Source organism: Lelliottia sp. SL45, assembly GCF_026672535.1.
In the GTDB taxonomy this organism is placed as follows: Bacteria; Pseudomonadota; Gammaproteobacteria; order Enterobacterales; family Enterobacteriaceae; genus Enterobacter; species Enterobacter nimipressuralis.
The window spans coordinates 171,353-229,023 of sequence record NZ_JAPPRH010000002.1; the positions used below are offsets into that span (position 1 = coordinate 171,353).

General features: G+C 55.4%; 44 protein-coding genes, 1 tRNA gene, 3 rRNA genes and 1 riboswitch (2 of these 49 running past the window's edge). Of the genes, 21 read left to right on the forward strand and 27 right to left on the reverse strand.

Going from position 1 to position 57,671, the window contains the following annotated elements; genetic code table 11:
- Positions 1 to 557, reverse strand: partial view of a maltoporin gene (locus OVA10_RS04720; protein WP_100780781.1) — the beginning only. Its footprint begins 796 nt before the window's first position; the window shows 557 of its 1,353 coding nt (coding positions 1–557); it begins with the start codon at positions 555 to 557; its stop codon lies off the left edge, out of view.
- A gap of 102 nt (positions 558 to 659) precedes the next feature.
- Positions 660 to 1,769 carry a maltose/maltodextrin ABC transporter ATP-binding protein MalK gene (malK, locus tag OVA10_RS04725; RefSeq protein WP_123429858.1) on the reverse strand — a complete coding sequence of 370 codons (1,110 nt, stop codon included), beginning with the start codon at positions 1,767 to 1,769 and terminating at the stop codon, positions 660 to 662.
- 371 nt (positions 1,770 to 2,140) lie between these two features.
- On the opposite strand from malK, the gene malE reads away from it, so the two are divergent.
- The 3 genes from malE to malG all read left to right on the forward strand — a co-directional run bounded on the left by malE (position 2,141) and on the right by malG (position 5,897).
- Positions 2,141 to 3,331, forward strand: a complete 1,191-nt coding sequence (gene malE / locus OVA10_RS04730) for a maltose/maltodextrin ABC transporter substrate-binding protein MalE (RefSeq protein WP_100778070.1) — start codon at positions 2,141 to 2,143, stop codon at positions 3,329 to 3,331.
- Positions 3,332 to 3,447: 116 nt separating this feature from the next.
- Positions 3,448 to 4,992, forward strand: a complete 1,545-nt coding sequence (gene malF / locus OVA10_RS04735) for a maltose ABC transporter permease MalF (protein WP_248859481.1) — start codon at positions 3,448 to 3,450, stop codon at positions 4,990 to 4,992.
- Positions 4,993 to 5,006: 14 nt separating this feature from the next.
- A complete protein-coding gene (gene malG / locus OVA10_RS04740) occupies positions 5,007 to 5,897 on the forward strand; it encodes a maltose ABC transporter permease MalG (protein WP_100778072.1) in 891 nt (296 codons plus the stop codon).
- A 221-nt stretch (positions 5,898 to 6,118) separates the two neighbouring features.
- On the opposite strand, the gene psiE is transcribed toward malG, so the two are convergent.
- The 6 genes from psiE to pgi all read right to left on the reverse strand — a co-directional run bounded on the left by psiE (position 6,119) and on the right by pgi (position 12,490).
- Positions 6,119 to 6,529, reverse strand: a complete 411-nt coding sequence (gene psiE / locus OVA10_RS04745; protein WP_095280319.1) for a phosphate-starvation-inducible protein PsiE — start codon at positions 6,527 to 6,529, stop codon at positions 6,119 to 6,121.
- Positions 6,530 to 6,701: 172 nt separating this feature from the next.
- Positions 6,702 to 8,798, reverse strand: a complete 2,097-nt coding sequence (locus OVA10_RS04750) for a YjbH domain-containing protein (RefSeq protein WP_123429856.1) — start codon at positions 8,796 to 8,798, stop codon at positions 6,702 to 6,704.
- Positions 8,798 to 9,535 (reverse strand): capsule biosynthesis GfcC family protein, encoded by a 738-nt coding sequence (locus OVA10_RS04755; RefSeq protein WP_268195512.1) that lies wholly within the window; start codon positions 9,533 to 9,535, stop codon positions 8,798 to 8,800. Before OVA10_RS04755 ends, OVA10_RS04750 begins: the two co-directional genes overlap by 1 nt.
- Positions 9,532 to 10,170 carry a YjbF family lipoprotein gene (locus tag OVA10_RS04760; protein WP_102105626.1) on the reverse strand — a complete coding sequence of 213 codons (639 nt, stop codon included), beginning with the start codon at positions 10,168 to 10,170 and terminating at the stop codon, positions 9,532 to 9,534. Before OVA10_RS04760 ends, OVA10_RS04755 begins: the two co-directional genes overlap by 4 nt.
- Before the next feature lie 62 nt (positions 10,171 to 10,232).
- A complete protein-coding gene (gene yjbE / locus OVA10_RS04765; protein WP_100778077.1) occupies positions 10,233 to 10,475 on the reverse strand; it encodes an exopolysaccharide production protein YjbE in 243 nt (80 codons plus the stop codon).
- Between the two features lie 365 nt (positions 10,476 to 10,840).
- Entirely contained in the window at positions 10,841 to 12,490 is a 1,650-nt protein-coding gene (gene pgi / locus OVA10_RS04770) for a glucose-6-phosphate isomerase (protein WP_100778078.1), read from the reverse strand.
- Between the two features lie 372 nt (positions 12,491 to 12,862).
- Here pgi and lysC point away from each other — a divergent pair, with 372 nt between their 5' ends.
- The 3 genes from lysC (at position 12,863) to OVA10_RS04785 (ending at position 15,585) form a co-directional block, all read left to right on the forward strand.
- Positions 12,863 to 14,212 (forward strand): lysine-sensitive aspartokinase 3, encoded by a 1,350-nt coding sequence (lysC, locus tag OVA10_RS04775; RefSeq protein ID WP_100778079.1) that lies wholly within the window; start codon positions 12,863 to 12,865, stop codon positions 14,210 to 14,212.
- Positions 14,213 to 14,304: 92 nt separating this feature from the next.
- Complete coding sequence (gene panS / locus OVA10_RS04780; protein ID WP_268195515.1) at positions 14,305 to 15,249, forward strand: ketopantoate/pantoate/pantothenate transporter PanS; 945 nt, start codon at positions 14,305 to 14,307, stop codon at positions 15,247 to 15,249.
- A gap of 63 nt (positions 15,250 to 15,312) precedes the next feature.
- On the forward strand, positions 15,313 to 15,585 hold the full coding sequence (locus OVA10_RS04785; RefSeq protein WP_100778081.1) for a DUF3811 domain-containing protein: 273 nt from the start codon (positions 15,313 to 15,315) through the stop codon (positions 15,583 to 15,585).
- A 1-nt stretch (position 15,586) separates the two neighbouring features.
- On the opposite strand, the gene rluF is transcribed toward OVA10_RS04785, so the two are convergent.
- Entirely contained in the window at positions 15,587 to 16,456 is an 870-nt protein-coding gene (rluF, locus tag OVA10_RS04790; protein ID WP_100778082.1) for a 23S rRNA pseudouridine(2604) synthase RluF, read from the reverse strand.
- Positions 16,457 to 16,653: 197 nt separating this feature from the next.
- Here rluF and OVA10_RS04795 point away from each other — a divergent pair, with 197 nt between their 5' ends.
- Complete coding sequence (locus OVA10_RS04795; RefSeq protein ID WP_100778083.1) at positions 16,654 to 16,971, forward strand: type II toxin-antitoxin system RelE/ParE family toxin; 318 nt, start codon at positions 16,654 to 16,656, stop codon at positions 16,969 to 16,971.
- Positions 16,964 to 17,251: an addiction module antidote protein gene (locus OVA10_RS04800; protein ID WP_100778084.1), complete on the forward strand. Its 288-nt coding sequence runs from the start codon at positions 16,964 to 16,966 to the stop codon at positions 17,249 to 17,251. The genes OVA10_RS04795 and OVA10_RS04800 overlap by 8 nt, the downstream gene beginning before the upstream one ends.
- Here OVA10_RS04800 and OVA10_RS04805 read toward each other — a convergent pair.
- Both OVA10_RS04805 and metH read right to left on the reverse strand, forming a co-directional pair.
- A complete protein-coding gene (locus OVA10_RS04805) occupies positions 17,248 to 18,879 on the reverse strand; it encodes a Na/Pi cotransporter family protein (protein WP_100778085.1) in 1,632 nt (543 codons plus the stop codon). The two genes, OVA10_RS04800 and OVA10_RS04805, sit on opposite strands and share 4 nt — an antisense overlap.
- A 175-nt stretch (positions 18,880 to 19,054) precedes the next feature.
- Positions 19,055 to 22,738 carry a methionine synthase gene (gene metH, locus OVA10_RS04810; RefSeq protein ID WP_268195516.1) on the reverse strand — a complete coding sequence of 1,228 codons (3,684 nt, stop codon included), beginning with the start codon at positions 22,736 to 22,738 and terminating at the stop codon, positions 19,055 to 19,057.
- 194 nt (positions 22,739 to 22,932) lie between these two features.
- On the opposite strand from metH, the gene iclR reads away from it, so the two are divergent.
- Positions 22,933 to 23,757, forward strand: coding sequence for a glyoxylate bypass operon transcriptional repressor IclR (gene iclR / locus OVA10_RS04815; RefSeq protein WP_123429852.1), 825 nt, complete (start codon positions 22,933 to 22,935; stop codon positions 23,755 to 23,757).
- Between the two features lie 48 nt (positions 23,758 to 23,805).
- Here the strand turns inward: iclR and aceK are convergent, their stop codons facing one another.
- The 8 genes from aceK to OVA10_RS04855 all read right to left on the reverse strand — a co-directional run bounded on the left by aceK (position 23,806) and on the right by OVA10_RS04855 (position 35,053).
- Complete coding sequence (gene aceK, locus OVA10_RS04820; protein ID WP_181827165.1) at positions 23,806 to 25,533, reverse strand: bifunctional isocitrate dehydrogenase kinase/phosphatase; 1,728 nt, start codon at positions 25,531 to 25,533, stop codon at positions 23,806 to 23,808.
- A gap of 49 nt (positions 25,534 to 25,582) precedes the next feature.
- Positions 25,583 to 26,887 (reverse strand): isocitrate lyase, encoded by a 1,305-nt coding sequence (gene aceA / locus OVA10_RS04825; RefSeq protein WP_181827901.1) that lies wholly within the window; start codon positions 26,885 to 26,887, stop codon positions 25,583 to 25,585.
- A gap of 135 nt (positions 26,888 to 27,022) precedes the next feature.
- Positions 27,023 to 28,624 (reverse strand): malate synthase A, encoded by a 1,602-nt coding sequence (aceB, locus tag OVA10_RS04830; RefSeq protein WP_268195517.1) that lies wholly within the window; start codon positions 28,622 to 28,624, stop codon positions 27,023 to 27,025.
- A 271-nt stretch (positions 28,625 to 28,895) separates the two neighbouring features.
- The gene (gene metA, locus OVA10_RS04835; protein WP_100778090.1) at positions 28,896 to 29,825 is read right to left on the reverse strand and encodes a homoserine O-acetyltransferase MetA; all 930 of its coding nucleotides are present in this window, start codon (positions 29,823 to 29,825) and stop codon (positions 28,896 to 28,898) included.
- Positions 29,826 to 30,017: 192 nt separating this feature from the next.
- Positions 30,018 to 30,133 (reverse strand): 5S ribosomal RNA (gene rrf / locus OVA10_RS04840).
- A 93-nt stretch (positions 30,134 to 30,226) separates the two neighbouring features.
- Positions 30,227 to 33,133, reverse strand: a 23S ribosomal RNA gene (locus OVA10_RS04845).
- 219 nt (positions 33,134 to 33,352) lie between these two features.
- Positions 33,353 to 33,428: transfer RNA gene (locus OVA10_RS04850), tRNA-Glu, on the reverse strand.
- Between the two features lie 85 nt (positions 33,429 to 33,513).
- Positions 33,514 to 35,053, reverse strand: a 16S ribosomal RNA gene (locus tag OVA10_RS04855).
- Together the 16S, 23S and 5S rRNA genes with 1 tRNA gene alongside form the textbook arrangement of a ribosomal RNA operon.
- Positions 35,054 to 35,615: 562 nt before the next feature.
- On the opposite strand from OVA10_RS04855, the gene purH reads away from it, so the two are divergent.
- The gene (gene purH, locus OVA10_RS04860) at positions 35,616 to 37,205 is read left to right on the forward strand and encodes a bifunctional phosphoribosylaminoimidazolecarboxamide formyltransferase/IMP cyclohydrolase (RefSeq protein WP_268195518.1); all 1,590 of its coding nucleotides are present in this window, start codon (positions 35,616 to 35,618) and stop codon (positions 37,203 to 37,205) included.
- Between the two features lie 15 nt (positions 37,206 to 37,220).
- The gene (purD, locus tag OVA10_RS04865; RefSeq protein WP_268195519.1) at positions 37,221 to 38,513 is read left to right on the forward strand and encodes a phosphoribosylamine--glycine ligase; all 1,293 of its coding nucleotides are present in this window, start codon (positions 37,221 to 37,223) and stop codon (positions 38,511 to 38,513) included.
- A 38-nt stretch (positions 38,514 to 38,551) separates the two neighbouring features.
- On the opposite strand, the gene OVA10_RS04870 is transcribed toward purD, so the two are convergent.
- The 6 genes from OVA10_RS04870 to nudC form a co-directional block, all read right to left on the reverse strand.
- Positions 38,552 to 39,244 (reverse strand): DUF1481 domain-containing protein, encoded by a 693-nt coding sequence (locus OVA10_RS04870; RefSeq protein ID WP_100780783.1) that lies wholly within the window; start codon positions 39,242 to 39,244, stop codon positions 38,552 to 38,554.
- Between the two features lie 12 nt (positions 39,245 to 39,256).
- Positions 39,257 to 39,529, reverse strand: coding sequence for a nucleoid-associated protein HU-alpha (gene hupA, locus OVA10_RS04875; RefSeq protein WP_002445246.1), 273 nt, complete (start codon positions 39,527 to 39,529; stop codon positions 39,257 to 39,259).
- A gap of 186 nt (positions 39,530 to 39,715) precedes the next feature.
- Positions 39,716 to 40,306, reverse strand: a complete 591-nt coding sequence (locus tag OVA10_RS04880) for a YjaG family protein (protein ID WP_100778093.1) — start codon at positions 40,304 to 40,306, stop codon at positions 39,716 to 39,718.
- 41 nt (positions 40,307 to 40,347) lie between these two features.
- The gene (nfi, locus tag OVA10_RS04885; RefSeq protein WP_268195520.1) at positions 40,348 to 41,019 is read right to left on the reverse strand and encodes a deoxyribonuclease V; all 672 of its coding nucleotides are present in this window, start codon (positions 41,017 to 41,019) and stop codon (positions 40,348 to 40,350) included.
- Between the two features lie 9 nt (positions 41,020 to 41,028).
- Positions 41,029 to 42,093, reverse strand: a complete 1,065-nt coding sequence (gene hemE, locus OVA10_RS04890) for a uroporphyrinogen decarboxylase (RefSeq protein ID WP_268195521.1) — start codon at positions 42,091 to 42,093, stop codon at positions 41,029 to 41,031.
- Between the two features lie 44 nt (positions 42,094 to 42,137).
- Positions 42,138 to 42,911, reverse strand: a complete 774-nt coding sequence (gene nudC / locus OVA10_RS04895; protein ID WP_107702477.1) for an NAD(+) diphosphatase — start codon at positions 42,909 to 42,911, stop codon at positions 42,138 to 42,140.
- A gap of 97 nt (positions 42,912 to 43,008) precedes the next feature.
- Here nudC and rsd point away from each other — a divergent pair, with 97 nt between their 5' ends.
- The 10 genes from rsd to OVA10_RS04945 all read left to right on the forward strand — a co-directional run bounded on the left by rsd (position 43,009) and on the right by OVA10_RS04945 (position 51,734).
- Complete coding sequence (gene rsd, locus OVA10_RS04900; protein WP_100778097.1) at positions 43,009 to 43,506, forward strand: sigma D regulator; 498 nt, start codon at positions 43,009 to 43,011, stop codon at positions 43,504 to 43,506.
- Between the two features lie 53 nt (positions 43,507 to 43,559).
- A riboswitch (TPP riboswitch) is annotated at positions 43,560 to 43,668 on the forward strand.
- Positions 43,669 to 43,752: 84 nt separating this feature from the next.
- Entirely contained in the window at positions 43,753 to 45,648 is a 1,896-nt protein-coding gene (gene thiC, locus OVA10_RS04905) for a phosphomethylpyrimidine synthase ThiC (RefSeq protein WP_268195522.1), read from the forward strand.
- On the forward strand, positions 45,648 to 46,283 hold the full coding sequence (thiE, locus tag OVA10_RS04910) for a thiamine phosphate synthase (protein ID WP_268195523.1): 636 nt from the start codon (positions 45,648 to 45,650) through the stop codon (positions 46,281 to 46,283). Before thiC ends, thiE begins: the two co-directional genes overlap by 1 nt.
- Positions 46,276 to 47,031: a thiazole biosynthesis adenylyltransferase ThiF gene (gene thiF, locus OVA10_RS04915; protein ID WP_268195524.1), complete on the forward strand. Its 756-nt coding sequence runs from the start codon at positions 46,276 to 46,278 to the stop codon at positions 47,029 to 47,031. Before thiE ends, thiF begins: the two co-directional genes overlap by 8 nt.
- A complete protein-coding gene (gene thiS / locus OVA10_RS04920; protein ID WP_181827158.1) occupies positions 47,015 to 47,215 on the forward strand; it encodes a sulfur carrier protein ThiS in 201 nt (66 codons plus the stop codon). Before thiF ends, thiS begins: the two co-directional genes overlap by 17 nt.
- A 1-nt stretch (position 47,216) precedes the next feature.
- Positions 47,217 to 47,987, forward strand: coding sequence for a thiazole synthase (thiG, locus tag OVA10_RS04925; protein ID WP_123429651.1), 771 nt, complete (start codon positions 47,217 to 47,219; stop codon positions 47,985 to 47,987).
- Positions 47,984 to 49,117, forward strand: a complete 1,134-nt coding sequence (gene thiH, locus OVA10_RS04930) for a 2-iminoacetate synthase ThiH (RefSeq protein WP_268195525.1) — start codon at positions 47,984 to 47,986, stop codon at positions 49,115 to 49,117. The genes thiG and thiH overlap by 4 nt, the downstream gene beginning before the upstream one ends.
- A gap of 269 nt (positions 49,118 to 49,386) precedes the next feature.
- Complete coding sequence (locus OVA10_RS04935; protein ID WP_248859462.1) at positions 49,387 to 50,931, forward strand: sensor domain-containing diguanylate cyclase; 1,545 nt, start codon at positions 49,387 to 49,389, stop codon at positions 50,929 to 50,931.
- 176 nt (positions 50,932 to 51,107) lie between these two features.
- Positions 51,108 to 51,413: a PTS sugar transporter subunit IIB gene (locus tag OVA10_RS04940; RefSeq protein ID WP_100778105.1), complete on the forward strand. Its 306-nt coding sequence runs from the start codon at positions 51,108 to 51,110 to the stop codon at positions 51,411 to 51,413.
- A 3-nt stretch (positions 51,414 to 51,416) separates the two neighbouring features.
- Positions 51,417 to 51,734, forward strand: coding sequence for a PTS lactose/cellobiose transporter subunit IIA (locus OVA10_RS04945; protein ID WP_100778106.1), 318 nt, complete (start codon positions 51,417 to 51,419; stop codon positions 51,732 to 51,734).
- Between the two features lie 115 nt (positions 51,735 to 51,849).
- Here OVA10_RS04945 and rpoC read toward each other — a convergent pair whose 3' ends face one another.
- Both rpoC and rpoB read right to left on the reverse strand, forming a co-directional pair.
- The gene (gene rpoC, locus OVA10_RS04950; RefSeq protein ID WP_100778107.1) at positions 51,850 to 56,073 is read right to left on the reverse strand and encodes a DNA-directed RNA polymerase subunit beta'; all 4,224 of its coding nucleotides are present in this window, start codon (positions 56,071 to 56,073) and stop codon (positions 51,850 to 51,852) included.
- 77 nt (positions 56,074 to 56,150) lie between these two features.
- Positions 56,151 to 57,671, reverse strand: the 3' end of a protein-coding gene (gene rpoB, locus OVA10_RS04955; protein ID WP_102105780.1) for a DNA-directed RNA polymerase subunit beta. 2,508 nt of this gene lie beyond the right edge of the window; the window shows 1,521 of its 4,029 coding nt (coding positions 2,509–4,029); its start codon lies beyond the right edge, outside the window; the stop codon is at positions 56,151 to 56,153.

Here is a 57,671-nt window from a genome sequence, read left to right on the forward strand (position 1 = left end):
CGAATGTTGTTGCTGGCGAAGGTAGAGGAGCCGCCCGCTTCAGTCGAACGGGTCACTGCCATGGAGAGTTTACCAAAGCCGAGATCCACGTTTTCCAGACCTGCACCCGGGCCGGAGATATCCCAGTAGTAGAAGTCGATCATGTGAACGTCATGACGCTGATAGAAGCGCTTACCCGCCCACATGGTGGAACCTGGCAGCCATTCAATCAGGTTTTTACCCTGCACGTTGGCTTCACGGAACGCGGGATCAGTAGCTTCCCAGTCGTTCTGCTGTGCAACGGAGTACGCGACGTTGGTGTCGAAGTAGAAGCTCTTATCGCCTTCTTTCCACACTTCCTGGCCCAGTTTCAGCTCAGCGTAAGTTTCACATTCGTTACCAAGACGATATTTACTTTGTGCACCCGTTGCCTGGAAGCACTGTTGCGCGCCGCCGCTACCGGTCCAGCCGATACCCGAACGGGCGTAACCTTTAAAATCGACGGCGCCCGCGTGAGCAGACAAAATGCCTGCAGTCACGGCGATTGCCAGTGGAAGTTTGCGCAGAGTAATCATTATTCTATCTCCTGAGATCATTGCTTTTCTTATTACACTTCACTCTTCGGGCTGCCTCTTCGTTGGCTGCAGCGTGAAGGATGACGTGTAGTTTTGTTGGAATGCTTAAACGCCTGGCTCTTTATGCAGCCGACGACATGCAGTGCCATCCTCTCGGAACAGATGGCAACGCTCTGGCGGCAAACCGATAGCGAATGTGGCACCCTCTTCTACCAACACCACGTCGTTCTGGCGGTAAACCAGGTTTTGACGGATGGCGGGGATCTGGATATGAATCTGTGTTTCGTGACCAAGTTGTTCGACGACCTGAACGTCTCCTTCCAGCGTCACATCGGCGATCTGACTTGGCAGTAAATGTTCAGGACGAATACCCAGGGACATGTTTGCCCCGACCTGTACGTTAGCGCTGTCCACTGGCAGCCAAATCTGCTGACGGTTCGGCAGTTCCACCTGTACCTGTTCGATCGCCGTTGCGGTCACTTTGACCGGCAGGAAGTTCATCTTCGGCGAGCCAATGAAGCCCGCAACGAAGCGATCTGCCGGGTAGTGATACAGCTCCAGCGGTTTCCCTACTTGCGCGACGCGACCGGCGTCCAGCACCACGATTTTGTCGGCGAGCGTCATCGCTTCAACCTGATCGTGGGTGACGTACACCATCGTGCGGCCAAGGCGTTTGTGCAGGCGGGAAATTTCAATACGCATCTGAACGCGCAGGGCGGCGTCCAGGTTAGAAAGGGGTTCATCAAGCAGGAACACGCGCGGTTCCGCCACCAGCGTACGGCCAATCGCCACGCGCTGACGTTGTCCGCCGGAGAGCGCTTTCGGTTTACGCTCCAGCAGGTGTGCCAGCTGCAGCACTTCCGCCACCTGGGTGACGCGCTGATTGATGACATCTTTTTTCGCCCCGGCCAGCTTCAGACCAAAGGACATGTTTTCAGCAACGGAGAGATGGGGGTAAAGCGCATAAGACTGGAAAACCATGCCGACACCGCGTTCGGCGGGTGGGATATCGTTCATGCGGGTTTCACCGATAAACAGATCGCCACTGGTGATCGTTTCAAGTCCAGCAATCATACGCAGCAGTGTTGACTTACCGCAGCCTGATGGGCCAACAAACACCACGAATTCACCTTCGTGGATGTCGAGATTGATGTCTTTTGACACCACTACGTCGCCCCAGGCTTTCGTTACATTCCGCAGCTGTACGCTCGCCATGCCCTTCTCCCTTCGTTACAACCTGTCACCGACAGAAACATTCAACATAAGTTCACTATGGGGTATCCATAAGTTCTGCAAATCCTCCACCCCCTGCCTTTTTCATGGGGGAGGAGGCGGGAGGATGAGAGAACCGGTTCTGCCACCGCGCCGGGCGTGGTCTGGGTAAATTCGTGATGCAGGCGGCAAAATTCAGTGGGTTTTTATGTGCGCCATGACTCATAACTTAAATTTATGCAACGCAGATCACACAAAGCGGGGGTGGGGCGTAGACCTAAGGAGGATGGAAAGAGGATGTCATATAAGGAAACTGGCTCACGTTGAACCACCTCAGTGTATCCACGAGCACATCACCAAAAAGGATGGCAGATATGAAGATCAAGACTGGCGCACGCGTTTTCGCATTGTCCGCCCTGGCAGCAATGATGATTTCCGCACCGGCTCTCGCCAAAATTGAAGAAGGTAAGCTGGTTATCTGGATTAACGGCGACAAAGGCTATAACGGCCTGGCCGAAGTGGGTAAGAAATTCGAAAAAGACACCGGCATCAAAGTCACCGTTGAACACCCTGACAAACTGGAAGAGAAATTCCCGCAGGTCGCGGCAACGGGCGATGGCCCGGACATCATCTTCTGGGCGCATGACCGTTTCGGTGGCTACGCACAGTCTGGCCTGCTGGCTGAAGTCTCTCCTGATAAAGCGTTCCAGGACAAACTGTTCCCGTTCACCTGGGACGCCGTGCGTTACAACGGCAAGCTGATCGCCTATCCGGTGGCGGTTGAAGCCCTCTCTCTGATTTACAACAAAGACCTCGTACCGAATCCGCCGAAATCCTGGGAAGAGATCCCGGCTCTGGATAAAGAGCTGAAGGCGAAGGGTAAGAGCGCGCTGATGTTCAACCTGCAAGAACCGTACTTCACCTGGCCGCTGATCGCAGCCGACGGCGGGTATGCCTTCAAGTTTGAAAACGGCAAATACGACGTGAAAGACGTGGGTGTGGACAGCGCTGGCGCGAAAGCCGGTCTGACTTTCCTGGTTGATCTGATCAAGAACAAACACATGAATGCGGATACCGATTACTCCATCGCGGAAGCTGCGTTCAACAAAGGCGAAACCGCGATGACCATCAACGGTCCGTGGGCCTGGTCTAACATCGACAAGAGCAAAATCAACTACGGCGTCACGCTGCTGCCAACCTTCAAAGGCAAACCGTCTAAACCGTTCGTTGGCGTGCTGAGCGCAGGCATCAACGCCGCCAGCCCGAACAAAGAGCTGGCGAAAGAGTTCCTCGAAAACTATCTGCTGACCGATCAGGGTCTGGACGAAGTGAACAAGGACAAACCGCTGGGTGCCGTCGCGCTGAAGTCCTTCCAGGATACCCTCGCGAAAGACCCACGCATTGCGGCCACGATGGATAACGCCCAGAAAGGTGAAATCATGCCGAACATCCCGCAAATGGCGGCGTTCTGGTATGCCACTCGTACGGCGGTGATCAACGCAGCAAGCGGTCGTCAGACTGTCGATGCCGCGCTGAAAGACGCGCAAGGTCGTATCACCAAGTAAGCACTATGGCGGGTGAGCGTAGCGATCCCGCCCTACTACTACGGCTCAAACCGTAGGTCAGGTCAGCGACGCGCCGCCTGACAATAAGTTTTCATCGCTGTAGAGGAAGATTCCCCATGGATATCATTAAAAAGAAACACTGGTGGCAAAGCGACACGCTGAAATGGTCAGTGATAGGTCTGCTGGGCTTACTGGTGGGTTACCTTGTTGTTTTAATGTATGTGCAGGGGGAGTACCTGTTCGCCATCATGACGCTGATTTTAAGCTCTGTTGGCCTGTATATTTTCGCCAATCGTAAAGCCTATGCCTGGCGTTATGTCTATCCGGGTGTGGCCGGGATGGGGCTGTTCGTCCTGTTCCCGCTGATCTGTACTATCGCTATTGCATTCACTAACTACAGCAGCACCAACCAGCTCGCGCAGGAACGCGCCCAGCAGGTGCTGATGGACCGTTCTTATCAGGCCGGAAAGACCTTTAACTTTGGTTTATACCCGGCGGGTGACGAATGGAAGCTGGCCCTGACCGACGAAGGGACCGGTAAAAACTATGTCTCCGACGCCTTTAAATTTGGCGGCGAACAGAAACTCACCCTGAAAGAAGCCGACGCCCTACCGGAAGGCGAGCGCGCGAATCTGCGTGTCATCACCCAGAACCGCCAGGCGCTGACCCAGCTGACGGCCATCCTGCCAGACGAAAGCAAAGTGATCATGAGCTCGCTGCGCCAGTTCTCCGGCACGCGGCCGCTCTATACCAAAGCCGATGACGGTACGCTGACCAACAACCAGAGCGGCGTGAAATACCGTCCGAACAACGAGATCGGTTTCTATCAGTCGGTGAATGCCGACGGCAACTGGGGCGACGAAAAACTCAGCCCGGGCTATACCGTTACCATCGGCTGGGACAACTTTACCCGCGTCTTCACCGACGAAGGCATCCAGAAGCCGTTCTTCGCCATCTTCGTCTGGACAGTCGTCTTCTCGGTCCTGACGGTGATCCTGACCGTGGCGGTCGGTATGGTGCTGGCGTGCGTGGTGCAGTGGGAATCCCTCAAGGGCAAAGCCATCTATCGCGTGCTGCTGATTCTGCCGTATGCGGTTCCGTCGTTTATCTCGATTCTGATTTTCAAAGGGCTGTTCAACCAGAGCTTCGGTGAAATCAACATGATGCTGGGCGCGCTCTTTGGCATCAAACCGGCCTGGTTCAGCGACCCGACCACCGCCCGCAGCATGATTATCATCGTCAACACCTGGCTCGGTTATCCGTACATGATGATCCTGTGCATGGGGCTGCTGAAAGCGATTCCGGACGATCTGTACGAAGCCTCGGCGATGGACGGCGCAGGCCCGTTCCAGAACTTCTTTAAGATTACGTTCCCGCTGCTGATCAAGCCGCTGACGCCGCTGATGATTGCCAGCTTCGCCTTTAACTTTAACAACTTCGTACTGATTCAACTTCTGACCAACGGCAGCCCGGACAGGCTCGGAACCACCACGCCAGCAGGCTACACGGACCTGTTAGTGAGCTACACCTACCGCATCGCCTTCGAAGGCGGCGGCGGTCAGGACTTCGGGCTGGCAGCCGCCATTGCCACCCTGATCTTCCTGCTGGTAGGCGCACTGGCGATTGTGAATCTGAAAGCCACACGCATGAAATTCGACTAAGGAGGGCACACATTATGGCTATGGTACAACCCAAATCTCAGAAACTGCGCCTCCTGGCGACGCACTTAGGGCTACTGATTTTTATCGCAGCAATCATGTTCCCGCTGCTGATGGTTATCGCCATCTCCCTGCGTGAAGGGAACTTCGCCACCGGCAGCCTGATCCCGGATCAGATCTCCTGGGAGCACTGGAAGCTGGCGCTGGGCTTCAGCGTCGAACACGCCGATGGCCGCGTGACGCCGCCGCCGTTCCCGGTGCTGCTGTGGCTGTGGAACTCCATCAAAGTGGCCGGTATTACCGCCATCGGGATTGTGGCGCTCTCCACCACCTGCGCTTACGCCTTTGCCCGTATGCGTTTCCCGGGCAAAGCGACGCTGCTGAAAAGCATGCTGATTTTCCAGATGTTCCCGGCAGTGCTGTCGCTGGTGGCATTGTACGCGTTGTTTGACCGTCTCGGTCAGTACGTGCCCTTCATCGGTCTGAACACCCACGGCGGCGTGATTTTCGCCTACATGGGCGGTATCGCGCTGCACGTCTGGACGATTAAGGGCTATTTCGAAACCATCGACGGATCGCTTGAAGAAGCGGCGGCGCTGGATGGGGCAACACCGTGGCAGGCTTTCCGCCTCGTGCTGCTGCCGCTGTCGGTGCCGATTCTGGCGGTGGTCTTTATTCTGTCGTTCATCGCGGCCATTACCGAAGTCCCGGTCGCGTCGCTGCTGCTGCGTGATGTGAATAGCTACACGCTGGCCGTAGGTATGCAGCAATACCTCAACCCGCAAAACTACCTGTGGGGCGACTTTGCCGCAGCCGCTGTGCTCTCCGCCATCCCGATTACCGTGGTGTTCCTGCTGGCTCAGCGCTGGCTGGTCAACGGCCTCACGGCGGGCGGTGTGAAAGGTTAAGCTTCATTGTGTTATGCCACTGCAACCCTCAACTTTAGACGTATTGTATTGACCCAATACTCAAAATATTTTGCGGTGCTGGAAGGCGGCAAGTGAGTGAATCCCAGGAGCTTACTAAAGTAAGTGACTGGGGTGAGCGAACGCAGCCAACGCATCAGCAGCGTAAAATATGAAGAGTAAACTTGTGACTGTTGTTTGGCGGCCTTCAGGCCGCCATTTTTTTATTCGCGTTTCAGCCGCTTAGAGTTACACAGCCAGAGGGTAATCACTAACAGCAGGATCGCCGCCGAGTAGATCAGCACATCAAGGGGGGATTTATGATCGACGATGATCAGCCGCACAATCGCGGTGATCCCGATATAGACAAAGTAACGCAGCGGGAAGTGAAAGCCAGACTGAAAGTATTTCACAATCAGGGCGATAAATTCGAAGTAGAGAAAGTAGACCACCAGTCCTTCAACCAGCTCATATTTGCTGGTTTGTTCAGGGGCGAACAGCACATCCGCCAGATGCACCGTCTCTTTGCCGAGAAAGACGACCAGTATCAGGCCAAGGCTCAACAGACCGAGGCTCAGCACGGTCTGGAGGACCATTGAGATAAACTCAACGCGCGGACGAGTCAGGGATGTCATACAGCACCTCATTCTCTGGAGCGAAGATCCTGTATAACTCAAAAATGTGACAGAGATCTATATTTTTTGTTTATGTTTGGAGCAAACCAGAGGAATCGCCCGGTGGCGCGACGCTTACCGGGCCGACAACATCGTTGGCCGGAAACGCGCAGCGCCATCAGGCAAAACAGCATTAACGGAAGTTAACGGAACGGTCGCTGGTCATGTCGTACAGCTGGAACTTACGTCCAAGCTGCTGTCCGCCGTCACGCGTCAGCGGCGTCCAGCCAATGGCTGCGCGGCTGCGGGTTGGGCCTGACGAGAAGAGATCCAGCGGGATGGAAACATATACCCCTTTGGTGAAGTCCCCTTCCCCGTACTCGTCCGGCGACACGTTGGTGATCGTCGCGTAACCGCCCACGACCACGCCGCTGTCGAAGCGCTTCGCAATCTCCAGCGTACCGCCCTTATCCCCCGCCAGATATTGTCCGACGCTGGCTTTCACCAGCACGTCCTGGGCAAACGACGGCGTCCAGTAGGCGGTCAAATGACCGGTTTTGACGCTGTAGTCGGTGAATTTCATCATGTCCTGCGCACTGCGCCAGTCACGCTGTTTCACGTAGTTGGCATCCAGGCCGAACGCCCAGTTGCTGTCTACCGGACGGTAGAGCACTTCTGCCCCCGCGCCGCCGTACATGGTTTCCAGATAACCGCCATACACCTGGCCGTAGAAGCCATTTCCAAGATACTGGAAATAGTTGGCCTGCAGGTTATTCACATACACATCGTTCTGCACATATTCACGCACGCGGGTACGCACGCGCGGCAGCTTCGAGTCGCTCGGCGGGTTGGTGTAGTTAAATTTGTCGTAGTTGTTGGCGATGTTGCCAAACACGCTGCCGGTGGTCAGCAGGTGATCCGTCATCCACAGATCCGCCGTGGCCATCACGCCCAGCTGATACATGTAGAAGTTTTCCGGGCCGCCGACGGACTGGTTGAGGATCGGGTCGATATGGAAATCGAAGCGCGATTTGTCGATATACCAGCCCTGCTCGGTGGTTTCTGGCACGACCGGTTCGATACGTTTTTGCACCAGCTCCGTTTCATGGCCCAGCGGTTCGCCTTCGAGATGACGCTTCAGGCTGGCGACATCCGTTTCCGTGGTCACCTGCGGCATGTTGAGTCGGTTTTCCGTCACGCGGATCGTGCGGATCCCATCCGGCAGATCGTTCATCACGATCCGGTTCGCCCGTTCGATCCCTTCGTGGGAGTCGCGATACTTCACCTGCTCGCCCGTGACATACAGCGTGTCACCTTTGGTCTGGATTTTCGGATCGGCCAGACCCGCGTTGTATTTCAGCAGGGTCAGCTGATTCGCCACCACCGAGTGCTGCATGATCGCATCCTGCGGCTGCGGTCGATAGGCCGGGCGGGAGTTGTCGTTGTAGGACGGACGCATATCGTTAAAGTTGGTTCGAAGCGTGACACCAAACATGAAGGTGTTGCCGCGCTCGTAGCTGAGGTTAACGTCGGCCCAATCGGTAACACGGTAAATGGCGCCGACGTTAAACTTGCTCTTCTGCTCGATCTTGCCTGCAAAATCTTCCGTGTAGTTGTTGCCTTCGTACTCCAGCTTCAGGCGCAGCGGCTGCCATGGCGTCTGATACTCCACGCCGCCAAACAGTGACGCCGGGCCGTGGAACATCTGATCGCCGTTGACCGAACCGGCTTTCTGATAGCTGTTGTCGCGATAGCAATATTTGTCGCTGTAGGAGCAGAACGGGTTTTTCACGTTGCCGCTGGTGCCAAGATATCCCCAGCCCATCCCGAGGGAGAAATCGAACGGTCCCCAGGCTTTGTTGGCGACGATGTACTCCGCATCAAACAGACCCGTACCGCCGATGTCGCGCGCGCCGACGGAGACCTGCGGCATCCAGTAGCTCTCTTCCCACAGGCGCAGTTTGACGTCGAAGGCTTTGTCTTTGTAAGTCTGGTTGCCCGAGAACGCCTCGACGCTGCTGTACTGTTTAGTACGCACATCGGTGTAGCGCAGGGTGGTTTCCAGCCACGGGAAGAGCTGTACCGATGCGGAATAGTAGCGGTACTGATCGTTATCGCGGTAGTTAAGGCTGATTTCGCCCTCGCGCGCCATGCGTGCCGTTGGCGTTTGCAGCAAGCCGACGCCGCCGAAATCTGACTGCGACGGCCCGACGGGCGCGGGAAAGGTTTCAGCGTGGCAGGCGGCGCTGACGCAAAGCGCCAGCATGCTGTAGAGATAAGTTCTTTTCATTAATCCGGTATCCGATGCGTCAGGGAGTGAAGGATGTCGGTGTTCAGCCCGTCATACGCCTTCGTCCAGAAGTGATCGGCAAAGCCGACAAAAATCACGCTGCCCGGCATCGGCTCGATATGGCGTTTGTTCCAGTACGCTACCGGGGCTTTTTGCGTGCGACCATCGGGATAAACCACCCACGCATAGCTGCGATCCGCGCCTTCCAGCAGGCTCTGGTCATCCAGGTAACTCGCGAGATCGCGCCCCGGCGTAAACGGCTTTTTCCCAGGAGCGTTGACCAGCCCCATCACCGTCACGGTGGTCGGCTGCGGTGTGATCCACAGGGTGTATTCTCCTTCCAGGGTCGGATTGCCTTTCTCCGCCACGCGCACTTCGTCGGGATCGAGATTAATCAGCTGGCGCCCCGTTACGCTTATCGCCTGCAGCTGCTGACGCACGGCGTTAATCGCGGCAGCCGTGTCGCCCGTTTCTTGCCCTGCCAGACCCGTCAGCCGGGCCAGCAGCGCCTTGTGTTGTTGATCGGCAACCGCGCTGGCCTGACGCTCGCTGATCACCGCCCCCGACCACCAGCTATTCGCCAGACGCGGCTGGCCGACGAGATCTATCAGATGCTCAGCGTTAGAAAGTGTTTTCGGCTCTTTACTGCCGGGGGTATAGACCTTGACGGTGCCCGCCGACCACGCCAGCGGTGCGGCCAGTGTCAGGAGCAGCGCAGCAGATGTGATGATTTTCATTGTTTCGCCGCCTTGATCAGGGTGGCTTTCACCGGGAAGAAGTTCGCGCCAAGGTATTGCAGTGACTGGCGAATCTGCCCTTCGTCATCCACCCAGAAGCGGTTGTGCCAGCGAGCCTGGTCGGTCGTGACCTCTTCATCAAGGATGCGCACCTGAGTTTGGTCGCTGCCCACGGTCACGGTATCAGTGCCATCCCAGCGGAACAGGGATCGCGCCGTGGCGTAGCGCACCTGTTTGTGCTCCGTCCAGCCCATGGTGCGCGTCCAGCTTGCGCCATCGACGATCTGATTCGGTTTGATAAGCGGGTCTTCTGCGAGGTTGTTCACCTCAAGCAGGTTATCGCCGCCGAGCAGGGTTTTCACCAGACGCCCATGTTGCGTCACGAGTGTGGCCTGGTCCTGCGTCACCCATTTCTGCTGCCCGTTTTCGGCGAAAGCGAGCACCACAAACAGCTGTGGCCCGTCGTTTAACTGCATGTACTGGCTGGCGTAAGGCATATTCTGGATATCGTCATCCGTCAGATGCACGCCTGGCGTGCCGAACAGGCTGTCCCACAGTGAGTTTCCCAGCCCTTTGGTGGTGGCTGAGCACGCCTGCAACAGCAGGCAAATCAGAATGATTGCAGGTCGCTTCACGACTCTTCTCCGAAGGGGTGAAATAACCACACCGAAGTGTGGTTATGGTAATACACCCGTTATTACTGAGTGCTTGTTGTCGTGGTGGTCGTGGTTCCGGTATTGGAGCCATCACCGCCACCGGTTGCCGCCAGAGCGACACCCACGGCCGAGCCTACGGTGCTGGTCGCGGTTGCGGTAGAACTCCCCGCAGACGCAGACGTTGCCGCCGAACCTGCTGCTTCCCCGACCTGAACCGGAGCCGCATAGGCTGACGTCGCCGCAAGCGCAGATATGGCAAAAATGCCATACAGTACTTTCTTCATAACAATTTCCCTTCAATGAATGAATGGAGATTTGCCCAAAAAGAAATTCAGGCGGATTCGAGTATACACAACTAAAGCAGAGGGATTGCCGAACGGGGAAATAGGGGGATGGTTTTAGGATAAATGGATGAAAGGAAATAGCATCGGCTATTTACTATTTATAAAACCATATTAAATCAACAATTTATAATATACACGAAAACACAAAGGCTCCGTATATTCCTAAAATAACGCCCAGTAATTAGCGGGGTAATCAGCCTTTTCGGATTAAACTCAGAATAGAAATTTGCGCCAGGTAACGGACAACCGGAATTATCCGATAAAAAAATGCCGGCATTCCGCCGGCATTGATATGGGAATATTAATTATCCGCGCCAGGATTTATAGCGATTAATCAGACCATTCGTTGAACTATCATGGCTGTTAATATCTTTGTCATCACCCAGCTCTGGCAGAATGCGGTTAGCCAGCTGTTTGCCCAGCTCAACGCCCCACTGATCGAAGGTGAAGATATTCAGGATCGCGCCCTGCGTGAAGATTTTGTGCTCATACAGCGCAATCAACGCACCCAGGCTGAACGGAGTGATTTCGCGCAGCAGGATGGAGTTGGTTGGGCGGTTGCCTTCGAAGACTTTGAACGGCACCACGTGGTCCAGCGTCGCCGGATCTTTACCCTGATCGCGGTATTCCTGCTCAACCACGTCGCGCGCTTTACCAAACGCCAGCGCTTCGGTTTGTGCGAAGAAGTTAGACAGCAGCTTCTGATGATGGTCGGACAGCGCGTTGTGGGTCACCGCTGGCGCGATGAAATCACATGGGACCATTTTGGTGCCCTGGTGAATCAGCTGGTAGAACGCATGCTGACCGTTAGTACCCGGCTCACCCCAGATGATTGGGCCAGTCTGGTAATCCACGGCGTTGCCGTTACGGTCAACGTATTTGCCGTTGGATTCCATGTTGCCCTGCTGGAAGTAGGCCGCGAAGCGGTGCATGTACTGGTCGTACGGCAGGATCGCTTCGGTTTCAGCACCGAAGAAGTTGTTGTACCAGATGCCGATCAGTGCCAGCAACACCGGCAGGTTTTTCTCAGCCGGGGTGGTGGAGAAGTGCTTGTCCATCGCGTGCGCGCCGGAGAGCAGCTCAACAAAGTTGTCGTAGCCCACGGACAGGATGATCGACAGACCAATCGCTGACCACAGGGAGTAACGGCCGCCGACCCAGTCCCAGAATTCAAACATGTTCGCAGTATCGATGCCGAACTCGCCCACGGCTTTGCCGTTGGTAGAGAGTGCCGCGAAGTGTTTCGCCACGTGTTTGTTATCGCCAGCCGTTGCCAGGAACCAGTCGCGCGCGCTGTGGGCGTTGGTCATGGTTTCTTGCGTGGTGAAGGTTTTAGACGCAACCAGGAACAGGGTGGTTTCTGGATTCACTTTTTTCAGCACTTCGGCGATGTGGGTACCATCGACGTTAGAGACGAAGTGCATGTTCAGATGGTTTTTGTACGGGCGCAGCGCTTCGGTCACCATGAAGGGGCCGAGGTCAGAGCCGCCGATACCGATGTTGACCACGTCGGTGATCGCTTTGCCGGTGTAGCCTTTCCAGCTGCCGGAGATAATGGCTTCAGAGAAGGTTTTCATCTTCTCAAGCACGGCGTTCACTTCCGGCATCACATCTTTGCCGTCAACGATAATCGGAGTATTGCTACGGTTGCGCAGGGCAACATGCAGAACAGCACGGTCTTCGGTGCGGTTAATCTTCTCGCCGGAGAACATGGACTTGATCGCCCCTGCCAGATCGGTCTCTTTCGCCAAATCCTGCAGTTTTGCCAGCGTCTCTTCGGTGATGCGGTTTTTGGAGAAGTCCACCAGCATCAGATCGTCGAAGGTTGCGGAGAATTTGCTGAAACGGTCGCCGTCTTTCGCGAACAGGTCCGCGATGGTGACGTCTTTCATTTCGTCGAAGTGTTTTTGTAGTGCCTGCCAGGCAGTTGTCTGCGTTGGATTGATATTTTTCATTAGCAATACTCTTGTGATTTGAGAATTGTGACTGCGGTCGATTGTAGCGCCTGCGCGCGGAAATTGTGATGGTTTTTATGCCATTGCCCTGGTCTGCATCAAACGGGCGTGAAAAGTCCCAAAAGTATAGTCGCTATAGCCAGCCCTATCGCGGTGGAATGTCCTCCGGATCGCCGTAAAACGAGGGATAAAATAATGGCTTGTTATTAGTCCTGTTACTGAGGGGTACCCCCCCATGAAAAATCCGCATAATCCCAGCGTTGACAGGACTCTCCCCACATTTTATTTATAGGGCGGTATTTGCGCCTGCACCTGTCATCGTTTCGTTCTTGTGCCATGGTCGCTTTATTCTTTCCCTGACACGAGGATGTTATGACGAGTTTTGTTGTCGCCAAATTTGGCGGTACCAGTGTGGCCGATTACGACGCCATGAACCGCAGCGCCGACGTGGTGCTGGCCGATCCGACGACCCGCCTGGTGGTGCTTTCTGCATCGGCTGGCGTGACGAATCTGCTGGTGGCCCTGTCAGAAGGACTGGAAGCGACCGAGCGCTTTGTGAAGCTCGATGCGCTGCGCAAAATTCAGTTCGATATTCTCGAACGTATGAAGAACCCTCAGGTGATTCGCGAGGAAGTCGAACGCCTGCTCGAAAATATCACCACTCTGGCGGAAGCCGCTTCCCTGGCAACATCGACCGCGCTGACCGACGAACTGGTGAGCCACGGCGAGCTGATGTCCACCCTGCTGTTCGTTGAAATCCTGCGTGAGCGCGACGTGCTGGCGCAGTGGTTTGACGTGCGCAAAGTGATGCGTACCAGTGACCGCTTTGGCCGTGCCGAACCGGACGTCGCGACCCTTTCCGAGCTGTCTAAACAGCAACTGGCGCCGCGACTGGCCGAAGGAATTGTCATTACCCAGGGCTTTATCGGAAGCGAAGCCAAAGGCCGCACCACCACTCTGGGCCGTGGCGGCAGCGACTACACGGCTGCGCTGCTCGGCGAAGCGCTGTACGCTTCCCGCGTGGATATCTGGACCGACGTCCCAGGCATCTATACCACCGACCCGCGCGTGGTGCCTGCCGCAAAACGTATTGATGTTATCGCCTTTGAAGAGGCTGCCGAAATGGCGACCTTCGGCGCGAAAGTGCTGCATCCGGCCACCCTGCTGCCTGCCGTACGCAGCGATATTCCGGTGTTTGTCGGGTCGAGCAAAGATCCTAAAGCAGGCGGGACGCTGGTGTGTAAAAGCACTGAGAATCCACCGCTGTTCCGCGCCCTGGCGCTGCGCCGCAAGCAAACGCTGGTAACGCTGCATAGTCTGAATATGCTGCATTCTCGCGGTTTCCTGGCGGAAGTGTTCGGGATTCTGGCGCGCCACAATATCTCGGTGGATCTGATCACCACTTCCGAAGTGAGCATTGCGCTGACGCTGGACACCACCGGCTCGACGTCGACGGGCGATACTCTGCTGACGCAATCGCTGCTGATGGAGCTTTCCGCCCTGTGCCGCGTTGAAGTTGAAGAGGATCTGGCGTTGGTCGCGATTATCGGCAACCAGCTGTCACGCGCCTGCGGCGTGGGCAAAGAGGTCTTTGGCGTGCTGGATCCGTTCAATATCCGCATGATTTGCTACGGCGCATCGAGCTATAACCTCTGCTTCCTGGTACCAGGTCATGAAGCCGAGCAGGTCGTGCAGAAACTTCATCATAATTTGTTTGAATAATATTCCTTAGCACGATAAACATTACCTATAGCCGGGCTCGAACCCGGCTTTTTTATAACTAAATAACACAACGTCATCGCAAGGAATTCACTATGTTATCCGCTATCACGCGGCTGTTCCCGTTATGGGCACTGCTGCTCTCTGTTATCGCCTATTACACGCCATCGACTTTTACCCCTGTCGGCCCGTGGGTCACCACGCTGCTGATGCTGATCATGCTCGGCATGGGTGTGCATCTGAAAATCGACGACTTTAAGCGCGTGCTGTCGCGCCCGGCACCGGTCGCGGCGGGGATTTTCCTGCATTATCTGGTGATGCCGCTGGCCGCCTGGCTGCTGGCGCTGGCTTTCAAGATGCCACCGGATTTGTCCGCCGGTATGGTGCTGGTGGGAAGCGTCGCCAGCGGTACGGCCTCGAATGTGATGATCTACCTGGCCAAAGGCGACGTGGCGCTGTCGGTGACCATCTCATCCGTCTCAACGCTGGTGGGCGTTATCGCCACACCGCTGCTGACGCGTTTGTATGTGGATGCGCATATTCAGGTGGATGTGATGGGGATGCTGCTCTCCATCCTGCAAATCGTGGTGATTCCGATTGCGCTCGGTCTTGTCATTCACCACCTGCTCCCACGCGTCGTCAAAGCCGTGGAACCTTACCTGCCTGCTTTTTCGATGGTCTGCATCCTGGCGATCATCAGCGCTGTGGTCGCCGGTTCTGCCTCGCATATTGCCTCGGTCGGTTTTGTGGTGATTATCGCGGTGATCCTGCATAACACCATTGGTCTGCTGGGCGGATACTGGGGAGGGAAACTGTTTGGCTTTGATGAATCGACCTGCCGCACGCTGGCGATTGAAGTGGGGATGCAGAACTCAGGCCTCGCGGCAGCGCTCGGTAAGATCTACTTCTCTCCGCTCGCGGCCCTGCCTGGCGCACTGTTCTCCGTATGGCATAACCTGTCCGGCTCGCTGCTGGCGGGCTACTGGTCAGGAAAACCGATTGCAGAGCCAGCGAAAAAAGAAGTGGTGAAAGAAAACTAATTCACTTCGCGCAAACCCCGGCTTGCTTTACACTGAAGCCTCTACTCTCAAGAGGCTTCAGGTATGTCCACACCGAGATTGACCCAGAAAGACATGACGGAAAGCGAGCAGCGCGAGCTGAAAACCCTGCTCGATCGCGCACGGATTGCACATGGTCGTACTCTGACAAACGCTGAAACCAATCAGGTGAAAAAAGAGTACATCGATAAACTGATGGCCCAGCGTGAAGTTGAAGCAAAAAAAGCCCGCAAACTTAAAAAAGCGCAGGCTTATAAACCGGATACGGAATCCACGTTCTCGTGGTCTGCGAACACCTCACCCCGTGGAAGGCGCTAATTTAGCGCCCTTTCTTTTTACGGCCCGGCTGCACGAAACGCTTCCCGGCAGGCTTGTTGCGCTCTTTTTCTGCGGATTTTGGCGCACTGACGACAGGCCGTTTAATCCCCTGCGTTTTCGGTTTTGCTTTGGCTTTCGGCTTCGCCTCGGAAGACGAACCTTCTATCAGCTTAAACAGCTCAATCAGCTCATCGCCTGTCAGATCGCGCCATTCGCCCTGCGGAATTCCGGAGAGGCTGACGTTCATGATGCGCGTTCGCTCCAGTTTCGTGACCTCAAAACCAAAGTGCTCACACATACGACGGATTTGACGGTTTAGCCCCTGCACCAGGGTAATGCGGAAGGTGAACGGTGCCTCTTTTTTGACTTTGCACTTCTTCGTGACGGTACCGAGAATCGGCACGCCCGCGCCCATACCGCGAATAAAATCATCCGTAACCGGCTTGTTGACCGTGACCAGATACTCTTTCTCATGGTCGTTACCGGCGCGCAGGATTTTGTTCACCAGATCGCCATGGTTGGTGAGAAAAATCAGCCCCTGCGAGTCTTTGTCCAGACGCCCAATCGGGAAGATGCGGCTGCTGTGGTTGACGAAATCAACGATGTTATCCCGCTCGCCGTCTTCCGTGGTGCTGACAATACCCACCGGTTTGTTCAACGCGATAAAGACCAGATCTTCTTCGTCTCTTGGTTCGATCAGCTGACCATTCACTTTTACCACGTCGCCAGGCACCACCTGATCGCCAATGGTGGCGCGTTTACCGTTCAGGAAAACGTTACCTTGCTCGATGTAACGATCAGCCTCGCGACGCGAGCAGATTCCGCTCTCGCTAATGTATTTGTTTAATCGGGTTGATTGGGTGGGCAGCATAATTTCTCCTTAATGGGCGAAATATACCTTAGGTTTGGGCTGGTAAAAAGATTAGCCGGTAAAAACTGACTTTCCCTTTTCCGCCTTGCGAGGCGGCTTCAGGATCTGCGTTTCGCCCATTTATCGGATGACGATTTTCTTCTAATTTCACGCCATGAGTTCATTCGGGATGTAGTTTAAAAAATACATGGAGTAGTATGAAGGAAATCGTTCAGACACCCTCTTTCCGCTGCTGGGAGCAAAACCTAAAAGATAAAAGGCTCAAGACGCTCATTGCCGCCCGCCTTTTTCGTTTAGCCAACGGTTTGCCAGGGGATGTGAAGCCTGTCGGGGAAGGGGTCAGCGAGTTGCGAATTCACTATGGTCCTGGTTACCGCATCTATTTCAAACACTATGACGAGATTTTGCTCGTATTGCTGAGCGGCGGAAACAAAAGCAGCCAGGACAGAGACATACAACTGGCTAAGACGTTTGCCAGATCGCTTGAACCCAATGAGTTTATAAGCCATGAATAAATTTACGCTGTACGATCCCGCCAGTGCGCTTGTCGATGATGATGAAATCGCTGTGTTTATGGCTGATGCATTTGAAACCGGAGACGCCGCTTATATAGCAAAAGCGTTGGGTGTCATTGCCCGGGCAAAGGGGATGAGCCAAATAGCCGCTCAGACGGGTTTATCTCGTGAACAACTCTATCGTTCATTCAGCGAGAAAGGCAACCCAACGCTCAAAACCACGTTAACGGTCATGCAAGCGCTGGGTCTCTCTTTAACGATTAAAAGTGCGCACGATTAATACTCATCCCTTTCATCATCTTCATCCGGCTGTTCCATCACGCTGTAGGCCACCGAGCAGAACAGGGAGTTGAGACGTTTCATGTCGCCAAGCAGCCCCAGGTGCAGGGAGCTGGTTTCGATACTTTGCACGTTTTGCTGATGCAGACGGTCAACGTGTGCGTGGGAGTATCGGCGGTTGAGGATGCGGAAGCGATGCTTGTTGCGGCGCAAACGGCGGGCGCTGGGCACGTCGCCGGAGAAGAAGACCGACATGGCTAGCTGCAGGTTACTGAGTAATTGATCGTGCAGCGCATCCAGTTCAGCAACCCCTTCCAGCGAAAACGCCCGACGGGCGGCCAGCGATTTGTCGGCGATCTCACTGCCCATACGCTCGACGATATCGGATGCCTGCTCAAGGTTGAGGGACATCTCGATGATCTCGGCCCAGCGGCGGGATTCTTCTTCCGCCAGCTCGTCTTGCGGCATACGCGCGAGATAGAGTTTGATCGCGGTGTAAAGCACGTTGATATCATCGGCCAGTTTGCGCAGCTCTTTCTCCTCGCGAGGCTCGCCGTGCATCACTTTCTTCAGTCCATCCAGCATGGTTTCCATCGCGTCGCCCATACGCAGGGTTTCGCGGGCGGCATTGGCCAGCGCCAGCGCCGGGGTATCCAGCGCCGAGGTGTCGAGGTGCTTCGGCTTCAGGCGGGCATCCAGCTCGGGCTCATCGCGGATCATGCGTTTGCAGAACCGCGCCATTGGCCCGGCGAACGGCACCATCGCCAGACAGCGCACCAGGTTGTAGAAGACGTGGAAGTAGATCACCAGCTCAGCTTTCGGCAGCGGCAGGTTATCCATCAGATTCGCCAGCGGATGAACAAACGGCAGGATTATCAGGCTGCCCACCAGCTTAAAGAGCAAACTCCCCAGCGCCACGCGACGGGCCGCAGCATTTGCGCCGCTATTGTTGAGCATCGCCAGCAGACCCGAGCCGAGGTTCGCGCCGATCACCAGGCACAGCGCCACCGGGAAGGAGATCGCCCCTGCGGTGGTCAGCGTGGCGGTCAACAGCACGGCCGCCAGACTGGAGTAACTGATGATGGCAAACACCGCGCCAATCAGCGCGTCGAGCATGATGTCGCCCGTCAGCGAGGCGAAAATCACCTGCACACCGTTAGCCTGGGTGATCGGCGTAACCGCCTGCACAATCAGCTCCAGCGCCAGTAGAATCAGCCCGAGACCAATCCCCACGCGCCCCAGCTGTCCTTCGCGGGTCTGTTTACGGCCAAGGAAGAAGATGACGCCGATGAAGATCAGCAGCGGTGACAGCCAGGAGAGATCGAAGGTCAGGATACGCGCCATCAGCGCGGTCCCGACGTCGGCACCCAGTACAATCACCAGCGCCGGCGTCAGCGCCACCAGATCTTGCGCCACAAACGATGTGACGAGCATGGTGGTGGCGTTACTGCTTTGCACGAGGGCGGTGACGCCGATCCCCGCGCAGAAGGCGAGCGGCTTCTTCTCAACGCTGCGGCTGAGGACGGTGCGTAAGCGCGCGCCAAAGACGCGCATCACGCCGGTACGAACAATGTGCGTGCCCCAGACCAGCAGGGCGACGGCCGATAGCAGGTGTAACAACGTCAGCACGGAAGTGGGTTCTCCTTATTGTTATCGATTCCTGAAGCCCATGCCTGAAACGCCGGATAGCGCGTAGCTTATCCAGCCTACGATGGGCCTGAGCTTGCTTAAGTATAAGGGTTTAAACGCAATAAAGAGACAGGGCGCCCGATGAGCGCCCTGTTAGTTGTAAGGAAAAGTGACGTTAATCAGCGTCGTAGCCCAGATTCGGGGCCAGCCAGCGTTCTACTTCTGAGACACTCATCCCTTTACGCAGGGCATAGTCTTCCACCTGATCGCGCTGGATTTGCGCCACCGCGTAGTATTTGCTGTCAGGATGGCTGAAATACCAGCCCGAGACGGACGCGCCCGGCCACATGGCGTAGGATTCGGTAAGCTTCATGCCCGTATGGGTTTCCACATCCAGCAACTGCCAGATGGTGCCCTTTTCCGTGTGCTCCGGACAGGCCGGATAGCCTGGCGCCGGACGAATCCCCTGGTAGTTCTCGCGAATCAGCTCCTCGTTGCTGAGGTTTTCATTTGCCGCGTAACCCCAATGGACTTTACGCACCCGCTCATGCAGGTATTCAGCGAAGGCTTCTGCCAGGCGGTCAGCAATCGCTTTCACCATGATTTTGTTGTAGTCATCGTGCTGCGCTTCGTAGACCTCGGCGAGAGCATCCTCTTCCAGCCCGCCGGTAACGGCGAACGCGCCGATGTAGTCCGCTTTGCCGCTGAGTTTTGGCGCAACGAAATCGGCCAGGCAGTAGTTGGCAAACCCGACTTTCTCGGTTTGCTGGCGCAGATGACGGCTCACCGCCAGCACGTTAGTACGGGTTTCATCGCGATAAATTTCGATGTCATCCCCGACGCGGTTCGCCGGGAACAGCCCCACGACGCCGCGCGGATTGAGGCTCTTTTCAGCGCTGAGCTGGTCGAGAAGATCGTTGGCGTCTTTAAACAGGCGCTGCGCCTCTTCACCGACCACCTCATCTTCAAGAATGCGCGGGTATTTTCCCGCCAGCGACCAGGTCATGAAGAACGGCGTCCAGTCGATGTAATTACGCAGGGTTTCGATGTTCGCCGTGACTGCCTGTACGCCCAGGCGATGCGCCACCGGCGGCGTGTAACTTGCCCAGTCGAAGGCCAGATCGTTTTCCCGCGCGGCGGCCAGCGTCACTGGCGGAGTGCGCGGTTTTTTGCGGCCATGCTGGATACGAACGGTGTCGTACTCTTTGCGGGTTTTCGCGACAAAATCATCACGCTGAGTCGCAGAGAGCAAGGCCGACACCACCCCCACGGTGCGTGAGGCGTTCTGTACGTAGACCGTCGGCCCGCTGTAGTTCTGCTCGATTTTCACCGCAGTGTGCGCTTTTGAAGTCGTCGCACCGCCAATCAGCAGCGGAATGGTAAAGCCCTGGCGCTCCATCTCCTTCGCCACGTTGACCATTTCGTCCAGCGACGGCGTGATTAGCCCGGAAAGGCCGATCAAATCCGCATTCACTTCGCGCGCGGTTTTGAGAATTTTGTCTGCCGGAACCATCACGCCGAGGTCGATGATTTCGTAGTTATTGCACTGCAGCACCACGCCGACGATATTTTTACCGATATCGTGGACGTCGCCTTTGACGGTGGCGATCACCATCTTGCCGTTGGTCTGCCCTTTTTCTTTGCTGGCCTCAATGTAGGGTTCGAGATAGGCCACCGCCTGTTTCATGACGCGCGCGGATTTGACCACCTGCGGCAGGAACATTTTGCCCTCGCCAAACAGGTCGCCGACCACGTTCATCCCGTCCATCAGCGGCCCTTCGATCACCTCAATCGGGCGAGCGGAGAGCTGGCGGGCCTCTTCGGTATCCAGCTCGATAAATTCGGTAATGCCTTTGACCAGCGAGTATTCCAGACGCTTTTTCACGTCCCACGAGCGCCACTCGGCCTGCTGAACCTGGGCGCTTTCGTCGCTTTTACTGCCGCGATATTTCTCCGCCAGCTCCAGCATCCGTTCAGTGGAGTCGTCGCGGCGGTTGAGGATTACGTCTTCCACGGCGTCGCGCAGCTCGGCGGGCAGGTCGTCATAAATCGCCAGCTGTCCGGCGTTGACGATCCCCATGTCCATGCCGTTACGAATGGCGTAGTAGAGGAACACGGCGTGAATGGCTTCACGAACCGGATCGTTACCGCGGAACGAGAATGAAACGTTGGAGACACCGCCGGAGATCAGCGCATGCGGCAGCTCGCGTTTGATATCCTCGCAGGCGCCGATAAAGTCCTGCGCGTAGTTGTTGTGCTCTTCGATACCCGTCGCGACGGCAAAGATATTGGGGTCGAAAATGATATCTTCTGGCGGGAAACCGACCTCTTCCGTCAGGATTTTGTACGCACGGCGGCAAATCTCAATCTTGCGTTCGCGGGTATCGGCCTGGCCGACTTCGTCAAACGCCATCACCACCACGGCCGCGCCATAGCGGCGCACCCGTTTTGCGTGATGAATAAACGGCTCCACCCCCTCTTTCATCGAGATAGAGTTGACGATGCCTTTGCCCTGAATGCACTTCAGCCCTTTTTCGATGACGTCCCACTTTGAGGAGTCAATCATGATCGGCACGCGGGCAATGTCCGGCTCACCGGCAATCAGATTCAGGAAACGCACCATCGCCGCTTCGGCGTCGAGCATCCCTTCGTCCATGTTGATATCGATGATCTGCGCGCCGCTTTCCACCTGCTGGCGGGCAACGTCCAGCGCTTCGCTGTATTTTTCTTCTTTGATTAACCGCTTGAACTTAGCGGAACCGGTGACGTTAGTACGTTCACCGACGTTCACAAACAGGCTGTCATCAGCGATGGTCAGCGGTTCAAGGCCCGCCAGACGACAGGCCACCGGCAGCGTCGGCAACGGGCGCGGCGGCAAGCCTGCGACGGCATTGCTCATGGCAGCGATGTGTTCCGGCGTGGTGCCGCAGCAGCCGCCGACGATGTTCAGGAAACCTGACTCTGCCCACTCCCGAATTTGCGCGGCCATCGTCGTTGCATCGAGATCGTATTCGCCAAAGGCATTTGGCAGGCCGGCGTTCGGGTGCGCCGTGACGTAGCACTCGGCGATGCGGGAGAGTTCCTGCACGTACTGGCGCAGTTCATCCGGGCCGAGGGCACAGTTGAGGCCAAACGTGAGGGCATCCGCGTGGCGCAGGGAGTTGTAAAACGCTTCCGTCGTCTGACCGGAAAGGGTGCGCCCGGAGGCATCCGTAATGGTGCCCGAGACCATAATCGGCAGATCGACGCCCAGCGCTTCCATCTCTTCCTTCACCGCAAAGATCGCAGCTTTCGCGTTGAGGGTGTCGAACACCGTTTCGATCATGATCAGATCGCAGCCCCCTTCCACCAGCGCTTTGGTGGATTCACGATAGGCTTCGACCAGCTGATCAAAAGTCACGTTACGGAAGGCCGGATCGTTCACATCCGGTGAAATCGAGGCGGTACGGTTGGTGGGGCCAAGCACCCCGGCGACGTAGCGCGGTTTGTCCGGCGTGCGGGCCGTCCATGCATCGGCGCAGGCGCGCGCCAGCCTGGCGGCCTCAAAATTGATTTCTGCCGACAGGGATTCCATCTGGTAATCCGCCATGGCGATGGTTGTCGAGTTGAAGGTATTGGTTTCGACGATGTCCGCGCCCGCCTCAAAATAGGCGTTATGGATGGCCGCGATGACATCCGGTTTACTCAGCACCAGCAGGTCATTGTTCCCTTTCAGGTCGCAAGGCCAGTCGGCGAAACGCTCGCCGCGAAAATCGTCTTCACTCAGACGATAGCTCTGGATCATGGTGCCCATGCCGCCGTCCAGCATCAGAATTCGTTCATTTAACTGCGCACGCAGTTGATCTACTTTGCTGCTCACACTCGCTCCCGACAACGCTCAACAAGGCCAAAAGGCCAGCAGTCCATACTGGCATAATCTCGCAGGGTGGAGAAGTCACGCAGCGTTAACATGAGACATGTTCACTATCACTCCTCCGATCAGTCAGGATAACGGTTGCAAATTTACCAAATAAAACGAAAATGATTTCCACGATACAGAAAAAGGATTCCGTCATGGTCGCTACCGTTCCCGCAAAACGCGGCAGAAAACCTGCTGCCACCACCGCGCCGCCAGGCGGACAAGTTCAGTCGCTCACACGCGGATTAAAGCTGCTGGAATGGATCGCGGAATCCCACAGCAGCGTGGCTCTGACCGAGCTGGCGCAGCAGGCAGGTCTGCCGAACTCCACCACGCACCGTCTGTTAAGCACTATGCAGCAGTTGGGCTTTGTCCGTCAGGTGGGTGAACTGGGCCACTGGTCCGTCGGTGCCCATGCGTTTATCGTCGGCAGCAGCTTTTTGCAGAGCCGTAATCTGCTGGCGATTGTGCATCCGATCCTGCGCAAACTGATGGAAGACTCTGGCGAGACGGTCAACCTGGCGGTGCTCGATCAGAGCGACCATCAGGCGATTATCATTGACCAGGTGCAGTGTACGCAGCTGATGCGGATGTCCGCACCCATTGGCGGTAAGCTGCCGATGCATGCGTCGGGGGCGGGGAAAGCGTTTCTGTCGCAGCTCAGCGAGGAGCAAGTCACTGGCCTGCTGCACCGCAAAGGGCTGCATGCCTATACGCATGCCACGCTGGTTTCCCCGCTGCATCTGAAAGATGATTTGGCCCAGACGCGCAAACGCGGCTATTCGTTCGATGATGAAGAACATGCGCTGGGTCTGCGCTGTATCGCGGCGTGTATTTTTGATGAGCACCGCGAACCCTTCGCCGCAATCTCCATTTCTGGGCCGATCTCGCGCGTGACCGATGACCGCGTCACCGAGCTGGGGGCGCTGGTCATCAAAGCGGCGAAGGAAGTGACGCTGGCGTATGGTGGGATTCGCTAACCTTGAATGCGGCCTGCTCCCCTCTCCTCCCGTAAGAGAGGGGAAACACTACATTGACCACCGCACGCTAAAACGCTGCCGCCTGCGGTAGGCGTACACATCTTCAACGTAACCATTTTTGATGCGCGTTTGCAGACCGCGCCAGTAGTCGGCGTGGAACAGATCCTCGTGCATCTCTGCAAATAACGGCCCGATGCGCGGGTCGGCACAGAGCCAGTGGCGAAACTCCTCCGGGAAGACATCGCCCGGCGAGACGCTGTACCACGGCTCGCTGGCCAGTTCATCTTCCGGATAGCGCGCAGCCGGGATATCGCGGAAATTTACCTCGGTCATGTAGCAGATTTCATCGTAATCGTAGAACACCACCCGCCCGTGGCGCGTCACGCCAAAGTTTTTAAACAGCATATCGCCGGGAAAAATATTGGCCGCTGCCAGCTGGCGGATCGCGTTGCCGTACTCTTCAATCGCATCACGCAGCGCCTGGCCGTCCACCTGCTCCAGCCAGATATTAAGCGGAACCATTCGGCGTTCGATGTAAAGATGGCTGATGGCAATCTTATCGCCCAGATCGGTGATTTTGCCCGGCGCTTCCTGCATCAGCAGGGTCATTAGCGCAGGCGCGATCTGCCGTTTATCCAGCACAAAGTTTTCGAACTCCTGAGTGTCGGCCATGCGCCCCACGCGGTCGTGCTCTTTGACCAGCTGATAGCAGGCGCGAACGTGCGCCGCCGTCATCTCTTTCTGCGGCGCGAATTTATCTTTGATGACCTTAAACACACGATCAAAACCCGGCAGCGTGAAGACCAGCATCACCATCCCGCGGATTCCGGGCGCTTCGATGAACTGCTCGTCGCTACTGCTGATGTAGTGCAGGTATTCGCGATAGCTCTCAGTTTTCGCGTGCTTCTGGCAGCCAATCGCCATATACAGCTCAGCGGTGGTTTTGACCGGCAGCAGCTCGCGCAGCCACTCCACCAACGCGGCGGGGTGTGGCGCATAAACCATGAAATAGGAGCGGGCGAAACCGAAGACAATGCTCGCCTCGGCGCTGGTTGTCAGGCAGGCGTCGACAAAAAGCTCGCCGTCATCCGTACGATGGATCGGCAACAGAAAGGGAATGGTGGCCGTGGGGGTGAGTAACTTCCCGACCAGCCAGGCGGCTTTATTGCGGAAAAACAGTTCGTTAGCCACCTGTAAATGGCTGCGTTGTAAAACGTCGGTGCCGAAAGCGTCCGTCAGATGGGCGATGATATAGCCCACGTCGCGCGTCTTGTTTTGCCATGGCAAACGCAGCGGTAAATCCGAGAGCATTTTGCTTAACAGACTTTCCCAGCCATGTTCGGGGAAGAAATCCTTCGCCAGCGGGCGCGGGATGGTGCGAAAGCGACGCTCAGGCTGAGAGCTGAAAATAAATAACCGCTCAGGAGATAACGAGCGGTGGTCAAATAACCGGCAATAGACGGAGTTGAAAAAGCTCTCCGCAATCTCGAAGCGCGGGTAATCCGGCAACAGATGGGTGTAGTGCTCTTTTACGCGGAGCAGAAAATCGGCGTCGGGGCTTTTGCCATCGGTGATGCAACGCAACTGCTCGACCACCAGACCCACGTGGTGATCGTAAAGATGGATACGCTGTTTCATCGCCTGCTGTACGGCGTGCCAGTCGGCGTGTTCGAAGCGCTGCTGCGCGCCTGAAGTCACTTCCAGAAAACGGCCATACTGCGCGTCGAAGCCCTGCAGGATGGTTTGTGCAATCAGTAATTCCAGGCCACGCGACATAGGCTCCCCTCATCCCGGCCCTCTCCCCAGCGGGGAGAGGGGGAAAACATCAGAACTGTGATTCTTCAGTCGAACCGGTCAACGCCGTAACCGATGAGGCGCCGCCCTGAATGATCGTCGTGACGTTGTCGAAATAGCCCGTGCCCACTTCCTGCTGGTGAGAGGCGAAGGTGTAGCCCTCTTTGCTGGCTGCAAACTCTGGCTGCTGCACTTTTTCCACGTAGTGCTTCATGCCCTCGCCCTGCGCGTAGGCGTGGGCCAGATCGAACATGTTGAACCACATGCTGTGGATACCCGCGAGGGTGATGAACTGGTATTTGTAGCCCATCTCAGAGAGCTGCTGCTGGAAGCTGGCGATGGTTTTATCATCCAGATTCTTCTGCCAGTTGAACGACGGCGAGCAGTTGTACGCCAGCAGTTTGCCTGGATATTTAGCATGGATTGCATCGGCAAAGCGTTTTGCCAGCGCCAGGTCCGGCGTGGAAGTTTCGCACCACACCAGGTCGGCATACGGGGCGTAGGCCAGACCGCGGCTGATAGCCTGCTCGATACCCGCATGCGTACGGTAGAACCCTTCGCTGGTGCGCTCACCGGTAATGAATTCGCTGTCGTAAGGGTCGCAGTCAGAGGTAATCAAATCCGCCGCATCCGCATCGGTACGGGCGATAACCAGGGTCGGCACGCCCAGAACATCCGCCGCCAGACGCGCGGCGACCAGTTTCTGAATCGCTTCTTGCGTCGGCACCAGCACTTTGCCGCCCATATGGCCGCACTTCTTCACGGACGCCAGCTGATCTTCAAAGTGAACCGCCGCTGCACCGGCTTCAATCATTGATTTCATCAGCTCAAACGCATTAAGTACGCCGCCAAAACCTGCTTCGGCATCTGCCACGATAGGCAGGAAGTAATCCACGAAGCGCGGATCGTTTGGCTCAATGCCGGACGCCCACTGGATCTGATCCGCGCGACGGAAAGTGTTGTTGATCCGATCGACCACCGAGGGTACGGAGTTGGCCGGATAGAGCGACTGATCCGGATACATGCTGGAGGCCAGGTTAGCGTCGGCCGCCACCTGCCAGCCGGAGAGATAGACCGCTTCAATCCCCGCTTTCGCCTGTTGCAATGCCTGGCCACCGGTCAACGCACCGAGGCTGTTGATATACCCTTTTTTCGATTCGCCGTGCAGCAGACGCCACATTTTTGCGGCACCGAGCTGCGCCAGCGTGCATTCCGGGTTGACCGAACCGCGCAGTTTCACCACTTCCTCTGCGCTGTACGGGCGGTTGATGCCTTCCCAGCGCGGTTGAGTCCACTCTTTTTGTAATTCTTCGATTTGTTGGGTACGGATTTTCATGTGCAGATGCTCCATATTATCGTCCTGGCTTCCCAGGCGTTATTGGTGAAGGCAGTTTGGTCACGGCCAGCGCTAGAACCAAAGGGATTCAGAGCACTGCCTGGGCCAAAATGGCGAACAAAATAGCCTGGGTAGTTAGGCCAGCAGGCGATAGCCGGGCAAAGTAAGGAAGTCGATTAATTCTTCAGACGTCGTGATTTGCTCCATCAAGCGCGCGGCATCGTCAAAACGGCCACTGCTGAAGCGGTGTTCGCCCAGCTCGTCCTGAATCACCCGCATCTCTTCCGCAAGCATCTGGCGGAACAGGGATTTAGTGACCGGTTTGCCGTTACTGAGCGCTTTCTGGTGGTGGATCCACTGCCAGATGGAGGTTCGGGAGATCTCCGCCGTGGCGGCATCTTCCATCAGGCCGTAAATCGGGACGCAGCCATTGCCCGAGATCCATGCTTCGATGTACTGGACAGCAACGCGAATATTGGCGCGCATGCCTGCTTCAGTTCGCTCGCCCTCGCACGGCATCAGCAGCTCTTCAGCTGAGACAGGTGCGTCGTCTTCGCGGGTAACGAAAAGCTGATTTTTGTTCTCACCCAGCACACTGTTGAAGACCTCCATCGCCGTGTCCGCCAGGCCCGGGTGAGCAACCCAGGTGCCATCGTGGCCGTTGCGGGCTTCAAGCTCTTTATCCGCCTTCACTTTGGTCAGCACCTGATTATTGCGCTCGGCGTCTTTGCTCGGAATAAAGGCCGCCATCCCCCCCATCGCGAACGCACCGCGTTTATGGCAGGTCTTGATCAGCAGGCGTGAGTAGGCACTCAGGAAAGGCTTGTCCATAGTGACCGCCTGGCGATCGGGCAGCAAGCGGTCTGGATGGTTTTTCAGAGTTTTGATGTAGCTGAAGATGTAATCCCAGCGTCCACAATTCAGGCCGACGATGTGGTCGCGCAGGGCGTGCAGGATTTCATCCATCTGGAACACCGCCGGCAGCGTTTCGATCAGCAGGGTGGCTTTGATGGTGCCGCGCGGCAGATTGAAGCGATCTTCCGCGTAGCTGAATACCTCGCTCCACCAGGCCGCTTCCTGCCATGACTGCGTTTTTGGCAGGTAGAAATAAGGGCCACTCCCTTTTGCCAGCAGGCTTTTATGGTTGTGGAAGAAGTAGAGCGCAAAATCAAACAGGCTGCCGGGAATGGCTTCGTTGCGCCATGTAACGTGTTTTTCAGGCAGATGCAGGCCGCGCACACGGCAAATCAGCACGGCCGGATTGGGTTTCAGCTGATAGATTTTTCCGGCTTCATTGGTGTAGCTGATAGTGCCATTGACCGCATCGCGCAGGTTAATTTGCCCCTCGATCACTTTACGCCAGTCTGGCGCCAGTGAATCTTCGAAGTCTGCCATGAACACTTTTACATTGGCATTCATAGCGTTAATCACCATTTTACGCTCAACCGGGCCGGTGATTTCGACCCGACGATCCTTTAAATCCTGCGGAATACCACGGATTTTCCAGGCTGAGTTACGAATGGAAGCAGTTTCCGAAATGAAGTCTGGAAGCTTATCGTTATCGATGTCCTGCTGTTGCTGAATACGAGCCGCCAGCAGTTTATTGCGCTTCGGTGCAAAGCGCGTCACCAGCTCAGCCAAAAACTCGACGGCGTCTGGCGTCAGAACCTGCTGTTCCAGCTCACCATAGGGCTGGTTAAACGTCAGTTCTTCGGTAGTCGTTGCCTGTTGATTCATTTCTCTGCTCCTCATCAAAGATCCAAAAAAACGTCCCCCACTGCGAGCGAAAGATCGTTGTGTGGTTTTCGCTCAGCAGATTTAAGACTATCCATTATTTTTCTAAAATCAAAAACAATTTCCATTTTAATTAAATATTGTTCTTATCTTATTGATTAGGAAGAGATTAAAAATCATTTAACGGATGAGGGGTGTTTCGGAAATAAAAAAGGCACCCGAAGGTGCCTGATCTGGAATGCTGAAACGCTTTAGGATCGTTCTGCGCAGAGGATTAATCTAACGTCGGATTCATGTGGCGCAGATCGTATGGCGTGATCTGATAGACGTAATAGTTGAGCCAGTTAGTAAACAGCAAATTGCCATGGCTGCGCCAGGTTGCTCGTGGCGTGTTTTGCGGATCGTTTTTCGGGAAATAGTTGTACGGCACTTCCGGGGTTAACCCCGCTTCCACATCGCGGAAAAACTCGCTGGCCAGGGTATGCGCATCGTATTCCGGATGTCCCGTCACAAAGGCGATACGTTTGTCTTTGCTGGCGAACAGATAGGCGTCGCCATCTTCCGTTTCGGCCAGGATCTCGAGATCCGTGTAATCACGAATCAGCGCGGCCGGGAAATCTGCGTAGCGCGAGTGAGGTGCGAGGAAAGAGTCGTCAAAACCACGCGTCAGCAACGCATGAGGATGGAGAATGTGGTGTTCGTAAACGCCAGACAGCTTTTCCGTGCGGGTTTGCTTCGGGATGCCATAGAGAATATTCAGTGCCGCTTGTACCGCCCAACAGACAAAGAGCGTTGAAGTGACGTGATCTTTGGCCCACTCGAGTACCTGCTTGATCTGCGGCCAGTAGGCCACGTCGTTGAACTCAACCAGGCCCAGCGGTGCACCCGTGACGATCAAACCATCGAAGTTATCGTTGCGGATATCTTCGAAGTTGCAGTAGAAGTTATTCAGATGCTCGGACGGTGTGTTGCGCGATTCACGGGCATCGACGCGCAGCAGCTGGATGTCCACCTGTAGCGGGGAGTTGGAGAGCAAGCGCAGGAACTGGTTTTCCGTCTCAATCTTTTTGGGCATCAGGTTGAGGATGAGAACCTTAAGTGGACGAATTTCCTGACCTGTCGCGCGCGAGGCCTTCATCACAAAGACATTCTCTTCACGCAAGAAATTAACGGCTGGCAACTCGTCCTGCACCCTAATCGGCATAACCTTATATCCTCACAGCATACGTATAAACGTTTAGACATCCAGATAGCTGACAATACCCAGGAATCGTGCGAATGTCGAGTCTGTAAGAGGAAGGTGAGAAATTTTCACGGAGGGAAACAGAGGCATAAACAAGAAAGGACAAAAACGCAAAGAGGCCATCCTTGCGGATGGCCTCTTCACTTGTTTGATGCCTGGCAGTTCCCTACTCTCACATGGGGAGACCCCACACTACCATCGGCGCTACGGCGTTTCACTTCTGAGTTCGGCATGGGGTCAGGTGGGACCACCGCGCTAAAGCCGCCAGGCAAATTCTGTTATCAACACGCATTCCTGCGCATTAATTAATCTGTATCAGCTGAAAATCGGTCTCTGCTTCGCCAAAACATCTTCGGCGTTGTAAGGTTAAGCCTCACGGTTCATTAGTACTGGTTAGCTCAATACATCGCTGCACTTACACACCCAGCCTATCAACGTCGTAGTCTTCAACGTTCCTTCAGGACTCTCAAGGAGTCAGGGAGAACTCATCTCGGGGCAAGTTTCGTGCTTAGATGCTTTCAGCACTTATCTTTTCCGCATTTAGCTACCGGGCAATGCCATTGGCATGACAACCCGAACACCAGTGATGCGTCCACTCCGGTCCTCTCGTACTAGGAGCAGCCCCCCTCAATTCTCCAGCGCCCACGGCAGATAGGGACCGAACTGTCTCACGACGTTCTAAACCCAGCTCGCGTACCACTTTAAACGGCGAACAGCCGTACCCTTGGGACCTACTTCAGCCCCAGGATGTGATGAGCCGACATCGAGGTGCCAAACACCGCCGTCGATATGAACTCTTGGGCGGTATCAGCCTGTTATCCCCGGAGTACCTTTTATCCGTTGAGCGATGGCCCTTCCATTCAGAACCACCGGATCACTATGACCTGCTTTCGCACCTGCTCGAGCCGTCACTCTCGCAGTCAAGCTAGCTTATGCCATTGCACTAACCTCCTGATGTCCGACCAGGATTAGCTAACCTTCGTGCTCCTCCGTTACTCTTTAGGAGGAGACCGCCCCAGTCAAACTACCCACCAGACACTGTCCGCAACCCGGATTACGGGTCTACGTTAGAACACCAGCCATTAAAGGGTGGTATTTCAAGGTTGGCTCCACGCAGACTGGCGTCCACGCTTCAAAGCCTCCCACCTATCCTACACATCAAGGACCAGTGTTCAGTGTCAAGCTATAGTAAAGGTTCACGGGGTCTTTCCGTCTTGCCGCGGGTACACTGCATCTTCACAGCGAGTTCAATTTCACTGAGTCTCGGGTGGAGACAGCCTGGCCATCATTACGCCATTCGTGCAGGTCGGAACTTACCCGACAAGGAATTTCGCTACCTTAGGACCGTTATAGTTACGGCCGCCGTTTACCGGGGCTTCGATCAAGAGCTTCGCGTTGCCGCTAACCCCATCAATTAACCTTCCGGCACCGGGCAGGCGTCACACCGTATACGTCCACTTTCGTGTTTGCACAGTGCTGTGTTTTTAATAAACAGTTGCAGCCAGCTGGTATCTTCGACTGGTTTCAGCTCCGTCCGCAGGGACTTCACCTACACACCAGCGTGCCTTCTCCCGAAGTTACGGCACCATTTTGCCTAGTTCCTTCACCCGAGTTCTCTCAAGCGCCTTGGTATTCTCTACCTGACCACCTGTGTCGGTTTGGGGTACGATTTGATGTTACCTGATGCTTAGAGGCTTTTCCTGGAAGCAGGGCATTTGTTACTTCAGCACCGTAGTGCCTCGTCATCACACCTCAGCGTTAAAAAGGTACCGGATTTACCTGGAACCTCCGCCTACATGCTTAAACCGGGACAACCGTCGCCCGGCTAACATAGCCTTCTCCGTCCCCCCTTCGCAGTAACACCAAGTACAGGAATATTAACCTGTTTCCCATCGACTACGCCTTTCGGCCTCGCCTTAGGGGTCGACTCACCCTGCCCCGATTAACGTTGGACAGGAACCCTTGGTCTTCCGGCGAGCGGGCTTTTCACCCGCTTTATCGTTACTTATGTCAGCATTCGCACTTCTGATACCTCCAGCATGCCTCACAGCACACCTTCAACGGCTTACAGAACGCTCCCCTACCCAACAACGCATAAGCGTCGCTGCCGCAGCTTCGGTGCATGGTTTAGCCCCGTTACATCTTCCGCGCAGGCCGACTCGACCAGTGAGCTATTACGCTTTCTTTAAATGATGGCTGCTTCTAAGCCAACATCCTGGCTGTCTGTGCCTTCCCACATCGTTTCCCACTTAACCATGACTTTGGGACCTTAGCTGGCGGTCTGGGTTGTTTCCCTCTTCACGACGGACGTTAGCACCCGCCGTGTGTCTCCCGTGATAACATTCTTCGGTATTCGTAGTTTGCATCGGGTTGGTAAGCCGGGATGGCCCCCTAGCCGAAACAGTGCTCTACCCCCGAAGATGAGTTCACGAGGCGCTACCTAAATAGCTTTCGGGGAGAACCAGCTATCTCCCGGTTTGATTGGCCTTTCACCCCCAGCCACAAGTCATCCGCTAATTTTTCAACATTAGTCGGTTCGGTCCTCCAGTTAGTGTTACCCAACCTTCAACCTGCCCATGGCTAGATCACCGGGTTTCGGGTCTATACCCTGCAACTTAACGCCCAGTTAAGACTCGGTTTCCCTTCGGCTCCCCTATACGGTTAACCTTGCTACAGAATATAAGTCGCTGACCCATTATACAAAAGGTACGCAGTCACCCCATAAAAGAGGCTCCCACTGCTTGTACGTACACGGTTTCAGGTTCTTTTTCACTCCCCTCGCCGGGGTTCTTTTCGCCTTTCCCTCACGGTACTGGTTCACTATCGGTCAGTCAGGAGTATTTAGCCTTGGAGGATGGTCCCCCCATATTCAGACAGGATACCACGTGTCCCGCCCTACTCTTCGAGTTCACAGCGTGTGCATTTTTGTGTACGGGACTTTCACCCTGTATCGTGCGACTTTCCAGACGCTTCCACTAACACACGCGCTGATTCAGACTCTGGGCTCCTCCCCGTTCGCTCGCCGCTACTGGGGGAATCTCGGTTGATTTCTTTTCCTCGGGGTACTTAGATGTTTCAGTTCCCCCGGTTCGCCTCATGCCACTATGTATTCATGACATGATAGTGTGTCGGAACACACTGGGTTTCCCCATTCGGGTATCGCCGGGTCAAAGGTTCATATCACCTCGCCGACGCTTATCGCAGATTAGCACGCCCTTCATCGCCTCTGACTGCCAGGGCATCCACCGTGTACGCTTAGTCGCTTAACCTCACAACCCGAAGATGTTTCGTAAAACATCATCGTGTCGCGAAAATTTGAGAGACTCGAACACACCGTCATTCTGTTCTTATTACGGAGAACAGACGCAGCGTGTCGTTTCAATTTTCAGCTTGATCCAGATTTTTAAAGAGCAAATATCTCAAACATGATTCCTGAGAATCAGTTTTGAGATATTAAGGCAGGTGACTTTCACTCACAAACCAGCAAGTGGCGTCCCCTAGGGGATTCGAACCCCTGTTACCGCCGTGAAAGGGCGGTGTCCTGGGCCTCTAGACGAAGGGGACACTGAAGTCTCAATCGCAAGACGCCTTGCTATTTACTTTTCATCAGACAATCTGTGTGAGCACTACAAAGGCAGGTTCTTTCAGGTAAGGAGGTGATCCAACCGCAGGTTCCCCTACGGTTACCTTGTTACGACTTCACCCCAGTCATGAATCACAAAGTGGTAAGCGCCCTCCCGAAGGTTAAGCTACCTACTTCTTTTGCAACCCACTCCCATGGTGTGACGGGCGGTGTGTACAAGGCCCGGGAACGTATTCACCGTAGCATTCTGATCTACGATTACTAGCGATTCCGACTTCATGGAGTCGAGTTGCAGACTCCAATCCGGACTACGACGTACTTTATGAGGTCCGCTTGCTCTCGCGAGGTCGCTTCTCTTTGTATACGCCATTGTAGCACGTGTGTAGCCCTACTCGTAAGGGCCATGATGACTTGACGTCATCCCCACCTTCCTCCAGTTTATCACTGGCAGTCTCCTTTGAGTTCCCGGCCGAACCGCTGGCAACAAAGGATAAGGGTTGCGCTCGTTGCGGGACTTAACCCAACATTTCACAACACGAGCTGACGACAGCCATGCAGCACCTGTCTCAGAGTTCCCGAAGGCACCAAAGCATCTCTGCTAAGTTCTCTGGATGTCAAGAGTAGGTAAGGTTCTTCGCGTTGCATCGAATTAAACCACATGCTCCACCGCTTGTGCGGGCCCCCGTCAATTCATTTGAGTTTTAACCTTGCGGCCGTACTCCCCAGGCGGTCGACTTAACGCGTTAGCTCCGGAAGCCACTCCTCAAGGGAACAACCTCCAAGTCGACATCGTTTACGGCGTGGACTACCAGGGTATCTAATCCTGTTTGCTCCCCACGCTTTCGCACCTGAGCGTCAGTCTTTGTCCAGGGGGCCGCCTTCGCCACCGGTATTCCTCCAGATCTCTACGCATTTCACCGCTACACCTGGAATTCTACCCCCCTCTACAAGACTCTAGCCTGCCAGTTTCGAATGCAGTTCCCAGGTTGAGCCCGGGGATTTCACATCCGACTTGACAGACCGCCTGCGTGCGCTTTACGCCCAGTAATTCCGATTAACGCTTGCACCCTCCGTATTACCGCGGCTGCTGGCACGGAGTTAGCCGGTGCTTCTTCTGCGAGTAACGTCAATCACTGTGGTTATTAACCACAATGCCTTCCTCCTCGCTGAAAGTACTTTACAACCCGAAGGCCTTCTTCATACACGCGGCATGGCTGCATCAGGCTTGCGCCCATTGTGCAATATTCCCCACTGCTGCCTCCCGTAGGAGTCTGGACCGTGTCTCAGTTCCAGTGTGGCTGGTCATCCTCTCAGACCAGCTAGGGATCGTCGCCTAGGTGAGCCGTTACCCCACCTACTAGCTAATCCCATCTGGGCACATCTGATGGCAAGAGGCCCGAAGGTCCCCCTCTTTGGTCTTGCGACGTTATGCGGTATTAGCTACCGTTTCCAGTAGTTATCCCCCTCCATCAGGCAGTTTCCCAGACATTACTCACCCGTCCGCCGCTCGTCACCCGAGAGCAAGCTCTCTGTGCTACCGCTCGACTTGCATGTGTTAGGCCTGCCGCCAGCGTTCAATCTGAGCCATGATCAAACTCTTCAATTTAAGTTTGATGCTCGTGAATTAAACTTCGTAATGAATTACGTATGTTCACTCAGAGACTTTGGTATTCATTTAGCGTCTTGCGACGTTAGAATCCATGTCACTTTGAGTGCCCACACAGATTGTCTGATAAATTGTTAAAGAGCAGTGCAACGCGGCTTTCGCTCACCGTTGCGAGGTGGCGTATATTACGCTTTCCTCTTTCAGAGTCAACCCTGAATCTCAGGATTTTTTCTCTTCAACCGAACCGGCTGTTTGTGTGAAGTGATTCACATCTGCCGTGTCGATGGAGGCGCATTATAGGGAGTTCTCGTCAGCCCGCAACCGCTAAATGACAGAAAAATGACTGACTGCTGCATTCCACAGCAAAACCCCGCCTTATACCCTTTTGCACACAGACTTATCCACAACCCGACGAAAATTTGAAAATTCGCGAGCGTTGCGCAAACGTTTTCGTTAAAATGCACGCGCCATGCAAGGATGCCCTGTCAGGTGTGTTAGATGAGTTTTTTAAAGGAAAATTCATCTAACGCTCTCTGTAATCGTGAAATCCAGGGGATTTACCATGCAACAACGTCGTCCAGTCCGCCGCGCTCTGCTCAGTGTTTCTGATAAAGCCGGTATCGTCGAATTCGCTCAGGCACTTTCTGCACGCGGTGTAGAGCTGCTGTCCACTGGCGGAACCGCTCGCCTGTTAGCAGATAAAGGTCTGCCGGTAACCGAAGTGTCCGATTACACCGGTTTCCCGGAAATGATGGATGGACGCGTAAAGACCCTGCATCCAAAAGTGCACGGCGGCATTCTCGGTCGTCGCGGTCAGGATGACGGCATCATGGATCAACACGGGATTGCGCCGATCGATATGGTGGTTGTTAACCTCTATCCTTTCGCCCAGACCGTCGCCCGCGAAAACTGCTCTCTGGAAGATGCGGTCGAGAATATCGACATCGGCGGCCCAACCATGGTGCGCTCCGCCGCGAAGAACCATAAAGATGTGGCTATCGTGGTAAAGAGCAGCGACTACAACACCATCATTAACGAGATGGATGCCAATGAAGGCTCCCTGACGCTGGAAACCCGTTTCGACCTCGCCATCAAAGCGTTCGAACACACCGCTGCTTACGACAGCATGATCGCCAACTACTTCGGTAGTCTTGTTCCGGCCTATCACGGTGAGAGCAAAGAGCCTGCTGGCCGCTTCCCGCGCACCCTGAATCTGAACTTCATTAAGAAGCAAGATATGCGTTACGGCGAGAACAGCCATCAGAACGCAGCCTTCTATATAGAAGAAGAGATCAAAGAAGCTTCCGTTGCCACTGCTCAGCAGGTTCAGGGCAAAGCGCTTTCCTATAACAACATCGCCGATACCGACGCGGCGCTGGAGTGCGTGAAAGAGTTCAACGAACCGGCCTGTGTGATCGTCAAACACGCGAACCCATGCGGCGTCGCCGTAAGCACTTCCATTCTGGAAGCTTACAATCGCGCATACAAAACCGACCCAACCTCCGCTTTCGGCGGCATCATTGCTTTCAACCGCGAACTGGATGCCGAAACAGCGAAGGCGATCATCTCCCGCCAGTTCGTTGAAGTGATCATCGCTCCTTCCGCGACTGAAGAAGCCCTGAAGATCACCGCCGCTAAGCAGAACGTCCGCGTGCTGGTCTGTGGCCAGTGGGCTGAACGTGTCCCGGCTCTGGATTTTAAACGTGTTAACGGCGGTCTGCTGGTTCAGGATCGCGATCTGGGTATGGTTACCGCTGGCGATCTGCGTGTGGTCAGCAAACGTCAACCGACCGAGCAGGAACTGCGTGATGCGCTCTTCTGCTGGAAAGTGGCGAAATTCGTTAAATCCAACGCCATTGTCTATTCCAAAGAGAATATGACCATCGGCATTGGCGCAGGCCAGATGAGCCGTGTTTACTCCGCGAAAATCGCCGGTATTAAAGCCAGCGATGAAGGGCTTGAAGTGAAAGGCTCCGCCATGGCCTCTGATGCCTTCTTCCCGTTCCGCGACGGTATTGATGCCGCAGCGGCGGCTGGCGTTACCTGTGTCATTCAGCCGGGCGGCTCAATCCGCGATGACGAAGTGATTGCTGCTGCCGACGAACACGGCATCGCAATGATCTTCACCGACATGCGTCACTTCCGCCATTAATCCCCGGAGCAGACAATGAAAGTATTAGTGATTGGTAACGGCGGGCGCGAACACGCCCTGGCGTGGAAAGCGGCACAGTCGCCTCTGGTTCAAACCGTCTTCGTGGCACCGGGGAATGCCGGTACCGCGCTGGAACCTGCCCTGCAGAACGTCGCAATCGGCGTGACCGATATTCCGGCGCTGCTGAACTTCGCCCTGAATGAGAAAATCGATCTGACCATCGTCGGCCCGGAAGCGCCGCTGGTGATTGGCGTGGTAGATGCGTTCCGCGCGGCGGGCCTGAAAATCTTCGGCCCAACGGAAGGCGCAGCGCAGCTCGAAGGCTCTAAAGCCTTCACCAAAGATTTCCTTGCGCGTCACAAAATCCCGACCGGTGAGTATCAGAATTTCACCGAAGTGGAGCCTGCGCTGGCGTATCTGCGCGAAAAAGGCGCTCCGATTGTCATCAAGGCCGACGGTCTGGCTGCCGGTAAAGGCGTAATCGTGGCGATGACCCTCGAAGAAGCCGAAGCGGCCGTTCAGGATATGCTGGCAGGTAACGCTTTCGGCGACGCTGGGCACCGCATCGTGATCGAAGAGTTCCTCGACGGCGAAGAGGCGAGCTTTATCGTGATGGTCGATGGCGAACATGTCCTTCCGATGGCCACCAGCCAGGATCACAAACGTGTGGGTGATGGCGATACTGGTCCGAACACCGGCGGCATGGGCGCTTACTCTCCGGCGCCGGTGGTGACTGACGAAGTCCACCAGCGCACTATGGATCGCATCATCTGGCCTACCGTGAAAGGCATGGCCGCCGAAGGCAACACGTACACCGGTTTCCTGTATGCCGGGCTGATGATCGACAAGCAGGGCAACCCAAAAGTTATCGAGTTCAACTGCCGCTTTGGCGACCCGGAAACGCAGCCGATCATGCTGCGCATGAAATCCGATCTGGTGGAACTGTGCCTGGCCGCCTGCGAAGGTAAGCTGGATGAGAAAACGTCCGAGTGGGATACGCGTGCCTCTTTGGGCGTTGTGATCGCTGCCGGGGGGTATCCCGGCAACTACAACAATGGCGATGAGATCCACGGTTTACCGCTGGAAGAGGTCGACGGCGGTAAAGTGTTCCATGCTGGCACCAAACTGGCAGAAGACGATCGCGTGTTAACTAACGGGGGCCGTGTATTGTGCGCCACCGCGCTGGGTAACACCGTAGCCGACGCGCAGAAACACGCTTACGCGCTGATGAAGGATATCCACTGGAACGGCAGCTTTAGCCGCGGTGATATTGGTTATCGTGCGATTGCCCGCGAGCAAGAACAGTAACAACTATTCGCCCTCTCCGTCCGGAGGGGGCACTGATATCAGAAATTCTTTTCCGTCGGCTGCCACGTGCAGAAATCTTCGTTTGCCACCAGCAGCAGCTGTGACCCTTCAGGCGCTTCAAGCCAGGCAATGCTCACTTCCATCGAAGAGTGTCGCTGACGCCGTTCGATATGTTCTTTCGCCCAGGCTTCGAGATCGGGCTTAACGGTCTGCCCTTCACAGGTGGTGACTGTACCATCAGGATGCCAGCGCCCCTGACGTAGCACCACGCGTCCCTGACGCAGCGCATCGCTGGTCTGGCGCACCTGGGTTGCCCGGTAGCGGTACAGGGCGATTTGATCGCTGGAGAGCTGTTGTTTTTGGCCGTTGACCTCGCGCTGCATAAAGCTCAGCTCACCGTGGTCATCAAAGCGCACGCGCACGTGTTCAGGCGTTTTACTGTAGATATTGAGTTCAATCAGCGACAGCGCATCGCCTTGCCAGCGGTATTCCGCCGTAGAGGTATTGCCGTTGTGCCATGGGCTGAATGCGGAGAGCAGGTGAACGTCGTCACCAGAGTCTTTGCGCCAGACTCGTACCGCGCCCTGATCGTCAGCGTATCCGCTGGCGGTAAACGGCGGCAGAGAGGAGTCATGGCTGCAGGCAGTGAGCAACAGCATGCCCGCCAGCGCGAGCGGACGGCGCCATGAAAACAAAAGGGGCGAAACCGCCCCCTTGTTAAAACTGTTCACGGCCACGCCGTCTTACTTAACAGCGTCTTTCAGTGCTTTACCAGAAACAAATGCCGGTACGTTTGCAGCGGCGATTTTGATTTCTTTACCGGTCTGCGGGTTGCGGCCAGTACGCTCAGCGCGGTGGTTCACTTTGAAGGTACCGAAACCAACCAGTTGTACAGCATCGCCTTCTTTCAGAGACTCAGTAATAGCAGCCAGGGTGGATTCCAGAGCAGCTTTAGCCTGCACTTTAGACAGATCAGCCTTGTCCGCAATTACATCAATCAGTTGAGTCTTGTTCATAAGTTATCCTTTCAATGTGTTTATCGCTTGCTAAGCATCGAGTGCGACGAAAATGCCAAAAAAGCACTCTCCTGCATACACGCACCGATAGCCACTTTTTTTCGCCCCCCAAATGTAGACCAGACGGGGGGCAGAAGGGAAGAGTCGAGGTGCGACAAAACAGGCGTTAAATCACGTTTTATTGTCTCATTGGTTAAAAATTATACCAATATTACTCTCACCCGCCTCGCGTAAGTCCGCGCGCAGCCCTTTTATCAGCTCAATATCGCGTTCTTCGCAGTCGGCCAAAAGTCGGAATATTTCCCACTGAATATCCCACTCCTGCTCAACCGCAGGGTTAGCTCGCAGCTCTTCGTCGGTCATTTCGCGACCTTCCTGGGTCATTTCCAGCATCGCCACGGTGGTAATGGACGCCTTACTGACTTCGATGGCATGGTCGAGGGTTTCACCGCTCAGACGCGAGTGAAGCAATTCACTCAGTGCCACGCAAGCGTCGATAGCCGGGTAGACGCCATACATATCGTAGTCATCCGCCGACGGGATCGCCTCTTCCAGTTTTTCGAGCTGAGAATCGAAATTCACCTTAGCGTCTTTGACCGTGAGCGTTTCCCAAATCAGGTCGAGAATACGACGATAAATCTGGCCTTCACCAAATCCAGTCTGCTTGCAGAACGTGGCATAGTTGGGATACATGCGCTCGCACAGACAGGCCATAAAGGTGACGTGCTGCCAGCTTTCCAGCTTCTCAAGGCGCAGATGAATCGGGTTTTGTAACATGATGATGTCTCGAATCGGAAATTAGCCGCAGTTTACCTGAATCAACGCTGAATTTCCTGCCAACGAACAAATGCCGGACGCGCCGACGCCACTGCGTCAGCCCAGCGCGTCGGCTCCGGTAAACGGTAGCCTTTCATGCAGCGTTGCACCCACGCCAGTGCGCTGTCGGTGCTCACGCGATGACCCGTCGCCACAAACAGCGGATTACAGCGCGCTTTACTGCGCCAGACCCACGCCAGCTGCTCGCCCTTGTCCATCAGCGGTGCGAGAGCACCTGGTTCGGCGGAAAGCAGTTCGAACTTGCCGCACAGACGCTTTTTCGCCACGCCAATCGTCGGCACATCCACCAGCAGACCAAAATGGCTGGCCACGCCGAGGCGTCGCGGGTGGGAAATCCCATGACCATCGACGAACAAAAGATCGGGTTTTTGCGAGAGTTGCTCCCACGCTGCCAGCAGCGCGGGATATTCACGAAAGGAGAGAAAACCAGGAATGTAGGGCATGGTGGTGGCGATGCGCGCCACTTTGTACTCCACCAGCTCCAGCGCGGGATAGGTTAACAGCACCATCGCGGCTCGCGTCACTTCCCCGCCCTGTTCAAACCCGACATCGGCACCGGCGATCAACGCCGGGGGATTCACATCCAGACGATCCTCTCGGATCACCGAGGAGGCCAGTTCGATTTGCTGAGCGCGTAATGACGCGAGATCCATAATCACTCCCTACTGGTGGTACTGGGCAGAAAGGCGGTGCACCGCCTCGACAAATACGCCTGCGTGCTCTGGCGGTACATCCTGATGAATACCGTGGCCGAGGTTAAAGACGTGCCCTTCGCCATGACCGAATCCGGCCAGAATGGTCGCCACTTCTTCTTCGATACGTGCCGGCTTCGCATAGAGCATGGAGGGGTCCATATTGCCCTGCAGCGCCACTATGTCACCCACGCGACGGCGCGCATCGGCAATATCCGTCGTCCAGTCGAGACCCAGCGCATCGCAGCCGGTCGCGGCCAGTGCTTCCAGCCACTGCCCGCCGCCTTTGGTGAACAGCGTCACCGGCACGCGACGGCCTTCGTTTTCACGCAGCAGACCATCGACAATTTTATGCATGTAGTACAGGGAGAACTGCTGATAATCGCGCCCGGTCAGCACTCCGCCCCAGGTATCGAAAATCATGACCGACTGCGCACCCGCTTTAATCTGCGCATTGAGATACAGAGTGACGCTTTTCGCCAGTTTGTCCAGCAGCGCATGCAGCGCCAGCGGCTCGGCGTACATCATCTTTTTGATCATCGTGAAGGCTTTGCTGCTACCACCTTCAACCATATACGTCGCCAGGGTCCACGGGCTTCCGGAGAAACCAATCAGCGGCACCTCACCTTTTAGTTCGCGGCGGATAGTGCGCACCGCGTTCATGACGTAGCCCAGCTCCTGTTCAGGGTCTGGAATCGGCAGTTTATCGACGTCAGCTTTGCTCTTAATCGGTGAGGTAAAACGCGGGCCTTCGCCGGTTTCGAAATAGAGACCCAGCCCCATCGCGTCCGGAATGGTCAGGATATCTGAAAAAAGGATCGCCGCATCGAGCGGGAAACGGCGCAGCGGCTGCAGCGTGACTTCGCAGGCCAGCTCGGCGTTTTTGCACAGGGACATAAAATCGCCCGCCTCGGCGCGCGTAGCTTTGTACTCCGGCAAATAGCGGCCCGCCTGGCGCATCATCCACACCGGGGTGATATCAACGGGTTGGCGCAGCAGCGCACGCAGATAACGATCGTTCTTCAGTTCGGTCATTTTTGCAGTTCCTTAAGCGTCATGCCGCCAGTGTAACATGTGATTCATTCATAGTCGGCCCGACACATCGCGACGGTATCTTCTATCAGACGACGCGCCACGGTGCCCGGTGGCGGGAGAAGGGGTAAGTCGTCGTAGCGATACCAGTTGGCTTCCAGCAGCTCTTTTTGGTCGATCACGATATCGCCGCTGTCATAATCCGCCATAAACGCGGTCATTAGCGACATGGGGAAGGGCCACGGCTGGGAGGTCACGTAACGCAGGTTTTTAACCTTGATGCTGCTCTCTTCCATCACTTCGCGAGCAACAGCCTGTTCGAGCGTCTCACCCACTTCGACAAAGCCAGCCAGCACCGTATGCACGCCGTTACGATGGCGAGTGTGTTGCGCCAGCAGAATAGTGTCATCCCGACGAATGGCGACGATGATGCACGGGGCGATTTGCGGGTAGTAGCGCTCCCGGCAGTGGCTGCACAGCATGGCCCACTCGGATTTGCTCTGGTGCATGGTGTGTCCGCAGTAGCCGCAGAACTTATGGGATCGGAAAAATTCTGCCAGTTGCACGCCACGCCCGGCCAGCTGGAACAGACCGACGTCCAGATCGATCACCTGGCGAACCGATCCCATTTCATGATGGCGATGCTGCTGGATCAACCACACGGGATCGCCCTGCCATTCGCCGAGCCAAAGTGCCCTCTGCCCCGCAAGATCGAAACGTCCTGCCTCGCCGTAAGGTAATTCTCCACCGGGCAACCATAATTTTTGTTCGGAGCTGACGATCCACCAGCCGCGATCTAATTTTTCAATTATACGATCCATATCTATTGCACTACCTTTGCTTCACAGGCATGTTGATAACAATATTCTTACATTTCCGGGTGGCCAGCTTTTTCATCTTAACCTTGTGGAGTCAAACATGCTAAACCAGCTACAAAGCCTGACAGAGCGCGTCGGAGGAAGTCATGACCTGGTCGATCGCTGGCTGCACGTGCGTAAACATTTGCTTGTTGCTTACTACAATCTGGTTGGCATTAAGCCTGGCAAAGAATCGTATATGCGATTGAATGAAAAAGCGCTGGATGATTTTTGTCAAAGCCTGGTCGACTACCTTTCCGACGGTCATTTTAATCTATATGAACGTATTATTCGCGAAATGGAAGGGACCAGCCCGTATTTAGCGGCCACGAAACTCTACCCACTGCTGGAAGCCAATACTCAGCAGATCATGGACTATTACGACTCCACGCTCGAAAACGCCATCGATCAGGACAATTATCTGGATTTCCAGCAGGCCCTTTCCGATCTCGGCGAAGCGATGGAAGCGCGGTTCACGCTGGAAGACAAGCTCATCGCCCTGGTGCTGGACAGCAATCCAAAAGCCAGCAATGAAGACAACATCGCGCGGCCAGCTTGAGTTATTAAGCGTTAACGAGTAATTTACAAATACCGCACCTGCACTGCAGGCGCGTTTTCTTGTCGGAGTGCCCAGTGCGAAAGCCGGGCTGAGACCGTTAATTCGGGATCCGCGGAACCTGATCAGGCTAATACCTGCGAAGGGAACAAGAGTCAAAATGCTGTTGTATCACCCTCTCTGGGTGATCACACCTCTTGCTTCATCCGTCGTCTGACAAGCCACTCCTTACTTTTTTTGGAATGAGCTATGTCTGCAACTAAACTGACCCGCCGCGAACAGCGCGCACAAGCACAACACTTCATCGATACCCTGGAAGGCACTGCTTTCCCGAACTCCAGACGTATTTACATCACCGGTTCGCAGGACGATATCCGCGTCCCGATGCGTGAAATCCAGCTCAGCCCGACACTCATCGGTGGTAGCAAAGAAAATCCCCAGTTTGAAGATAACGAAGCAGTGCCGGTCTACGACACCTCTGGCCCTTATGGCGATGCGGACGTGGCCATCAACGTCCAGCAGGGGCTGGCAAAACTGCGTCAGCCGTGGATTGAGGCACGCCAGGACAGCGAATCACTGACCGACCGCAGCTCCGCGTACACCAAAGAGCGTCTGGCGGACGACGGTCTGGACGGGCTGCGTTTCACCGGTCTGTTGACGCCGAAACGGGCGAAAGCGGGAAAATGTGTGACCCAGCTGCACTATGCACGCCAGGGGATCGTAACGCCGGAGATGGAATTCATCGCCATCCGCGAAAACATGGGGCGCGAGCGCATTCGCAGCGAAGTTCTGCGCCACCAGCATCCGGGCGAAGGTTTTGGCGCTCGCCTGCCGGAGAACATCACGCCGGAATTCGTGCGTGACGAAGTGGCCGCTGGCCGAGCGATTATCCCTGCCAACATAAACCACCCGGAATCGGAACCGATGATTATTGGCCGCAACTTCCTGGTGAAAGTGAACGCCAATATTGGCAACTCTGCGGTCACCTCTTCCATCGAAGAAGAGGTCGAAAAACTGGTGTGGTCCACCCGCTGGGGCGCGGACACGGTGATGGATCTCTCCACCGGGCGCTATATCCACGAAACCCGCGAGTGGATCCTGCGTAACAGCCCGGTGCCGATCGGCACGGTCCCGATCTATCAGGCGCTGGAGAAGGTAAACGGGATCGCCGAAGATCTCACCTGGGAAGCGTTCCGCGATACGCTGCTGGAACAGGCTGAACAAGGGGTAGATTACTTCACCATCCACGCCGGTGTACTGCTGCGCTACGTGCCAATGACCGCCAAACGCCTGACCGGGATAGTCTCGCGCGGCGGCTCAATCATGGCGAAATGGTGCTTATCGCATCATCAGGAAAACTTCCTCTACGAACACTTCCGCGAGATTTGTGAAATCTGCGCCGCGTACGACGTCTCCCTGTCGCTGGGCGACGGCCTGCGTCCTGGCTCTATTCGCGATGCCAACGACGAAGCACAGTTTGCTGAGCTGCACACCCTGGGCGAGCTGACCAAAATCGCCTGGGAATATGACGTGCAGGTGATGATTGAAGGCCCTGGCCACGTACCAATGCAGATGATTCGCCGCAATATGACTGAAGAGCTGGAACACTGCCACGAAGCACCGTTCTACACCCTCGGGCCGCTGACCACCGATATTGCACCGGGCTACGACCACTTCACCTCCGGTATCGGCGCGGCGATGATCGGCTGGTTTGGCTGCGCTATGCTCTGCTATGTCACCCCGAAAGAGCATCTCGGCCTGCCGAACAAAGAGGACGTGAAGCAGGGGCTGATCACCTACAAAATCGCCGCCCACGCGGCGGATTTAGCCAAAGGCCACCCGGGCGCGCAGATCCGCGATAACGCCATGTCGAAAGCCCGCTTTGAATTCCGCTGGGAAGACCAGTTCAATCTGGCGCTCGACCCGTTCACCGCGCGCGCCTACCACGATGAAACCCTGCCGCAGGAGTCCGGCAAAGTGGCGCACTTCTGCTCCATGTGCGGGCCAAAATTCTGCTCAATGAAAATCAGCCAGGAAGTGCGCGACTACGCCGCCAGGCAGGTGATCGAAGTGGGCATGGCTGACATGTCAGAAAACTTCCGCGCTAAAGGCGGCGAAATCTACCTCAAAAAAGAGGAGGCGTAATGTACCAGCCCGATTTCCCCCCGGTGCCCCTGCGCTTAGGGCTTTACCCGGTCGTCGACAGCGTGGAATGGATTGAGCGCCTGCTTAAGGCAGGCGTCAAAACGCTCCAGCTGCGCATCAAAGACAAGCGTGATGAAGAGGTGGGAAGCGACGTGATAGCTGCCATCGAACTGGGGCGCCGCTTTGACGCCCGGTTATTTATCAACGATTACTGGCAGCTGGCGATTAAGCATCAGGCCTACGGTGTGCATCTGGGTCAGGAAGATCTCGAGACCACCGATCTGAGCGCCATTCGTGAGGCAGGCCTGCGCCTGGGCGTGTCGACTCATGATGATATGGAGATCGACGTGGCGCTCGCCGCTCGCCCCTCCTATATCGCGCTCGGCCACGTCTTCCCGACGCAAACTAAACAGATGCCGTCAGCCCCGCAAGGGCTGGCGCAGCTGGCGCGCCATATCGCTCGTCTGGGTGATTACCCGACCGTCGCTATCGGCGGTATCAGCCTGGCGCGTGCCCCGGCAGTGCTGGAAACCGGCGTCGGCAGTATCGCGGTGGTCAGTGCCATTACGCAGGCAGCAGACTGGCGGGCGGCCACTGAACAGCTGTTGCAGCTGGCGGGAGCGGGCGATGAATGACAGCGATTTCATGCGCTACAGCCGCCAGATCCTGCTCGACGACATCGCCGTCGAGGGTCAGCAAAAGTTGCTCGACAGCCGGGTGTTAATCATCGGCCTCGGAGGACTGGGCGCGCCTGCTGCGCTCTATCTGGCCGGCGCAGGCGTCGGTACGCTGGTGTTAGCCGACGACGACGATGTCCATCTGAGCAATTTGCAGCGGCAAATCCTGTTCACCACCGAGGACATTAACCAGCCAAAAGCGCAGATCACCACCCAGCGGCTGAATGCGCTTAACCCTGACATTATGCTCATTGCCGTGCAGAAGCGGCTTGAGGGAGACGCGCTCCATCAGGAGGTCGCCCGCGCCGATGTGGTGCTGGATTGCACCGACAATATGGCGACACGTCAGGCGATCAACGCCGCCTGCGTGGCCCTCGATACGCCGCTCATTACCGCCAGCGCCGTTGGGTTTGGCGGGCAGATGATGGTGCTCACGCCGCCGTGGACGCAGGGCTGCTACCGCTGCCTGTGGCCGGACGATGAAGAGCCGCAGCGCAACTGCCGTACAGCGGGGATTCTCGGACCGGTCGTCGGGGTGATGGGCACCTTGCAGGCGCTGGAGGCGATCAAGCTCATCAGCAAAATGGCGACCCCGCGCAATACGCTGCGGATGTTCGATGCCCGTTCAGGAAACTGGCGGCATCTGGCATTGCAGCGCGCCAGCGGGTGCCCGGTATGCGGAGGACAGCATGCACATTCTGTTTAACGATGAGCCGATGCAGTGCGTTTCGGGGCTTAGCGTCGCAGCCCTTCTCGACCAGCTACGCCAGCTGAAGCCGGGTATGGCGCTGGCCCTTAATCAACAGATCCTGCCGCGTGAGCAGTGGGAACATCAGCAGGTGCGCGATGGCGATCAGATCCTGCTTTTTCAGGTCATCGCAGGAGGCTGATATGTTACGTATTGCGGATAAACTCTTTGAATCACACCTTTTCACCGGTACCGGAAAATTCGCTTCGCCACAGCTGATGGTCGATGCCATTCGCGAGAGTGGCAGCGAGCTGGTGACGCTGGCGATGAAACGCGTGGATTTACGTCATCACAGCGATGCGATCCTGGCCCCGCTTCTGGCGGCGGGCGTGACACTTCTGCCCAACACGTCTGGGGCGAAAACGGCAGAAGAGGCGGTGTTTGCCGCCCAACTGGCACGCGAAGCGCTGGGCACCAGCTGGCTGAAACTGGAAATCCATCCCGACGCGCGCTGGCTGCTGCCCGATCCCATCGAAACCCTGAAAGCAGCCGATATTCTCGTCAAGCAAGGGTTCACGGTTTTGCCCTACTGCGGCGCGGACCCGGTGCTCTGTAAACGGCTTGAGGAAGTCGGTTGCGCGGCGGTGATGCCGCTGGGTGCGCCCATTGGCTCCAATCAGGGGCTGGAAACCCGCGCGATGCTTGAAATTATCATTGAACAGGCCACCGTTCCGGTGGTGGTAGATGCGGGTATCGGCGTGCCGAGCCATGCGGCGCAGGCGCTTGAGATGGGCGCCGACGCCGTGTTGGTCAACACCGCAATTGCAGTGGCTGATGATCCGGTGATGATGGCGCGCGCATTTCGTCTGGCTGTAGAGGCAGGCCTGCTGGCGCGTCAGTCCGGGCCTGGCTCGCGCAGTTTTCAGGCGCAGGCCACCAGCCCGCTAACGGGCTTTCTGGAGGCGTACTCATGAGCACCTTCGTCGACCGCTGGCGGGAACTGGACTGGGACGATATTCGTCTGCGGATCAACAGCAAAACCGCCGCAGACGTCGAGCGCGCCCTGAACGCGCGCCATGTCTCCCGCGAAGATCTGATGGCCCTGCTCTCCCCCGCCGCCAGCGCCTATCTGGAGCCAATGGCCCAGCGCGCGCAACGGCTCACTCGCCAGCGTTTTGGCAACACGGTGAGCTTTTACGTGCCGCTCTACCTTTCCAACCTGTGCGCCAATGATTGTACTTACTGCGGCTTTTCCATGAGCAATCGCATTAAGCGCAAAACCCTCGACGAGCATGAAATTGCTCGTGAGTGTGACGCCATCCGGGAGATGGGCTTTGAACATCTGTTGCTGGTCACCGGTGAACATCAGGGAAAAGTGGGCATGGACTATTTCCGTCAGCACGTTCCGGCCATACGTCGCCGGTTTTCGTCCCTGCAGATGGAGGTGCAGCCACTCTCTGAAGAGGAGTACGTGGAGCTGAAATCCCTTGGGCTGGACGGCGTGATGGTCTATCAAGAGACCTATCACGAAGCGATGTACGCCCGGCACCACCTGAAAGGAAAAAAGCAGGATTTCTTCTTCCGCCTGGAAACACCGGACCGACTCGGTCGCGCGGGAATCGACAAAATCGGTCTCGGCGCGTTGATTGGGCTGTCAGACAGCTGGCGGGTCGACTGTTTTATGGTGGCGGAGCATTTGTTGTGGCTCCAGCAGCAATACTGGCAGAGCCGCTACTCCATCTCTTTCCCGCGGCTGCGCCCTTGCGCTGGCGGTATCGAACCGGCGTCAATCATGGATGAACGCCAGCTGGTGCAAACGATCTGCGCGTTTCGCCTGCTGGCACCGGAAGTGGAGCTGTCGCTATCAACACGGGAATCGCCAGAGTTTCGCGATCGGGTTATTCCGTTAGCCATTAACAACGTCAGCGCCTTTTCCAAAACCCAGCCGGGCGGTTATGCCGATAATCATCCAGAACTGGAGCAGTTCGCCCCACACGATGGCCGTCGTCCTGAAGAGGTTGCCCACGCGCTCAGCACCCAGGGGTTACAGCCCGTCTGGAAAGACTGGGATAGCTGGCTGGGGCGCGTCTCGCAGTTACGTTGAAACGCGATGCAACGAGGCGAAATGTTCTCGAGGAGCCTCGGAGTGTCACCATTGAGCAGTTGTCGAATCATCTGCGTTTTTTTAATCTGCAAACGTCAGCAGCGGACGCTGACCAGGGCGAAAAGCTTCTTCCTCGTTTCGCCCTGCCTTCACAAAAATAAGCAGTTTCTGGTCAGTTATTAAGATAAATCATCCTGCCTTAAAATCTGGGAAGTATAATTAACCAGCATACATTTGGACTATCACCTCTTCTGGATCTCTGACAACCCATGCCTGTCCACAGTAAAAAACTCTCTTTTACGACACCTATCCTGGTGAGCTTTGCGGGGATATTGCTCAGTTTTGTGCTGATCGCCGTGTTTATCACGCTGACGCAGCGAAAAGATTTTGTAGAGGATTATCATAATATTAACCTCAATTTCACGCATAACCTGGCGGTGAACTATACGGAATCGATCCTGCGTGAAAACGACCATATTCTTGGCCGGGCTGTCACATTCTTCTCTCGCAATAACCAGCTTGAGAACACGGTGAAGGTCGATCGCGAGAACGGATTGCAGGCCCTGATGCAGTTGCAAAACATGATGCCTAACGTTTCGGCTATCTCTCTGGCTGACGCCCAGGGACACTACCTGCGTGCCCCCGAAGTCCTGGCGGATGACAGCAGCAAAAAGTTTGATCCCCGCGTCCGCCCGTGGTTTGTCGGTCAGGCGCAGGCGAGTACCTTAAGCCGCTATACCAGCCCTTACATGGATTACTTTACTCATCAGCTTACCGTTACCCTCTACCGGCCCGTCATTTCGCCGGAAGGTCGCGTTAAAGGAACTCTCGGATTTCATCTCGACCTGGCTTCCATGGGATATACCCTGCGCCAGATGGTCGCCCCCATGCATGGGGAATTCTTCGTGGTGGAGCGCGATGGAAAGGTGGTGCTGCATCCGGATACCCGAGCCTTGTTTAAAACCTATGTCAGTGAAGAGCTGATGGACCAGATGACCAGCGGCGAGGGGCACACCTACGATCGTAAAACCGGCTTCTGGTACTACTACTACGCCTTTACGAACCCGGACTGGCTCGTCATTTACCGCGTTTCTAATACCACGCTCACCGACATCACACGCCACGAGACGAACATTGTCAGTTGGGGATTTGCGCTGGCCGCCATCGTGATTGTCTTGTTTGGCCTGTATCTGCGCCACGCATCGCGTACGGTACTGATGAACATCATTAATGCCATTAAAACTGGCGAGGTGAATCAAGCGCCGCGACTGGAAGCGATGCTCAGTAAAACCATTCTGACGAACAAAGAGCGCGAGCGGGATTATGTGCGTCAGGCGACCGTGGACGCGCTCACCGGCTGTAAGAATCGCCGCGCCTTCGACAGCGATGTTGCGGCATTGATGAAGGAGCATCAGCCCTTTGCCCTCGCGCTGGTTGATATTGATAACTTTAAATCCATCAACGATACCTGGGGCCATCTGAGCGGCGACATTGTGCTTCGTAATGTCGCCCGGGAGGGCATCCAGGTCATGCAACCCGAGCATATTTCCGTGTATCGCTACGGCGGTGAGGAGTTTGCCGTTGTCTTCCCGGCAGAACATAGTGATTCAGCTTTTAGCCTGCTGGAAAAATGGCGTCTTCAGGTTGCAGATCGCACCTGGCGGGAAGAGGGTTTGCACGTCACCTTTAGCGCCGGCCTGGGAGAGTGGCACTTCGAGCCGCTGGAGCAGTTAGTGGGCAGCGTGGACGCAGCTCTCTACGAAGCCAAACAGCAGGGTAAAAACCGCACTCTGCTCACTTCCACTCACGCATAACACCGCTTTCTCTGTGCCCGCTTTGGCGGGCGCACCGCGTAATCCGTTAAAATTGTAACCGGTTTCAGAAAAAGCAGATTTCTTTGTGATGCCTCACACACAATCGCCTTAAAGCGGTTGTTGAAGCCGCCTGCACGGGATAATTATCAATAAACACATGTACATCGAGGCTGACTATGAAGAACATCGTTTTATGCTGTGCGGCGGGTATGTCTACTAGCATGCTGGTTCAACGGATGAAAGACGCCGCAGATAAAAAAGGCGTTGAAGTAACCATTAAAGCCGTGCCGGTTGCTGAATTTAAAGACAATATTGCCACCGCCGACATCGTATTACTGGGGCCACAGGTTAAATACGAACTGGCAAAACTTCAGGCTCAGGCGGAACCGTTGGGCAAAAAGGTCGCGGTGATCGACATGATGGATTACGGCATGATGAAAGGCGATGCCGTGCTCGAAAAAGCACTCAAACTGTTGGAGTAAAACATGGAAGATTTAGAAACAACCATCATGGAGTTGCTGGTAAACGCCGGGGCGGCGCGCAGTGCGGCGTTGACCGCGCTACAACTGGCACGTAAAGGTGACTTCGAGGGCGCCGAACAAGCGATGGAAGAGTCGCGTGAATATGTGAAGCACGCGCATACCATCCAGACCCAGCTGATTGGCCTTGATGAAGGCACCGGCAAACTCCCGGTGAATCTCATTACCGTTCATTCTCAGGACCACCTGATGAACGCGATGGTGATTCAGGATCTGGCGGGAGACATGATCGAGCTTTATCGCCGCCTGCCGCTGCTGAACTGAAAAAATAGAGATATAAAAAAACCCGCCGAGGCGGGTTTTTTATTGTCGATTGGCGCTAGCGCTTTTCCGACCTGGGTTTCGTTACCCGGCGATTTTCACCGCCGGGCATCAACGATTAATCGTTGTCAGAGCCGCCCAGACCTGCGTTCAGCAGTTCTGCCAGACTTGCAGAAGCATCTTCCGCAGTTACCTGAGGTGCAGCTGGCAGTTCGCCCGCAGCACGACGACGCATACGATCCTGGTGGTAAGCATAACCGGTACCAGCCGGGATCAGACGACCCACGATAACGTTCTCTTTCAGACCGCGCAGTTCATCACGTTTACCCGCAACAGCCGCTTCGGTCAGGACACGCGTGGTCTCCTGGAAGGATGCTGCAGAGATGAAGGACTCGGTTGCCAGAGACGCTTTGGTGATACCCAGCAGGTCGCGGGAGTAGAGCGCCGCCACTTTGCCGTTCGCTTCCAGATCGCGGTTTGCAATCTTGACGCGGGAGTATTCCACCTGCTCGCCTTCCAGGAAGTCCGAGCTGCCAGCGCTATCAATGGTTGCTTTACGCAGCATCTGACGAACGATAACTTCGATGTGTTTATCGTTAATCTTAACGCCCTGCAGACGGTAAACGTCCTGTACTTCGTTGGTGATATAACGCGTTACCGCGTGAACACCACGAAGACGCAGAATGTCGTGCGGCGCTTCTGGACCATCGGAAACCACGTCACCACGTTCTACACGTTCGCCTTCGAACACGTTGAGCTGACGCCACTTAGGAATCATCTCTTCGTATGGCTCGCTACCGTCTAACGGAGTGATAACCAGACGACGTTTCCCTTTGGTCTCTTTACCGAAGGAAATGATGCCGCTGATTTCCGCAAGGATAGCTGGCTCTTTCGGACGACGTGCTTCGAACAGGTCAGCAACGCGTGGCAGACCACCGGTGATGTCCTTGGTACCGCCAGATTCCTGTGGAATACGCGCCAGGGTGTCACCACCGCTGATCTGTACGCCATCTTCCAGCTGTACAATCGCTTTGCCTGGCAGGAAGTACTGAGCAGGCATATCGGTGCCTGGGATCAGAACGTCGTTACCGTTAGCATCAACGATTTTTAGTGCTGGACGCAGATCTTTACCACCCGCGGTACGTTCTGCAGAATCCAGAACCACCAGAGAGGAGAGACCGGTCAGTTCGTCGGTCTGACGAGTAATCGTCTGGCCATCGATCATATCGGTGAAGCGAATGAAGCCCGCCACTTCGGTGATTACCGGCATGGTGTGCGGATCCCAGTTTGCTACGGTCTCGCCGCCAGCAACCTGTTCGCCATCGCCTTTCGCCATCACAGCACCGTAAGGTACTTTGTAGCTCTCTTTGGTACGACCGAATTCGTCGATCAGCTTCAGCTCGGTGTTACGAGAGGTCACAACCAGCTTGCCAGCGGAGTTAACAACCGACTTGGCGTTAGACAGCTTGATGCTACCCTTGTTTTTCACCTGGATGCTGGATTCAGCAGCCGCACGAGATGCCGCACCACCGATGTGGAACGTACGCATCGTCAGCTGTGTACCCGGCTCACCGATTGACTGTGCCGCGATAACGCCGATTGCTTCACCTTTGTTGATGATGTGGCCACGCGCCAGGTCACGACCATAGCAGTGCGCACATACACCAAAGTCGGTGTCACAGGATACGACGGAACGCACTTTCACGGAGTCGACAGAGTTCTCTTCCAGCAGGTCACACCACTGTTCGTGCAGCAGAGTGTTGCGTGGAACCAAAATGTCTGCGGTACCTGGTTTCAGTACGTCTTCAGCAGTCACACGACCCAGAACGCGATCGCGCAGTGGCTCTTTAACATCACCACCCTCGATAACCGGGGTCATGGTGATACCTTCGAGGGTGCCACAATCGTCTTCAGTCACCACCAGATCCTGCGCAACGTCAACCAGACGACGCGTCAGATAACCGGAGTTTGCTGTTTTCAGTGCGGTATCCGCCAGACCTTTACGCGCACCGTGCGTGGAGATGAAGTACTGGAGTACGTTCAGACCTTCACGGAAGTTCGCGGTGATTGGCGTCTCGATGATGGAACCATCTGGTTTCGCCATCAGACCACGCATACCTGCCAGCTGACGAATCTGTGCTGCGGAACCACGCGCACCGGAGTCGGCCATCATGTAGATGCTGTTGAAGGAAACCTGCTGCTCTTCTTTACCTTCACGGTTAATGACGGTTTCAGTTTGCAGGTTGTCCATCATCGCTTTGGAAACGCGATCGTTCGCCGCAGCCCAAATATCGATAACTTTGTTGTAGCGTTCGCCCGCGGTAACCAGACCAGACTGGAACTGCTCCTGGATTTCGGCCACTTCAGCTTCGGCTTCGCTGATGATCTCGTATTTCTTCTGTGGGATCACCATGTCATCGATACCAACAGATGCACCTGAACGCGCTGCATAAGCAAAGCCGGTGTACATCGTCTGGTCAGCGAAGATAACGGTCGGTTTCAGACCCAAAATGCGGTAACAGGTGTTCAGCATTTTGGAGATCGCTTTCTTGCCCAGCGCCTGGTTGACGATGGAGAAAGGCAGACCTTTCGGCACGATCATCCACAGAATCGCACGACCAACAGTCGTATCGATCAGGCTGGTTTTCGCAACGAATTCGCCGCTCGCATCTTTTTCGTATTCAGTGATACGCACTTTAACGCGCGCATGCAGAGAGGCCAGGCCAGCGCGGTAAATACGCTCAGCTTCTTTAGGGCCAGTCAGCACCATGCCTTCGCCTTTGGCGTTAACACAGTCACGGGTCATGTAGTACAGACCCAGTACAACGTCCTGAGAAGGAACGATGATTGGCTCGCCGTTCGCAGGTGACAGGATGTTGTTGGTAGACATCATCAGCGCACGCGCTTCGAGCTGGGCTTCCAGCGTCAGCGGTACGTGAACAGCCATCTGGTCACCATCGAAGTCGGCGTTATATGCCGCACAAACCAGCGGGTGCAGCTGAATTGCTTTACCTTCGATCAGAACCGGTTCAAACGCCTGGATACCCAAACGGTGCAGAGTTGGTGCACGGTTCAGCAGTACCGGGTGTTCGCGGATAACTTCGTCCAGGATATCCCAAACGACAGCTTCTTCGCGCTCAACCATTTTCTTAGCGGCTTTGATGGTGGTGGCCAGGCCACGCAGTTCCAGCTTGCCGTAGATGAACGGTTTGAACAGTTCCAGTGCCATTTTCTTCGGCAGACCGCACTGATGCAGACGCAGGTATGGACCTACGGTGATTACAGAACGACCGGAGTAGTCAACACGCTTACCGAGCAGGTTCTGACGGAAACGACCCTGTTTACCTTTGATCATATCGGCCAAAGATTTCAGAGGACGTTTGTTAGAACCGGTGATCGCACGACCGCGACGACCGTTATCCAGCAGGGCGTCGACCGCTTCCTGCAGCATACGTTTTTCGTTGCGTACGATGATGTCAGGCGCAGCCAGATCCAACAGTCGTTTCAGACGGTTGTTACGGTTGATCACGCGACGATACAGATCGTTCAGGTCGGAAGTCGCGAAACGACCACCATCCAACGGAACCAGCGGACGCAGATCTGGCGGCAGAACCGGCAGAACGGTCAGAATCATCCACTCTGGTTTGTTACCAGACTGAACGAACGCTTCCAGCAGCTTGATACGCTTGGTCAGCTTTTTACGCTTGGTTTCGGAGTTAGTTTCGTTCAGCTCTTCACGCAGCTGCTCGCACTCTTGCTCCAGATCCATGCTTTTCAGCAGGGCCTGAATAGCTTCCGCACCCATTTTCGCGTCGAATTCGTCACCGAACTCTTCCAGCGCGTCCAGATACTGTTCTTCGGTCAGAATCTGGTTACGTTCCAGATTCGTCATCCCGCCTTCGATAACAACATAAGATTCGAAGTACAGAACACGTTCGATATCGCGCAGCGGCATATCCAGCAGCAGACCGATACGGGACGGCAGAGATTTCAGGAACCAGATGTGAGCAGTCGGAGACGCAAGCTCGATGTGGCCCATGCGCTCACGGCGCACTTTAGTTTGGGTCACTTCAACGCCGCACTTCTCACAGATCACACCACGGTGTTTCAGGCGCTTGTACTTACCGCACAGGCACTCGTAATCTTTTACTGGCCCGAAAATACGCGCACAGAAAAGGCCGTCACGCTCAGGTTTGAACGTACGGTAGTTGATGGTTTCCGGCTTCTTAACTTCACCGAAAGACCATGAACGGATCATGTCTGGCGATGCCAGAGCAATTTTGATCGCATCAAACTCTTCGGTTTTAGTTTGCGCTTTCAGAAACTTTAATAAGTCTTTCACGGATTTGCTCCCGTCGGAGTTAGCACAATCTGGTGCCGGGTTATTAATCCGGCACCAGTGACCTGTTTGAGCGAGAGTTACTCGTCTTCCAGCTCGATGTTGATACCCAGGGAACGGATCTCTTTCAACAGTACGTTGAAGGATTCCGGCATGCCCGGTTCCATCTGATGGTTACCGTCGACGATGTTTTTATACATCTTCGTACGGCCGTTCACGTCATCAGACTTAACGGTAAGCATTTCCTGCAGGGTGTATGCCGCGCCATATGCTTCAAGCGCCCACACTTCCATCTCACCGAAGCGCTGACCACCGAACTGTGCCTTACCACCCAGCGGCTGCTGAGTAACCAGGCTGTAAGAACCGGTAGAACGCGCATGCATCTTGTCATCAACCAGGTGGTTCAGTTTCAGCATGTACATGTAGCCAACGGTAACCTGGCGCTCGAATTGCTCACCGGTACGACCGTCGAACAGTGTGATCTGACCGGAAGTCGGCAGGCCACCCAGCTGTAACAGTTCCTTGATTTCAGACTCTTTCGCACCATCGAAGACCGGTGTTGCGATCGGCATGCCTTTTTTCAGGTTCTCAGCCAGACGCAGAACTTCGTCATCGCTGAAGGTGTTCAGGTCAACTTTCTGACGAACATCAGTGCCCAGATCGTACGCACGCTGGATGAATTCGCGCAGTTTCGCGACTTCTTCCTGCTGCTTCAGCATAGCGTTGATTTTCTCGCCGATACCTTTCGCAGCCATACCCAGGTGAGTTTCGAGGATCTGACCAATGTTCATACGAGACGGTACACCCAGTGGGTTCAGCACGATATCTACCGGCGTACCGTTAGCATCGTGAGGCATATCTTCGATCGGGTTGATCTTGGAGATAACACCTTTGTTACCGTGACGACCTGCCATTTTATCACCAGGCTGAATCTGACGTTTAACGGCCAGATAAACCTTAACAATCTTCAGCACGCCTGGTGCCAGATCGTCGCCCTGAGTGATTTTGCGGCGTTTCGCTTCGAGTTTCTTCTCGAACTCGTGTTTCAGTTCGTCATACTGCTCAGCCAGTTGTTCCAGCTGACTTTGTTTCTCTTCGTCGGCCAGGCCCAGTTCCAGCCAGCGGTCGCGAGGCAGTTTGTCGAGCTTCTCAGCTTCGATGCCACCGGAGACCAGCGCAGCATAGATACGACTAAACAGGCCAGCTTCGAGGATCTGCAGTTCTTCAGACAGGTCTTTTTTCGCCTGCTTCAGCTGCATCTCTTCGATTTCCAGCGCACGTTTGTCTTTTTCTACGCCATCGCGAGTAAAGACCTGAACGTCGATAACCGTACCGGAAACACCGTTTGGTACACGCAGAGAAGAGTCTTTAACGTCAGACGCTTTCTCACCGAAGATGGCACGCAGCAGTTTCTCTTCTGGCGTCAGCTGGGTTTCACCTTTCGGCGTTACCTTACCAACCAGAATGTCGCCGCCGGTCACTTCTGCACCGATGTAAACGATACCGGATTCATCAAGTTTAGAGAGCGCAGCTTCACCCACGTTCGGGATATCAGCAGTGATCTCTTCTGGCCCCAGCTTGGTGTCACGGGACACACATGC

What these genes read in the sequence shown, in the direction of transcription:
- pgi (WP_100778078.1), bottom strand. Translation starts at nt 12,490, where the DNA reads ATGAAAAATATCAATCCAACGCAGACAACTGCCTGGCAGGCACTACAA.
- OVA10_RS04750 (WP_123429856.1), bottom strand. Translation starts at nt 8,798, where the DNA reads ATGAAAAGAACTTATCTCTACAGCATGCTGGCGCTTTGCGTCAGCGCC.
- psiE (WP_095280319.1), bottom strand. Translation starts at nt 6,529, where the DNA reads ATGACATCCCTGACTCGTCCGCGCGTTGAGTTTATCTCAATGGTCCTC.
- aceA (WP_181827901.1), bottom strand. Translation starts at nt 26,887, where the DNA reads ATGAAAATCCGTACCCAACAAATCGAAGAATTACAAAAAGAGTGGACT.
- OVA10_RS04945 (WP_100778106.1), top strand. Translation starts at nt 51,417, where the DNA reads ATGGAAGATTTAGAAACAACCATCATGGAGTTGCTGGTAAACGCCGGG.
- OVA10_RS04940 (WP_100778105.1), top strand. Translation starts at nt 51,108, where the DNA reads ATGAAGAACATCGTTTTATGCTGTGCGGCGGGTATGTCTACTAGCATG.
- OVA10_RS04785 (WP_100778081.1), top strand. Translation starts at nt 15,313, where the DNA reads ATGTCCACACCGAGATTGACCCAGAAAGACATGACGGAAAGCGAGCAG.
- OVA10_RS04800 (WP_100778084.1), top strand. Translation starts at nt 16,964, where the DNA reads ATGAATAAATTTACGCTGTACGATCCCGCCAGTGCGCTTGTCGATGAT.
- rsd (WP_100778097.1), top strand. Translation starts at nt 43,009, where the DNA reads ATGCTAAACCAGCTACAAAGCCTGACAGAGCGCGTCGGAGGAAGTCAT.
- aceB (WP_268195517.1), bottom strand. Translation starts at nt 28,624, where the DNA reads ATGAATCAACAGGCAACGACTACCGAAGAACTGACGTTTAACCAGCCC.
- lysC (WP_100778079.1), top strand. Translation starts at nt 12,863, where the DNA reads ATGACGAGTTTTGTTGTCGCCAAATTTGGCGGTACCAGTGTGGCCGAT.
- malK (WP_123429858.1), bottom strand. Translation starts at nt 1,769, where the DNA reads ATGGCGAGCGTACAGCTGCGGAATGTAACGAAAGCCTGGGGCGACGTA.
- purH (WP_268195518.1), top strand. Translation starts at nt 35,616, where the DNA reads ATGCAACAACGTCGTCCAGTCCGCCGCGCTCTGCTCAGTGTTTCTGAT.
- panS (WP_268195515.1), top strand. Translation starts at nt 14,305, where the DNA reads ATGTTATCCGCTATCACGCGGCTGTTCCCGTTATGGGCACTGCTGCTC.
- aceK (WP_181827165.1), bottom strand. Translation starts at nt 25,533, where the DNA reads ATGTCGCGTGGCCTGGAATTACTGATTGCACAAACCATCCTGCAGGGC.
- thiE (WP_268195523.1), top strand. Translation starts at nt 45,648, where the DNA reads ATGTACCAGCCCGATTTCCCCCCGGTGCCCCTGCGCTTAGGGCTTTAC.
- malF (WP_248859481.1), top strand. Translation starts at nt 3,448, where the DNA reads ATGGATATCATTAAAAAGAAACACTGGTGGCAAAGCGACACGCTGAAA.
- purD (WP_268195519.1), top strand. Translation starts at nt 37,221, where the DNA reads ATGAAAGTATTAGTGATTGGTAACGGCGGGCGCGAACACGCCCTGGCG.
- metA (WP_100778090.1), bottom strand. Translation starts at nt 29,825, where the DNA reads ATGCCGATTAGGGTGCAGGACGAGTTGCCAGCCGTTAATTTCTTGCGT.
- OVA10_RS04880 (WP_100778093.1), bottom strand. Translation starts at nt 40,306, where the DNA reads ATGTTACAAAACCCGATTCATCTGCGCCTTGAGAAGCTGGAAAGCTGG.
- thiH (WP_268195525.1), top strand. Translation starts at nt 47,984, where the DNA reads ATGAGCACCTTCGTCGACCGCTGGCGGGAACTGGACTGGGACGATATT.
- malG (WP_100778072.1), top strand. Translation starts at nt 5,007, where the DNA reads ATGGCTATGGTACAACCCAAATCTCAGAAACTGCGCCTCCTGGCGACG.
- nfi (WP_268195520.1), bottom strand. Translation starts at nt 41,019, where the DNA reads ATGGATCTCGCGTCATTACGCGCTCAGCAAATCGAACTGGCCTCCTCG.
- hupA (WP_002445246.1), bottom strand. Translation starts at nt 39,529, where the DNA reads ATGAACAAGACTCAACTGATTGATGTAATTGCGGACAAGGCTGATCTG.
- thiS (WP_181827158.1), top strand. Translation starts at nt 47,015, where the DNA reads ATGCACATTCTGTTTAACGATGAGCCGATGCAGTGCGTTTCGGGGCTT.
- rluF (WP_100778082.1), bottom strand. Translation starts at nt 16,456, where the DNA reads ATGCTGCCCACCCAATCAACCCGATTAAACAAATACATTAGCGAGAGC.
- malE (WP_100778070.1), top strand. Translation starts at nt 2,141, where the DNA reads ATGAAGATCAAGACTGGCGCACGCGTTTTCGCATTGTCCGCCCTGGCA.
- thiG (WP_123429651.1), top strand. Translation starts at nt 47,217, where the DNA reads ATGTTACGTATTGCGGATAAACTCTTTGAATCACACCTTTTCACCGGT.
- nudC (WP_107702477.1), bottom strand. Translation starts at nt 42,911, where the DNA reads ATGGATCGTATAATTGAAAAATTAGATCGCGGCTGGTGGATCGTCAGC.
- OVA10_RS04755 (WP_268195512.1), bottom strand. Translation starts at nt 9,535, where the DNA reads ATGAAAATCATCACATCTGCTGCGCTGCTCCTGACACTGGCCGCACCG.
- yjbE (WP_100778077.1), bottom strand. Translation starts at nt 10,475, where the DNA reads ATGAAGAAAGTACTGTATGGCATTTTTGCCATATCTGCGCTTGCGGCG.
- iclR (WP_123429852.1), top strand. Translation starts at nt 22,933, where the DNA reads ATGGTCGCTACCGTTCCCGCAAAACGCGGCAGAAAACCTGCTGCCACC.
- thiF (WP_268195524.1), top strand. Translation starts at nt 46,276, where the DNA reads ATGAATGACAGCGATTTCATGCGCTACAGCCGCCAGATCCTGCTCGAC.
- OVA10_RS04935 (WP_248859462.1), top strand. Translation starts at nt 49,387, where the DNA reads ATGCCTGTCCACAGTAAAAAACTCTCTTTTACGACACCTATCCTGGTG.
- OVA10_RS04795 (WP_100778083.1), top strand. Translation starts at nt 16,654, where the DNA reads ATGAAGGAAATCGTTCAGACACCCTCTTTCCGCTGCTGGGAGCAAAAC.
- hemE (WP_268195521.1), bottom strand. Translation starts at nt 42,093, where the DNA reads ATGACCGAACTGAAGAACGATCGTTATCTGCGTGCGCTGCTGCGCCAA.
- thiC (WP_268195522.1), top strand. Translation starts at nt 43,753, where the DNA reads ATGTCTGCAACTAAACTGACCCGCCGCGAACAGCGCGCACAAGCACAA.